Source organism: Ruegeria sp. G12 (assembly GCF_056533565.1).
Genome location: NZ_JBQFOO010000010.1, coordinates 1 through 55,560 on the forward strand (window position 1 = coordinate 1; position 55,560 = coordinate 55,560).

Consider the following 55,560-nt stretch of genomic DNA (forward strand, 5'->3'; position numbering starts at 1 on the left):
CTCTGCCCCCGGACCCCCCGGGATATTTATGGCCAGATGAAGTTTCGGATCAGGGTTGCAGGCCCGTCAGGGCGGCGGCGAAATCTTCGGGGTCGAAGGGGGCGAGGTCGTCGATTTGCTCGCCAACGCCGATGGCATGGATCGGCAGGCCGAACTTGTCGGCCAGCGCCACCAGCACGCCGCCTTTGGCGGTGCCGTCGAGTTTGGTCATCACGAGGCCCGAGACGTCGGCCAGTTTGCGGAAGGTTTCGACCTGGCTGAGGGCGTTCTGGCCGGTGGTAGCGTCCAGCACCAGCAGGGTGTTGTGCGGGGCGGTGTCGTCGACCTTGCGGATGACGCGGACGATCTTTGCCAGCTCCTCCATCAGGTCGGCGCGGTTTTGCAGGCGGCCTGCGGTGTCGATCATCAGCAGGTCTGCGCCGTCGTTCTGCGCCTTGGTCAGGGCATCGAAGGCGAGGCTGGCGGGGTCGGAGCCTTCCGGGGCGGTGAGCACGGGCACGCCTGCGCGGTCGCCCCAGACTTGCAACTGTTCGACGGCGGCGGCGCGGAAGGTGTCTCCGGCGGCGATGACGACCTTTTTGCCTGCGGCTTTGAACTGGCTGGAAAGCTTGCCGATGGTGGTGGTTTTGCCTGATCCGTTGACGCCGACGACCAGCACGACCTGCGGGCGTTTGGGGTAGAGGGGCATGGGCTTGGCCACGGGTTCCATCACGCGGGCCACTTCTTGCGCCAGCAATTGCTTGATTTCGCTGGTCGAGAGTTTGCGGCCAAAGCGGCCCTCGGCCATATTGGCGGTGACGCGCAGGGCGGTGTCTACGCCCATGTCCGAGGCGATCAGCAGCTCTTCGAGTTGCTCAAGCATGTCGTCATCCAGCGTGCGCCGGATTTCTGTACGGGTTTCGCTGCGGTTGAACAGGCGGCCCAGCAGGCCCTTGCTTTCAGGCACTTCCGGCGGCGGTGGTGCCGAAATGGGGTCGGCGGGCAGAGGCGTTGGCGTTTCAACCGGTTGCGGGGCAGGGGCCGGTTCGGGAACCTCGGGAACTGGTTGTGGCTCGGGCTCAGGCGCGGGGATCACCGGATCGGGTGCGGCGGTTTCCTCGCCCCCATCCTCGACAATCGCGTCAAGCCCCTTTTCGAGCCGCGATGAGGATTTGAACAGCTTGTCCTTGAGCTTTGAGAAAAACGCCATTTTCGGTCTCCGCAGGTGGTCCTCTCACCTAATGCGGATTGGCGGCAGTTGCAAAGGGTCAGGTGAAGGCGATCAGGAACCCGGCCTGTGCGCCCCAGTAGAGCGGCCAGATCAGATAGGGGGTCAGCTTCAGGGCAGGGTGGTTGGCGGGCAGCAGGAACTTCTCGGTCGCCAGGATCAGGTCGGACGCGATGAACGCGAATGCGGCTGGCAGTGCCCATCGGAGGGGACCTGCGTCGGGCAAGGCGAGGACGGTGATGCCCATGCCGAGGATGATCGGGATATAGGCCAGCACCGGCCCTTTCAAATCACCCGCGCGCGGGGCGAGCAATGTGGCCATGACGATCCCGAGGATCACCAGAGACCAGACGATGGCAGGCTGGTGCAACATCAGGGACGGGTCGCTGACAGGTTGGGTCAGGAACAGGGCGATATAGGCCAGATGACCCAGTGCGAAGGCGGCAACCCCAGCCATGAAGGTGCTGTCGGTCTCGCGCGACAAAAGCGCATCGCCAGCAGCGCACAGGGCCAATGCGGCGACCAGCAGCCAGGGGGAGGCCTGCATCAGTGCGATGATGGCCAGCAACGCGACAGACGCCGTTTTCAACGCGGTCCGTAGCATACTGGCGGGGCGAGCGGACATTAGCAGGTAAGCCAGAGCGCAAGCGCATGCCGCCCAGAAAATCAGCGTTGTCATATTCGGTTCCGATGTCCTGCCGGTTCTGATGCGGGCAATCTGGCAATGAGGCGTAAACGGATGCAAGCAGTGACGTGGGGGCATCTGTGCGGCACGAGAAAGCTTGAATGGTCACGCGTCGTGGTATCTGCCAGAGTGCGGTCATGTTCAGACGTATTGTGATTCTTCTGGCTCTGGCCGGACAGGCTGCTGTTGCGCAGTCACCATTGTCCGGGACAGAGTTTGATGAATACACGCAAGGCAAGACACTGTTCTACGAATTCGACGGGCAGGTGTACGGCGTGGAACGGTATCTGCCCAACCGCCGCGTCATCTGGTCGTTTCTGGATGGCAATTGCAAAGAAGGCGTCTGGTATCAGCGCGAGGATCAGATCTGCTTTGTCTATGGGGATCGGCTGGATCCGCAGTGTTGGGAGTTTACCCGCTCGGTCGGGGGGCTTGTTGCACGGCCCGACGGTGCTCCGGAAGCGCAGGAACTGTATGAGGTCGAAGACATCGATCAGGAGATGGTCTGTCTGGGCCCCGAGGTTGGGGTTTGAAGGTTCAGGTCACCCGCAGTTCGTCGTAGCTGATCATCACGTGTTTTTGGTAAGCGGGGCGCCGGGTCAGGCCATCATAGTACCTGCGCAGACCGCCAAGGGGTCTGCGGCGGATGTCGATATCGTAGTAGCGATAGAGGACATGGCCCAGTTGGACATCGGCAAGGGTCAGGTCGTCTCCTGCCAGAAACGTGCTGTTGGCAAGCCTGTCATCCGCTATTTCCAGTTTGCTTTCGAGGTTTAGAAGCGCGTCTTGAATTGCGGCTTCGTCCCGCTGTGACGGCCCTGTACGAACAACGCGCCAGAAGATTGGCCCGGTGAAGGCCATGGCGATGTTCAGTTTCGCCCACTCGGCCCATTTATCGACCTCGGCCCGCCGGATCGGGTCGTCGGGCCAGAACGTGCCACTTCCGTATTGCGCGGCGAGGTAGCGCAGGATTGCCCCGGTTTCCCACAAGGGCGGATTGTCACCATCCTGCAGAACCGGGCTCGTTAGGTTTGGGTTCAGGGCCCGGAAGGCCTCGGTATCGAGCCCGCCGAACCTGTGGCCCAGATCATGGCGTTGATAGGTAAGGCCAAGCTCTTCGATACACCACATCAATGCCTGAACATTGGATGAAGTTTTGCGGCCCCAGACGGTCAGCATTGTTCAGAACAAAGAGCCCTGATCGGGCGCATCGGGCTTGGGTTTCCGGGGCGGGGCCTTGGCCGATGCGCCGGTTTTCAGGCGGCCATCGGCGAATTCGATTTCCAAAACCGGGTGCCCGGCGGCTGCGGCTTTTGTCGTGATGACTTCTCCTTCGGCACGCACGACCGCGTAGCCCCGGTCCAGCGTCGCCTTGTAGCTGAGGGTTTCGCGCAGGCGGTCGGTGGCCTCAAGCTGTTGGCGCAGGCGGTCCAGACGGCTGGTTTGGTCGGTGTTCAGGCGGTCAGTGAGTCGTGACAGCGTTTCGCGCCGTGCCTCCAACTCGCGCTGAATCGGGCGTAGGGATAGGCGCGAAGACAGGTTGCGCCAGCGGTCGCGGCGGGTTTCGACCAGTCCGCGCAAGGTCGCCGGACGCAGATGGGCGGACGTGTCCAGCAATTTGACACGTCGGTTTTGTACGCCTCGGATCAGCGCATTCGGCAGGCGTTCAGAGACTTGATCCAGCCGCTGCCGGGGACTTTCCAGCAAGCTATCGGGTCGCGGCAAGGCGCGGGACAGATCGCGCAAGCGCTGGGATCGGCGTTGTACGGAATCTGCGGCGGAACGCGACAGGCGTGCGCCCTGTTCGCCAGTCCAGGCCAGCAGTTCCATTCGCACTGGCACCGCCAGTTCCGCCGCAGCCGTGGGAGTCGGCGCGCGGCGGTCCGAGACGAAGTCGATCAGGGTCGTGTCCGTCTCATGCCCTACGGCTGAGATCAGGGGAATGTCCGAAGCCGCCGCCGCGCGGGCAACAGTTTCTTCGTTGAAGCCCCAGAGGTCTTCGATAGACCCGCCTCCGCGGGCGACGATGATCAGGTCCGGGCGCGGCAGGGCACCACCCGGGGTCAGCGCGTTGAAGCCCTCAATGGCGCGCGTCACCTCTGGCGCGCAGTTCGCGCCCTGAACCGCGACCGGCCAGATCAGCACCTTGCGGGGGAAACGGTCGCGCAGGCGGTGCAGAATGTCCCGGATCACCGCGCCCGAGGGCGAGGTGATTACGCCGATGATCTGCGGAAGATAGGGCAGAGACTTCTTGCGCTCGGGCGCGAACAGGCCCTCGGTCTCTAGCTGTTTCTTGCGTTTCTCCAGCAGCGCCATCAGCGCGCCTTGCCCGGCGACAGCGACCTCATCGACATTCAGGTTGTACTTGGACTGAGCGCCGAAGGCCGTCAGGCGACCGGTGACGACGACCTCCAGCCCTTCTTCGGGGACGACGGACAGGCCTGAAATCTGCCCTTTCCACGTGGTGCAGGCCAGCACGTTTCGATCATCCTTGATGTCATAATACAGATGGCCTGAGCGGGCTTTGAACACGCGCCCGACCTCGCCCCGCACACGGATTCGCCCGAACGAACCTTCGAGGGTACGTTTCACCTCGCCCGAGATTTCAGAAACCGTGTATTCAGGGGTGTTTTGGCCCGGAACCGGGTCGTCAAGCAGGTCGGACATTTCAGCGCCTTGTGTCAAATGCCCGGCCAGCTTAGAACGCCGCGCAGGCGAGGCCAAGCAGATCGGAGACGACCCCATGAACATCCTTATTCTCGGCAGCGGTGGGCGCGAACACAGCCTGGCCTGGGCGGTGATGCAGAACCCCAAATGCGACCGTCTGATCGTGGCGCCGGGAAATGCGGGGATTGCGCAGATTGCGGAATGCGCGTCGCTGGATATCGAAAACGGCGGGGCGGTGGTAAGTTTTGCCGAAGAAAATGCGATTGATTTCGTGATCGTCGGCCCCGAAGCGCCTTTGGCGGCAGGGGTTGCGGACCGGCTGCGTGAGGCGGGTGTGCTGGTCTTTGGCCCCTCGGCTGAGGCGGCGCGGTTGGAAGCGTCGAAAAGCTTTACCAAGGAAATCTGCGATGCCTCGGGCGCGCCGACAGCGGCCTATGCGCGGTTTACCGATGCGGAACCGGCCAAGGCCTATATCCGCGAACAGGGCGCGCCGATTGTCGTCAAGGCTGACGGGCTGGCCGCAGGCAAGGGCGTGATCGTGGCGATGGATGAGCAAACCGCCTTGGATGCGATCGACGACATGTTTGGTGGCGCGTTTGGCGGGGCCGGGGCCGAGGTTGTGATCGAGGAGTTCATGGATGGCGAAGAGGCCTCGCTTTTCGTGCTGTGCGATGGTGAGGACATTCTGTCGGTCGGCACCGCGCAGGACCATAAGCGGGTAGGAGAGGGCGATACCGGCCTGAACACCGGCGGCATGGGGGCCTATTCCCCTGCGCCGGTGCTGAGCGCCGAGATTGAGGCCCGCGCGATGGATGAAATCGTACGCCCGACCATTGCTGAGATGAAACGGCGCGGGATGCCGTTTCAGGGGGTGCTCTATGCCGGTTTGATGATCAAGGACGGCCAACCGAGGCTGGTGGAATACAACGTCCGTTTCGGCGATCCGGAATGTCAGGTGCTGATGATGCGTCTGGGCGCGCAGGCGATGGACCTGATGCACGCCGCTGCCGAAGGCCGGTTGGGTGAGATGCGCGTGAACTGGGCGGATGACCATGCGATGACGGTGGTGATGGCGGCGAAGGGATATCCAGGTTCATACGAGAAAGGTTCTGTTATCAAAGGGCTGGACGGGCTTCCTGAGGACAGCAGCAACATGGTGTTTCATGCCGGAACCAAAGCTGCTGATGGTCAGATTCAGGCGTCGGGCGGACGGGTTTTGAACGTCACGGCGCGGGGCGCGACGTTGCAGGATGCGCGCGACCGGGCTTATGCGATGGTGGATGGTGTCGATTGGCCCGAGGGGTTCTTTCGCCGCGATATCGGCTGGCGGGCGCTTTGATAGGCTGATCGGGTCAGGGGGCGTTGCCCCCTCGGCCTGCGGCCTCACCCCCAGGATATTTATGGACAGATGAAGTTCGGATCAGCAGTTGAGGGCGCTGGTCAGGCTATCCGGGCCGTTGAACGGGCCGAGGTCGGTTTTGGTCCAGCCGTTTTGGTATGAGACGCTGATGATGCGGGTCCAGTTGCCGTTGACTAGGATCATTTCGGGGGTGTCGCCGCAGGTTCGGATGCCGCCGGAGATGAAATCCTCGCCGATCTTGTGGTTGGTCAGGTCGGGGAGAGAGGCGATTTCGGTCAGGTTGCCGTCCTCGAAACGCCAGATGCGCAGGGTTTTGGCCAGATGCGGGCGGTCGATGTAGGCGATCTCGATATGGCCGTCGCCGTCCATGTCGGCAGCGCCGATTGGGGCGAGCCAGCGGTTCCTTGTTCCGATGTATGGGGTTGAGGCAATGAGTTTGAGCTTGTAGTCACCCCGGTCGGCGTAGATCGCGAGTTGCGCTCCCTTGTCGGCGTGGCTGCGGACGGTGATGATTTCCGCGCTTTGATCCCCATCCAGATCGACAAGCCTCGGGGCGATATCTTCGAAGACGTGAAACTCGTCCAACTGTGCAGATTTTGCTCCGCATGTGTCCGCAAGGCTGTCGTTGGAGTCGACAGTGAGTCGGGTGTATTCAATAGCGTCTCCGAGAACGCCGTGGGTGTAACGGTCGGTTTCCTGAGAATACCAAGCCGCTGCAATGGTCGTTTCCGGGCAGGAATAGCTTTTGCAACCAGGCGCAAGGACATATGAGCCATTGGCAATTCCCCAATGGCGGGGCGAGATTCTGCAGGCCTCAGCCGCGGTTAGCCAGCCAAGCCACAAGCCCAACACCAGCCCCGCGCCGCGTGCCCAGTGTTGCCACGTTTGGGCGGGCAGGCGCGGCGCTTTTGCAGGCATCAGATCTGTTTTTCCGGCATTTGCACGACCAGGCCGTCCAACGCGTCTGTGACCTTGATCTGGCAGGTCAGGCGCGAGCGGGTGGGGTCGGGTTCATAGGCAAAGTCCAGCATGTCTTCTTCCATGTCGTCCTTGCCTGGGATTTTCTCGACCCAGTCGGGGTGGATATAGACGTGGCAGGTCGAACACGCGCAGGCACCGCCGCAATCGGCTTCGATGCCGGGGATGTTGTTGTCACGGGCCCCTTCCATGACGGTCAGTCCGTTGGCGACCTCGACAGTGTGTTCGGTACCGCCGTGCTCGACATAGGTGATCTTTGCCATTGCGTGCGTCTTCCTTTTGCGATGTTCGAAATGGTGTTTAGTCAAGGCATTGGGGTCTGACCAGCCTCATTTGCGACTCATCGCGCCGCCTCTGGACTTTCTTGCTTTTTGTTCTATTTTTGTTCTCATGCTTGTTACCCCTATTCGCCCTGCGGTTTCAAACCGGGATTGGCCGCGCCCGCCCGCCTGTCTGCCTGCCAACCGGCTGGATGATCCGCCCGAGGGCGCGCGGGTGACGGTGGCCGGGCTGGTGATCCTGCGGCAAAGGCCGGGGACGGCCAAGGGGGTGATCTTTATCACGCTTGAGGATGAGACCAGCATCGTCAACGTGGTGGTCTGGCGCAAAATCTATGAGCAGTTCCGCCGCGCGGTGATTTCGGGGCGGCTGCTGCGCGTGACGGGGCGAATGCAGAAGGCCGACGCGGTCATCCATGTGATCGCGGAAGAGATCGAGGATATCTCGGGGATGCTGGATGTGTTGGTGCGAGGGGAGGGGTAGGTTCAGCCCGACTGTCAACGCACCTCTTTGCAGCCGTTTTCAATCTTCGTTTCGAAGGCGGTTTATCTGCGCCAGGGCAGCATCGACCTTAAGTTCGATCAGTTTCTCGCCTATCTCGGGCGATGCAAGATCAGGGCGGCCATTGTTCCCTGACGGCCAGCCCGAGGGCACCGGAGGATAACTGCGCTCGGCATCGGGTGGCCGAACAAAATACAGTTCGGACGTGTCGCGAAGCCCGGCATGTGTGCCGATCTGTTCCGTGTTGAATCCCAAGCTTTCCAGATAGGCGACCTGACCATTGTTGCCGTAATAATCGGAAATGTGGCGCACCACGACGCCGGACGGCGCAAACTCGGGCGTCATGGCCGCAGCAACCCGGGCCTGTGCCGCCTGATTGCCGCCGCTGTCGCCAATCAGAAGCACCTCGGTAAAGCCGTGGGTTACAAGGCTTCGGATGGTGGCTTCCAGAACCTGTTCGAAGACCGGCTCGGGCAGAGAAAGGGTTCCGGGCCACTTCATGTGGCCGCTGGGTGAACTGCCCGTGTCTCCTTCGGGGACATAGGCCATGACCGGCGCGATCAGGGTGCCTTTCAGTTCTTGGGCAATGCGTTCGCTGGTATGCGCGACAACGAAATTGTGCTTTCCCAAAACCGCGTGAGGGCCGTTCTGCTCGGTGCCGCCGGTGGGAATGATGACGGTGTCATAGCCCGCCGCCAGTGCGGCATGGACTTCGGGCCATGTCATTTCTTCCAGAAAGAGGTTTTGGGGCTGGCTGGTCGCGGACGCAGCCCGAAATTGGGCAAAACCAGCAAATGCCAATCCGGCAAGGCACAGGGCCCCGACGAAACTCGGGCGGAAGACTCGACGCAAAGCAATACCTCTCATGTCTTTGCCTGCTGGTTTCTTTAGTGCAAGAAATAGGTTGTATTGCTCAACGCTTAAACAAAACTCCCTGCGCCTGCTTGTCCCGGTGATCCCCACGCAACTCTGCATGCAGCGCACGTCCGGCCTGAACGCCTGGGCGCGCGTTGACCGTCTCAAGCCAGCGGGTGAAGTGAGGTTTGTCCTCCAACACCTGCTGTTGCCCTTCCCACAGGCTCGCCCAGCCCCAGATCGACATGTCGGCGATGGAATAGAAATCGCCCGCGACGTATTCGTTCTCGGCCAGTCGACGATCCAGCACACTGTAGAGACGCCCGACCTCAGTTCGGTAGCGGTCTTTGGGGTAGGGCAGGTCCTGTGGCGGATCCAGTTGCGGGGCGTATTTCAGGAAGTGGTGCGCCTGACCCGCCATCGGGCCGACGCCGCCCATTTGCCACATTAGCCATTCCTCGACCGCGATCCTGTCGCGCTCGGTTTTGCCATAGAACCGTCCGGTCTTGCGGGCCAGGTACATTAGGATCGCGCCGCTTTCGAACACCGAGATCGGTGCGCCGTCCGGGCCATCCGGATCGACGATGGCGGGCATGCGGTTGTTGGGGGCGATCTTCAGGAACTCGGGGTCGAACTGGTCGCCCTTGCCGATATTGATCAGGTGAGTGGCGTAGGGCAGTTCCATCTCTTCCAAAGCGATGGATACCTTCCAGCCATTCGGCGTGGGCCAGAAATACAGGTCGATCATAGCGTCTCCTTATGTTGGGACGATCATGAGGGTTTCAGCACATTCGGCAAGGGGCAGCCGACGAGGTGTTACGAAAGCGTGACCGATATCGGCCCGCTCTTGACCAATGGCGGGGTGGGGCGTAAATGCATCTTCACCACGTGGCGATTTGTTACCGGATTGCGGGCCACGCTAAACAACACCGCTAAAAGGTCAGGATGAAAGACCCCTTTCGCTTGGCCGCGTCTGGGGTTTTTTGTTTGCCCTGAGGGGCTGAAAGGAATGACATGAGCGAGAGCTGGAACAAACGCACCCAAGCCGTCCATGGCGGTATCCGCCGCAGCCAGTACAACGAGGTTTCCGAGGCGATTTTTCTGACGCAGGGCTTCGTTTACGACAACGCTGAACAGGCCGAGGCCCGGTTTCTGGACAGTGGCCCGGATGAGTTCATCTATGCCCGCTACGGCAACCCCACCGTGTCGATGTTCGAACAGCGCATCGCGATGCTGGAAGGGGGCGAGGATGCCTTTGCCGCCGCTTCGGGTATGGCTGCGGTCAATGGTGCGCTGGTCTCGATGCTCAAGGCAGGGGATCACGTGGTCTCGGCCAAGGCGTTGTTCGGGTCCTGCCTGTATATCCTTGAGAACATCCTGACCCGCTATGGGGTCGAGGTGACCTTCGTCGATGGCACCGATCTGGATGCATGGAAGGCCGCGATCCGGCCCGACACAAAGGCCGTGTTCTTCGAATCCATGTCGAACCCGACGCTTGAGGTGATCGACATCACCGCAGTGGCAGAACTTGCCCATGCGGTCGGCGCTGTGGTCGTGGTGGATAACGTGTTCTCGACCCCGGTGTTCTCGCGCGCGATCGAGCAGGGGGCGGATGTCGTGGTCTATTCGGCAACCAAGCATATCGACGGTCAGGGGCGTGCCCTTGGCGGTGTGATCATCGGCACCAAAGAGTTCATTCGCGGAACGGTCGAGCCTTACATGAAGCACACAGGCGGCGCGCTAAGCCCGTTCAACGCGTGGATCATGCTCAAGGGTCTGGAAACGATTGCCCTGCGTGTCAACGCGCAGGCCGAGACCGCTCAGACGCTGGCCGAGGCATTGGAGGGGCATCCCGCACTGGAGCGCACCTTGTATCCGGGCCTGAAGACGCATGAGCAGAATGGCCTTGTTCAGACCCAATTGGGCGGTAAGGGCGGCACTGTTCTGTCTTTGGACATCAAGGGTGGGAAAGAGGCGGCGTTTGCGTTCCTGAACGCGATGACGATCCCGGTGATCTCGAACAACCTTGGGGACGCGAAGTCCATTGCGACGCATCCCGCCACGACGACTCACCAACGCCTGAGCGACGCGCAGAAGGACGAGTTGGGCATTACGCCCGGTTTTATCCGTCTGTCCGTCGGGTTGGAGGATGCCGAAGATCTTCTGGCGGATATCCGGCAGGCGCTGGACGCCTCTCAGTCTTAGCAACCAACCCAAGGCGGTGAACCCGTCTTGGGTGCCGCATTCAGGCCCTGCCGTAGAAGCCAATTCGCTCAGATTCGGAAAAGGTGACGCCGGGGTTTTCGTAATACGAGAACACGGCGATCACGCGCGGCTTACCGCCGACAACGGGCGTGACGCGGTGGGCGGTGTTCTTGCCCTTGAACACATTCAACGTTCCGGGGCTGAGCGTGATGACCTTGCTGTCCCGATCCGCACCGTTCAGCAATCGGGCGACGCCGTCGTAGTTCGGGTCCTCATCGCTGCGCAGGTCGGTTCGGTATTCGAAGCCGCCACCCTGATCCGGGGATTGCAGCAACAGCGTTGTCGTAAACTCGGACCGGTCGAAATGCCAGTTCAGGGCCTGCCCTTCCTGATATGACATGACATTCACGCGGGCCAGAGGATCATCCATGACATGAAGCTCGGGCTTGCCCATCGTCGCGGCCAAAAACTGAGCGAATTCCGGCCATTCGTACAATCGAAGCAGGGCAGAACCTTCGATCTGATCAGCACATAGCGTTCGGTTCGAGGTGTGAAATTCTTGCAACGCGGGGTGGTCTTTGGGCAAATCTCCAAGCTTCTTGAAATAGATGTTGTGGCGGCGTTCGTGCAGGAACGACTCGGTTGCAAAACGGGGGGTCATCTCGGAAACGGCGGCAGCGGCGACGTCCCTGCGCATAAGCCCGTCCAGGTTATACATTCCGTCGGCGGCAAGGTCCGCCCGGCACCGTTCGACGAGCGCGTGCCATTCCGGACTGCCGGGGCGGTCAATGGGAAAACGGTCCAGGTCGAGAATAGTCTGCATGCGATTTCCCCCTTTGACAAAATCTTCGGTCCAAGCCTTTGCGCATGCTATCTGCCAGCAGCGTTTGGGCTGTTCTGATTGCGACACCATCGGTGCGACGCCTCGCGCTTGATCCGGCTTTCCGCCACGACAGGGCGTATTCCGTTGTAATATGACGGTTTTGCCCTACTATTTTCAATCCAGAGTGTTAGTGAATGCGTATTGGGTAAGACTGGAAAAACAACTGTAGTCGTATATATTCCGGCGACCAATCGAGGAACCCGATCCTATGAACGTTCACCCGCGCGACATTGACGACACCCCGGACCGTGACGAAGCCGCCGCCGCCCTGCACGTTCTGCAGCGATGGGCCAAAACCGCCCCTGCGTCCGAGATCAGCCAGCTTGATCCGGCAGTGGCTCGGCTGGTTCCGGGTTTGGTGCCGGTGGACTATCCCGCCATGTCGCGCGAATACCCCGAAGGTTTTGAGGTTGATGCCACCTACCGGGCGACGCTGCCCGATCTGCAGAATGGCCCCTCAAGCCTGATCCGGGGCGCTAAGCAGCAGATTCAGCATGTCGGGGTTTCGAATTTTCGCCTGCCGATCCGGTTCCATCGTAAGGAGGGCGCGGATCTGACGCTTGAGACCTCGGTCACCGGAACGGTCAGCCTTGAGGCGGAAAAGAAGGGCATCAACATGTCCCGCATCATGCGGTCGTTTTACAGACACGCCGAGCGCACGTTCAGTTTTGAGGTGATGGAAGCGGCGCTGAGCGACTACATGACCGATCTGGACAGCTTTGATGCCCGCATCCAGATGCGCTTTTCCTACCCCGACCAGATCAAAAGCCTGCGTTCGGGTCTGGAAGGGTATCAGTATTACGATATCGCTCTGGAACTGGTCGAGCAAAACGGCGTGCGTCAGAAGATCATGCATCTGGATTACGTCTACTCCTCGACCTGCCCATGTTCGCTTGAGTTGAGCGAGCACGCACGTTCGCAGCGCGGGCAATTGGCGACCCCGCATTCGCAGCGCTCGGTCGCGCGGATTTCGGTTGTCGTGGATTGCGACGCCGACTGTTTGTGGTTCGAGGATCTGATTGCGCTCTGCCGCCGTGCAGTGCCGACCGAGACGCAAGTCATGGTCAAGCGCGAGGATGAGCAGGCCTTTGCAGAACTGAACGCCGCCAATCCGATCTTTGTCGAGGACGCCGCGCGCCTGTTCTGTGCCGAGTTGCTGGCCGACCACCACGTCGGAGATTTCCGTGTGATCGCGAGCCATCAGGAAAGCCTGCACAGCCATGACGCGGTTTCGATTCTGACCGAAGGCCCGACCTTCGCGGCCCCCAGCCTGGACCCGCGTCTGTTTTCGACCTTGTTCCACGTCGGGTAGCAAACGGGCTAACTGGTCAGAAATTCATCACGTTTCCGTGGCGTAAGCGCCTTTTTGCCGCAATGCAGCGATATCGCTGCACTGTAGCATTCTTTTGCGTTAGGGTGGGCAGGAATGCAGCCGCTGCACACCTGCGCCAAAAGAAGGTGTGCCGCCCTGAAAGGACCCCGAGACGTGCAACGCCTTGGACTGCAACACCACAACCGCCGCTCAAGCGATTTGAGCGGGCAGAGTGCTATTCACTCAATGTCCTTGCTGCGTTGTTATTACAGGAGAGAACGTAGATGAACCCGATTACCCAACCGCTTGAGCTTCAGGCTGCGGTGTGCCGCGTGGCTGGCTATGCGATTGTGAGCCAGATGAAGATCATGCAGATCATGGCCCGTTCGGCATTCGAGCTGCCGATGGCTCCGGTCCAGGCGCTGCATGCTGCGGCTGCGAGCCCGGCACCCGTTGTGGCGAAACCCACCGCACCCAAGCCTGTTGCCAAACCCAAGGCCAAGGCACCGGCTGCGAAGCGCGCGAAGTCGGCGGCAAAAGCTGCCCCTTCGGCCAAGAAACCTGTCGCGAAACCGTCTGTGGCCAAGGCTGAAACCAAACCCGTTGTGATCAAGGCTGAACCAAAGCCCGTTGCCGAGTTCACGGCAAAGCCGCGTACCGCTACTAAAGCCCCGGTGGCCAAGCCTGCTGCCAAACCGGTTGTCGCCAAAGCCGCAGCAAAGCCTGCCGCTAAACCTGCGGCCAAGCCTGCGCCTGCAGCCAAGGTACAGACCGCACCTGCTGCGGCTTCGGCAAAACCGGCTGTGAAAGCTGAAAAGCCTGTTGCGGCCAAAGCTGCGCCGAAACCTGCGACTACAAAAGCGCCCGCTGCGAAACCCGTCGCGGCTAAGGCTCCGGCCTCGAAGCCGGCAGTTGCGGACGCAAAACCCGTTGCGACGCCAAAAACCGCAGCTACAAAGCCCAAGGCCGATCCGGCGCCGGCAAAGGCGAAACCGGTCGAGGTAAAAGCCGCGAATACCACCGAAGCCGCGCCCAAGCCTCAGTCGCGTCGGACGCGTGCGCCGTCCAAACCACCTGCGATGCCAGCGTCCAAGGCTAAGGCCGAAGAATAATCGCAGATCATCTGCTTGACACGGTCCCCATGGCGCGCCAACGCTGCGCGTCATGATGGATCTTCGCCCGGTCGGATATGTGATTGGCTTGCTGGTCGCCATTCTTGGGGCGACCATGCTGCTGCCCATGCTCGCCGACATGATCGAGGGGCGGGGCGAGTGGCATGTTTTTCTGGAAAGCGCCATCATTACGGTGCTGACCGGTACTGTGCTGGCCCTAAGCTGTTCGAATGGCGTGGGCGAAGGTCTGACCATCCGGCAGACCTTTCTGCTGACAACCGGTGTATGGGTCGCCCTGCCGGTATTCGGGGCGATCCCGTTTTTGTTCGGCGAATCCGAACTGCGCTTTGTCGATGCGTATTTCGAGGCGATGTCGGGCCTCACCACCACCGGATCAACGGTAATCTCGGGCCTCGATAACCTGCCGCAGGGCCTGCTGCTGTGGCGCGGCATTCTGCAATGGCTAGGCGGTATCGGGATCATCGTTGTCGCCATGGTGTTCCTGCCCGAACTGCGCGTGGGCGGGATGCAGATCTTCCGCTCGGAAGGGTTCGAGACGATGGGGAAGATCCTACCCCGCGCGCAGGAGATCGCGGGCCAGATTTCCCTGATCTACGTGTTCCTGACCGTCGTCTGTGCCTTGGTCTATGCCGGGTTCGGTATGGGCTTCTTCGACGCCGTCGTGCATTCCATGACAACGATCGCCACAGGCGGCTTTTCCAACTACGACAGCTCGTTCGGCACGTTCTCGGGCCCTGCAGAATATGCCGCATCGGTCTTCATGATCCTCGCCGCTCTGCCCTTCGTGCGCTACGTCCAGCTTGCCAACGGCAACACCAGTTCCTTGTGGCGGGACAGCCAGATCAGAGCCTTTCTGGCGACCATTCTGGTGCTCGTTGTGATGATGTCCATCTTTCTGACATCAGTCTTTCCGCATCATTGGGAGCAGGCCTTTCGGCAATCGCTATTCAACATAACGTCGATCATCTCGGGCACGGGATACGCCAGTGTCGATTACATGACCTGGGGCAGTTTCCCGGTCATGATCTTCTTTCTGATCGGCCTTATTGGGGGGTGCGCGGGCTCAACCGCATGTTCGATCAAGGTGTTCCGCTATCAATTGCTGTTTGCCTCGATCAAAACACAGCTGAGCCGGATCAGATCGCCGCATGGGGTGTTCATGCCGCTCTATGACGGGCGGCCTGTTGGGCGCGACGTTCTGACCTCGGTCATGAGTTTCTTCATGTTTTTCGTGCTGTCGATGGGCATTCTGTCCTGGGCGCTGGCGCTGACTGGATTGGATTTCATCACCTCGGTTTCGGGTGCGGCGACGGCGCTGGCCAATGTAGGCCCGGGCCTTGGCAGCCAGATCGGCCCGGCGGGCAATTTCGCGGGGCTGAGCGATACCGCCAAGTGGCTGCTGTCGCTTGGCATGCTGGTGGGCCGTCTGGAACTGCTGGCGGTTTACGCGATCTTCACCGCTCAATTCTGGAGAGGGTGATGCAAAAGCCCCTTGGCGCGCAAGTCTCGCATATGCTGAAGGATCGCGGGGTCGACGTGATCTTTGGTATCCCCGGCGTGCATAACCAGGAAATGTATCGCGGCATCGAAGAGGCCGGAATCACCCATGTTCTGGCCCGGCACGAGCAGGGGGCCGGGTTCATGGCCGACGGTTATGCGCGCGCGACGGGTAAGCCGGGGGTGGCCTATGTGATCACCGGACCGGGCCTGTGCAACATCATGACCCCGATGGGGCAGGCCTATTCCGACTCGGTTCCGATGCTGGTTCTGTCCTCTTGTCTGGATGACACGCATGCCCAACGTGGTCAGTTGCACCAGATGAAGGATCAGCGCGCAGCGGCGGACACCGTGGCCGACTGGTCTTGTCAGGCCAATAGCGCGCAGGCCGCGTATGGTCTGATTGAGCGCGCGTTTGAAGAGTTCGCGCTATCCCGCCCGCGACCCAAGCATATTCAGGTGCCAATCGCTGTGCTGGAGGCCGATGCCGAACCCGCACCCTCGCCCAAGCCTCCGGCCACGCGGGCGGCTTTGCCTCCGGATGTGTCGATGGTTGTGTCATTGTTGGCGCAGGCACGCAGACCTTTGTTTATTCTGGGCGGTGGGTGCCGGTCTGACCGTTGGCGAGACCCGCTGACAAAGCTGGGCGCGGCCTGTTTCACCACTTATGCGGGGCGGGGTTTCGTTGGCGTGGACTATCCGCTGGATTTTGGGTCAATGCTGCCGCGACCGAGCAGTGTCGACGTGATCGCCTCGGCTGATCTGGTGGTCGCTGTCGGGGCGGAACTCGGCGAAGTTGATCTGTGGCGGCGCGAGCTGGGTCATACCGCCAATCTGGTGCGCGTCGATCTGGACCCCGAGGTTTTGTCGGATCACCACCGCGCCACCGTCAAGTTGCAGGCTGACGCAGAGGGCTTTGCCCGTGCCCTGTCGGAAGCGACCCAAAACTCCGATCCTGCCGCAGGCTGGTCGCCCGAAGAAGTTGCCGAGACCCGTGCCCGCTGGCGCGCCGAGGTTGAGGCCGAGCGTTCGGGCATCGTGCAAGTCGCAGATGCCCTGCGCGCAGCGTTGCCTGCCGAGACGATGATCTACTCCGACATGACCCAATTCGCCTATGTCGCAAAAGAGGTCTGGGATATGGACCATCCCCATCACTGGCACCACCCGACTGGCTTCGGCACGCTGGGATACGCCTTGCCCGCCGGCATCGGCGGGGCGGTTGCACGGCGGGGTCAGCCCACGGCGGTGATCGCCGGGGATTACGGGTTTCAGTACACGATGCAGGAGTTGGGAACGGCAGTCGAACTGGGCCTCTCGCTGCCGATCATCCTGTGGGACAATGGCAAGCTGAAAGAGATCGAGGACAGTATGGTTCGCAGCCAGATCGCGCCCAACGCGGTTGTGGCCCGCAATCCCGATTTCTGCAAACTGGCCGAGGCGTTTGGCGCGCTGTCCGCGGCCCCCACCAGTTTGGACGAGATGCAATCCGCCATCCGTGCAGCCCTTGACGCACCGGTGCCGACACTGATCCGCGTGACACCGGGCATCGCGTAAGAAAAGCGCCGCAGATGAATGCGGCGCTTTTTGAGATTTCGAGGATGTTTCCTTAGTCCCAGCAGTGAACCAGTACGGTCATTCCGGTGGCTCTGCGGCTCAGCTCGTTGGGCGAGATTTGTACGGTTTCTTGACTGGACTGACCCGACACGCCCGCCTTGCCCAGCACATCCGTCAATCGGTCCACGGTTGCCGCAAGGCTGACCGAGGCGGGCAGGGTGCGGCCTTCGGATGGGGCTGGTAGCAGCATGCCGATTACGTGGCCATTTCCGTCGAAGACCGGGCCACCGGCATCGCCGGGCTGTGCGTTTAGCGCCAGGCGCTTGACCCCGGTTTCACCATTCAGGCCCCGGATGTCCGCGACCTGTCCAAAGGTCAAAGTGGGAGCCCCCAAAGCGCCTTGATAAGAGAAGCCGGACACGGCAACCTCGGACTGAATACGTGGCTGATCTGCGCTGAATTCGGCGATGTTGATCGGGGCGAGGGACCGGCTTGGGCGCAGAACCGAGATACCAAGGTCTGCGTCGGTCAAGGCCACCTGAACCTCCTGATCGCCCTCCAGCGTGATCCGGCTGCAACTGTCGGCGGCCTCGGCCACGGTCAGGACGGTGCCTTGGGCATCCGCAAAGAACCCGGATCGGGACAAGCGCGGTTTGCGGACCTGCAGGCCCGAGACCAGATCGATACGCTGCTCAGCATCCGCACCGGCTGCGGCGTCCAACACCGCATCGGTGGTCGAGAAGCTGGCCCTCATCGCCGCCAGAACCCGTGCACGCCGCGCCTCGTCACCTTCGGGCCAGACCAGCGTAAAGCCTTTGATCTTGCCGTCCTTCAGTGTGGCTTGGGTATAGGACACGACCCCGTTGCCGCGCCCTTCCAGCGTGAACCGGTCCCCGCGCAACTCGCGCGCGCCGTCAAGGGGCACGATTTCCAGCGATTGCATCACTTCGTACAGCGCGCGTAGGGTGGATTTGTCACCGTCCTGACTGATCAGCAAAGCCTGTGCCTCAAGGTCAGAGGAGGCTTTGAAATGGGCAAACGGAGCCTCGTAACGGTCAAAGGCGACGACTCCCAAAGGCAGGTCCAGCGAAATCCCGGCCTGATCGTCGCTGTGCCGCGCCATCCCGGCACTGATCAGCGGGGCGTTGTAGTCATCCATCAGCGCCTTGCGCTGTGACGTGGTCAGAACGCCGGTGGCCTCAAATCCGTTAAACCGCTGCCAATCGCCCATGGAACGGCGCGTGCCCTGACCAAATGCGCCATCAATGGTCGAGTTATAAAAACCCGCAGCCTGCAGTGCCGTCTGCAGGTCCTTGCGCTCCTGCGCGGTCAGCAGGCGTTCGCTTTGCAGGGCCTGTGGGCGTGTTTCATCCGCATCTTGCGGCGCGACGGCGGTCTGCGCTGGCTCTGGTTGCGCCTCAGGCTCCACAGGCGGCGCAATGACGCCCCGGTTCAGAAGGTTCGCGCCAACCGGCCAGAATTGTTGCCCCAGCGTGTTGGAAAAGGCGATGAAGCTGTCGGCGGGAATCTCGCCCTCGGCCCGGTAGACGCGCAGCACCTGTTCGGCATCGCTGCGCAGGTAGGGGCCGATCACGATGGCGTACCAGCCGCTGTTCAGGCGAAACCCGTTCACATCCGGCAGCGCATTGGCATAAGCCTGCGCGCGGTCCTGCGCCTGGCTCAGGGTCGGGCGCGCCTCGACCTGAACCCAGACGCCCTGATCCTGCTGAGCATTTGCGGCCTGAAGGCCGAAGGTGAAAAACAATAGAATAACCGTTAATACGCGTGTCATTTTCTGCCCGTTTTATGCGCCAGTGGTGCTTTGGCGCAGATTACGCGATTTCGGACCCCGATTGCCATGCCGTGAATGCGGGGAATTCAGGGTGTGGCCGCGCAGATACAGCATCGGGCCATTGGCCCGTTGACGCCCCTTGGCCCCTTGCATAGGAAGGGCAAAACCGACCGGAACCGGGTGCTGTCGCGCCCAAAGGGAATGTCATGACCGAACACTCCAGCGCACCTCGTTCTTTTCAGGAGATTATCCTGCGGCTTCAGACATATTGGGCGTCCAAAGGCTGCGCGATCCTGCAGCCCTATGACATGGAGGTCGGCGCCGGGACGTTCCACCCGGCGACCACCTTACGCGCGTTGGGGGGCAAGGCGTGGGCGGCGGCCTATGTGCAACCGTCGCGTCGTCCGACCGACGGGCGTTATGGTGAGAACCCGAACCGGCTGCAGCATTACTACCAGTATCAAGTGCTGATCAAACCCAGTCCGCCCGATCTGCAAGAGCTGTATCTGGGCAGTCTCGAGGCTATCGGCATCGACATGGACCTGCACGACATCCGCTTTGTCGAGGATGACTGGGAAAGCCCGACGCTGGGCGCTTGGGGTCTGGGATGGGAGGTCTGGTGTGACGGGATGGAGGTCAGCCAGTTCACCTATTTCCAACAGGTCGGCGGCCATGACTGCGCGCCCGTATCGGGTGAGCTGACATATGGTCTGGAACGTCTGGCGATGTACGTTCTGGGTATCGACCACGTGATGGACATGCCGTTCAACGATCCGCAATCGCCCAGCCCGCTGACCTATGGTGACATCTTCAAGCAAACCGAAGAGGAATACGCCCGCTGGAACTTTGACGTGGCCAACACCGAGGTTCTGCTGCGCCATTTCGAAGAGGCCGAGGCTGAATGCGCCGCCATTCTGGCGCAGGAACATGACGATCCGAAAACCGGCAAGCGCATCATCATGGCGCATCCCGCCTATGATCAATGCATCAAGGCCAGCCACGTCTTCAACCTGCTGGACGCGCGGGGCGTGATCTCGGTGACGGAACGCCAAGCTTACATCGGGCGCGTACGAGCGCTGGCCAAGCAATGCGCGGATGCGTTTGTTCAGACCGAGGCGGCCGGGCATTCGGCCTGATGGGCAGTCAAGCCAAACCCGGCAGCAGTGCTTTCAGGCCGCTTGCGATCATGCTGATGGCGATGGCCGACAGGATCATGCCCATGAAGCGGCTCATGATGACACGGGCGGTCCCGGATAGACGCTCGGCCAGCCAGGCGGCGTTCCAGAAGGTGATCAGCAGCAGCGCGACAACACCAAGAAAGACGCCTGCAAAAACAAGGGCATCGATGGGTTTGGTGATGTGATGAGCATACAGGATCAGCGTTGTGATCGTGCCGGGGCCGACAAGGATCGGAAAGGCCAGCGGGTAGAACGCCACGGTGTCCGGTTCGGGATACGACTGCTTCTCTCCCTCCGTTCCGTGATGCGAGGTGCTCTCGTTCCCGTTCAGCATGTTCAGCCCGATCATCATGACGACCAGACCACCTGCCACTCGCAGATGATCCACGGTGATACCGAACAGCCCCAACGTCTGGCTGCCTACCGCCGCGAAGGCGGCCCCGAGGATCAGACAATAGACCGCTGTTTTCACCGCAATTTTCTTCTGTTCCGCCGCTGGCAGACTGTCCGTTACACTCAGGAAAACCGGCAGGTTGGTTACAGGGTTCATGATTGCAAAAAGTGCGCCGAAAAACCCGACAGCAAGGGTCGATTCCATCCGGTGTTCCTTGATCCGCTCTGTTCTGTTGCGAAACCTGTCCTATTTTTGAGCCACTTAAAAGAGCCCGCGTAAAAGGATAAGCCAAAGTATGACCGGAAAGTTTCTAGCGATCATCCTGATCCTGTCCGCCGCTCTGGCGGGCGCAGGCATGTATTACCTGCAGGTCTACGGCTACTATTACACGGTCGAACCGCGCCCCGGTCAGGATGTGGTTCTGCTGGCGCAGGGGGCGGAGACGCCTGAGCCCATCAGCTACACCGCGTTTCAGGCGATTGATGCCGACAGCTCTCCGATCCGATACCGCGCCTGCTTTGAAACCGACCTGACGCCCGAGGAATTGGGTACCATCTACCGCCCCGCCGAGGACGCGACCCCTCTGACTGCGCCAGGGTGGTTTGACTGTTACGATGCCGTGTCGCTGGCCGACGCTTTGAAATCGGGGCAGGCCGAGGCATTTGTCGGCGTGAAAAACGTGCATTATGGCGTGGACCGGATTGTGGCAGTGACTCAGAATGGTCAGGGCTTCATCTGGCATGCGCTGAACAATTGCGGTGAAAAGGCCTATGACGGGACGGTGGTCGGCGAGGAATGCCCGCCGCGCCCGGAAAGCTGAGGGTCCACCGATGACCGACGCGATTCAGATCCCGGATTTCCTGACCGCCACGCTGGGCTTTGCCGTTTACCTGTTCGGGGCCGAGGTCAATGCGCGGGTTGCCACCCTGCGCCAGTTCAACATCCCCGAGCCTGTGACGGGCGGCTTGCTGGCCTCTCTGGTCGTGTTGCTGTTGTATCTGCTGTTCGGGATGGAACTGTCATTCGGTCTGGCCGCTCGCGATTTCCTGCTGGTGGTGTTCTTCGCCGGAATCGGCCTGAACGCGCGGTTTTCCGATTTGATTTCGGGCGGTAAGCCATTGCTTTTGCTTCTTGTTCTAACGCTGGCGACAATTGTATTTCAAAACGTGATCGGTGCCGTGGGGGCCGTGACCTTCGGCTACCCGGCACAAGCTGGGGTTCTGTTCGGCTCTGCCGCGCTGATCGGCGGTCACGGCACGGCCATCGCGTGGTCGCCCGAGGTCGCCCAGGTGACCGGCCTTGAAGGGGCGACTGAATTGGGCGTTGCCGTTGCCACGCTCGGGCTTGTTCTTGCAGCGCTGGTGGGCGGCCCGATCGCGCGGTTTCTGATTGAGGGGCGCGGGTTGACCCCCGCGCGCCCCGGTGAGGAACACACTATCGGTCTGCCCGAGGACGCCGAAGAAGCGGACGCCAAAATCGACCACCTGTCGGTCATGCGGGTGCTGCTGCATCTGAACCTCGCCATTATCTTCGGCTACATGCTGGGCGAAGTCATCGAGGCCGCCGGTCTGAAATTGCCCCTGTTCGTGCCCTGCCTGATCATGGGAATCGTGATTGCCAACCTGCGTGCAGCGCTGGTCCCCAAAGCACCGCCAGTGGCGCGGACCCCATCGCTGGCGTTGATCTCGGAATTCTCGCTGGGTGCGTTTCTGGCGATGTCGTTGATGAGCCTGCAGCTTTGGACCATCGCGGAACTGGGTTTGGCCATTGTCGTCATCATGTCTGCCCAGACCTTGTTTGCCGTGGCCTTCGTGATCTGGGTGCTGTTCCCGGTCATGGGCCGCAACTACCGCGCCGCTGTTCTGTCCGCCGGGTTCGGTGGGTTCGCTTTGGGCGCAACCCCCACCGCGATTGCCAATATGACGGCAGTGACCAAGCGATATGGCCCATCGCCTATTGCCTTTATCGTGCTCCCCCTTGTATCCGCCTTCTTTGTGGATATCGCCAATGCCATCGTCATCCAGACGATCGTCAATTTCTAAGGACCGAAAATGCCCGACCTGCTGATCGAACTGTTTTCCGAGGAAATCCCCGCGCGCATGCAAACCCGCGCCGGTGAAGACCTGAAAAAGCGGATCACCGATGGTCTGGTCGAGGGCGGTCTGACCTATGCCGGGGCCGCGGCCCTGACCACGCCCCGCCGCCTGACGCTGGCGATTGAGGGCCTGCTGGCGGAAAGCCCCACCATCCGCGAAGAACGCAAAGGCCCCAAGGTCGGCGCGCCGGACAAAGCCATCGAAGGCTTCCTGCGCGGCGCGGGCCTGACCCGCGACCAGCTTGAAGAACGCGACACCCCCAAAGGCGCGGTCTATTTTGCCACCATCGAAAAACCGGGCCGCCCGGCGGCTGAGATCGTCGTCGAAGTGCTGGAGGCCACGATCCGCAACTTCCCATGGCCCAAGTCGATGCGCTGGGGGGCTGGCTCGATGCGCTGGGTGCGGCCTTTGCATTCGATCCTGTGCATCCTTAGCGATGAGGCGGGTGCTCAGGTCGTCCCGCTCGAGGTCGAAGGGATCACATCCGGCGACACGACCGAGGGCCATCGGTTCATGGCCCCGAACCGCTTTTCTGTAACGTCTTTCGACGATTACGCGGCCAAGCTCAAACGCGCCTTCGTTGTTCTGTCGCCTGATGAGCGCGCCGAGCATATCTGGAACGACGCCCAGAACCTCGCCTTTGCTGCCGGTCTTGAGGTGGTCGACGACAAGGGCCTGCTGGCCGAGGTCGCCGGTCTGGTCGAATGGCCCGTTGTGCTGATGGGGCAGATCGACGAGGAGTTTCTGGAACTGCCGCCCGAGGTTCTGCAGACCTCGATGAAAGAGCATCAGAAGTTCTTTTCGGTGAAAAACCCCAAGACGGGGCGGATCGAGCGCTTCATCACCGTCGCCAACCGCGAAACCGCCGACAATGGCGCGACCATTCTGGCGGGGAACCAGAAGGTGCTGTCGGCCCGTCTGGCCGATGCGAAGTTCTTTTGGGAGAATGACCTGCGCGTTGCCAAGTCGGACATCGCCCAATGGACCCGCGCGCTGGAGAACGTGACCTTCCACAACAAGCTGGGCACACAGGCCGCGCGCATCGACCGCATTGCCGCACTGGCACGCGAACTGGCCCCGATGGTTGGGGCGGATGCTGATCAGGCCGAGAAAGCCGCGCGTCTGGCTAAGGCTGACCTGAGTTCCGAGATGGTTTATGAATTCCCGGAACTTCAGGGACTTATGGGGCGCTATTACATCGAAGCGGCAGGCAAAGACGCTGCTGTGGCCGCCGTAGCGCAGGAGCATTACTCGCCGCTGGGGCCGTCGGATGACGTGCCGACCGCACCGCTGTCGGTGACGGTTGCGCTGGCCGACAAACTGGACACGCTGACCGGGTTCTGGGCGATTGATGAGAAGCCGACCGGATCGAAAGACCCGTTTGCTCTGCGCCGAGCGGCGTTGGGGGTTATTCGGTTGGCAACAGCTAATGAAATCCGCCTCGACTTGGGCAAATCGTTGGCACTCCAAGTTGAACGAAACCAAGAAGCTGCGCGGTCGAGAACAATCGACGATGTACAAGACTTCGACAGCATAGAGAACATGGACTCGATAGGCGTGGCTGATGAACGCAGCCCTGAAGAAATCTCTGACGACCTCCTCTCCTTCTTCCACGACCGCCTCAAAGTTTTCCTCCGCGACGAAGGCATCCGCCACGACATCATCGACGCCTGTATCGCGATGGAGGGGAATGACGACCTTAACCTGCTGGTCAAACGCGCCCGGGCGCTGAATGCGGTGATCGCGACCGAGGACGGGGAGAACCTCGTGCAGGGCTTCAAGCGGGCCAACAACATCCTGACTCAGGCCGAGGAGAAGGACGGGGTCGAATACTCCTACGGCGCGGATGTGAAATTTGCCGAGGCGGACAGCGAAAAGGAGCTGTTCAACGCTCTGGATCAGGCTCAGGAAAAGATCGCCCCTGCGCTCAAGGCCGAGGATTTTCCGACGGCCATGGCCGCAATGGCTGCGCTGCGCGAGCCGGTTGACGCGTTTTTTGAGGATGTTCAGGTCAACACCGACAACGACATCCTGCGCCGCAACCGCCTGAATCTGCTCAGCCAGATCCGGCAGGTTTGCTCTAGCGTGGCCGATCTGACCCGGATCGAAGGCTAAAGCCACGAGCGCGGGCCGGACCGCGCCCAGATCACCCTTGCGTGAAGTGCGCAGGTGCCTATGCTGCGGTGAAACCAAAAGGTGCCGCAGTGCAGAATAACCCGCATACCACGCTGATTACCTCGGAAGCGCCCGTGACCACCGAAACCCATGGTGGCCGGGCCAAATGCCTGCAACGGCTGGTCCGTCTGGACATGCCTGTGCCGCGCACCGTGGCGCTGTCCTTCGATGCCGTCCTGAAGATCGCCAAGGGGGACATCCCCGATCTGGTGGCGATTTTGGAGCAGTTTGACTCGTCGGCCCTGCTATGTGTGCGACCCAGTTCCGAAGACCCGGATTGGGGCGGCCCGGGGGCGGTTCTGAACATCGGCATGAACGACGCGCGCTACGTGGAACTGTCCGACGCAATGGGGGCCGAGGCCGCGGCGGCGCTGTATCTGCGCTTTGTCCAGAGTTACGCGATCCATGTGGCGCGGCTGGACGCGGATGTGTTCGACGACATCGAGGCAGACGGGCAGGAAGGACTGCGGCAATCCCTGCGCGCCTATGAAGATGAGGCCGACGAGGTGTTCCCGCAGGACCGGGGCGAACAGCTTGCCGGTGTTCTGCGGTCAATGGCGCGGGCGTGGGACGGCACCTCGGCCCGGTTGCTGCGTCAGGCGAAGGGTGCTCCGGCAGACGCTGGGTTGGGGTTGGTCATACAAGAGATGATCCCTGGCGTCGGGCAGGGGGAATGCGGATCGGGCGTGCTGCAGCTGGTGGATTCCACCACAGGCGAGCCGCAGATCACGGGCCGGTACCTGAGCCAAAGCCAGGGCCGCGATGCCCTTGGTGCAGGGGTGGCTGCGCTGTTTCTGGAAAAGGACCCGCGCGGGCAGTCTCTTGAAGAGGTGGCACCCGACGCGTTTGCCGATCTCAAGGCGCACGCGGCGATGATGCGGCGGAAGCTGCGGGAAGAGATGCAGGTCGAATTCGTCATCGAAAACGGCCGGGTACATATTCTGGACGGAGTTCGGGTCCAGCGCAGTGCCCGAGCGGCGATGAAAATAGCGGTTCGGCTGGCCGAGGATGGGATTATTCCGCCGCAACAGGCAGTGATGCGCGTCGATCCGCATGCTTTGAACGAGCTTTTGCACCGTCAGGTGCACCCCGATGCCGAGCGCGATGTACTGACAACGGCCATTGGCGCAAGCCCGGGGGCCTCGACCGGCAAGATCGTGTTCACCGCCGCCGAGGCTCAGGCCAGCGCGGCACGGGGCGAGGCCTGCGTTCTGGTCCGGCGCGAGACGTCGCCCGAAGACGTGCGTGGGATGCATGCCGCGGTCGCCGTGTTGACCGAAAAGGGCGGGATGACCAGCCATGCCGCCGTGATTGGCAGGGGTTTGGGTCTGCCGTGCATTGTCGGGGCCTCGGAAATGCGGTTTCAGACCAAGAAGAAACTGCTGACCGCGCCGGACGGGCGGGTGTTCAAGACCGGTGACGTGCTGACGATCGATGGCAGTTCCGGTCAGGTTCTGGCGGGTCAGCCAGCAATGCTGGAAGCGGCGCTGGATGATTGCTTTCAGACGCTGATGGCCTGGGCCGATGCCGAGCGTGACATTGAAATCCGCGCCAATGCCGATACGCCCGCCGATGCGCAGACGGCCCGGAACTTTGAGGCGCAGGGTATTGGTTTGTGCCGGACCGAACACATGTTCTTCGATCCGGGGCGGCTGATCGTCATGCGCGAGATGATTTTCGCCCAGACCCCGTCTGGCCGCGCGGCGGTGCTGGAACGTCTGCTGCCCATGCAGCGCGAGGATTTCGTGCAATTGTTCCGCATCATGGAGGGGCAACCGGTCTGTATCCGCCTGTTTGACCCGCCGCTGCACGAATTCCTGCCGACCACCCGAAGCGGTCAGCGCGAACTGGCCGAGGCGTTGGACCTGCCGGTGTCGGATGTGGAACGGCGAGTCGCCGCGATGACTGAATACAACCCGATGCTGGGCTTGCGTGGTGTTCGGTTGGGTGTCACCGTGCCCGAAATCTACGACATGCAGGCCCGTGCAATCTTCGAGGCTACGCTTGAGGCCAGCAAGAATGGGGCACCGGTTGTGCCCGAGGTCATGATCCCGCTGGTTTCGGCCAAGCGCGAGGTGGAACTGGTAAAGTCCCGCATCGATACGGTCGCTGCGGCCGTCGCTGCAGAGCAGGGGCAAGAGTTCGAATACCGTCTTGGCGTGATGGTCGAAACGCCGCGCGCCTGCCTGCGCGCGGAAGAGATTGCGCCCAACACCTCGTTTCTTAGCTTCGGGACAAACGACCTGACACAGATGACTTACGGTCTGTCACGAGATGACGCGGGGCGGTTCATGTCTGCCTATGTGCGTCAGGGTGTCTTTACCGAAGACCCGTTTCACGTGCTTGATGCGGACGGGGTAGGGGAATTGCTGAAGCTTGGCGCTGAACGCGGGCGGACGGCGAAGCCTGATGTTACCCTTTCAGTCTGCGGCGAACATGGCGGAAACCCCGAATCAATCGCCATTTGCCGCGAACTTGGGTTTGACTATGTCTCATGCTCGCCCTTCCGGGTCCCGGTTGCTCGGCTGGCTTCCGCTCAATTGGCGATTTCGTCCAGACTTGGGGGTTGACACCCGGTATTTGCCCAAGGATTAGTGGGTTCCAGGTAACCTTGTGGCGAAAATAAATCTTCCCACGGGCGGTTTTCCACTTGCTTTTTCCGTAGTTCTGGACGTTTGCATCTGTCTGGGTTAAACGCCTCGTCGCGCCCGCCGGGGGAGGGTATGGCGCGTGTTGTGCCTGTGCGAGGTTATCTGATGCTACGATATATAATGGCTGTTGCCGTGTTGGCAGCAACCGTGCTGCCTAGTGCGTCCTTCGCTGAGAAGGAAGCCACCACCAAGCCTGAGCTTGTGGCCCGCAATGAATTGCCGGGGCAAAGCTTTCGGGACTATTTGAAATTGTTCAAGCCGCGTGGGGCGGCTGAACCGGTCGAGGTGTCCTATTCCAAGGATTGGCTCGACCAGCAGCCCGCACCATCGGGCGACGAAAACTGGAAATGTCTGGCCGAGGCTCTGTACTTCGAGGCGCGCGGCGAAAGCGTCCGCGGTCAGTTTGCAGTGGCCGAGGTTATCCTGAACCGGGTCGAAAGCAGCCGCTTTCCGAACTCGCTGTGCGGTGTGATCCGCCAGGGGACCGGCAAGAAATACCAATGTCAGTTCACGTATACCTGCGATGGTCGCAAGGAAGTGATCCACGAAAAGAAAGCCTATGAGCGGGTTTCCAAAGTGGCGCGTGCGGCGATTGACGGAACGGCGAACGAGTTGACCGAAGGCGCAACCCACTATCACACCACGGCGGTTCGTCCGTCCTGGTCGCGCGTTTACAAACAGACCGCGAAGATCGGCGTGCATATTTTCTACCGTCACAACTATCGGACGGCGAGCAACTGATTGACGCACCCGCGCTGGAAGGCTGATGGCGCGGGGTTTCATGCAGGCTATATTGGGGGCCAGGAGGCCCCCAATGTATTTCAACCGCCGACAAATCCTTAAATCCGCAGCCGCGCTTGCGCTTTTGCCGCGCGTGTCCCTGGCGGATTACCCGGCCCTTGAAGCCCAAGAGGCGGCGCAGCGCCTTGCGCCAGAGGGCTTTCCGGAAACGAGAGTTTGGAGTTACGGCGGTTCGGTTCCGGGCGCGCCGCTGCGGTTAAGGCAAGGTGAACGTCTGCAAAGGCGGTTGGTGAACAACCTGCCTCAGGCGACGTCGGTTCACTGGCATGGTATTCGTATCGACAATGCGATGGATGGGGTTCCGGGGCTGACGCAGGACCCTGTGCTGACGGGGGAAACATTTGATTATGACTTTATCACCCCCGATGCCGGGACCTATTGGTATCACGCGCATAACAGGTCGGTCGAACAAGTGGCGCGCGGGCTCTATGGGCCGCTGATTGTCGAAGAGGAGGCACAGATCGACATTGATCAGGATCTGGTGCTGATGCTGGATGATTGGCGGCTGGACCCTGAAACGGCGCAGATCACCGACGATTTCGACAACGGGCACGATCTTAGCCACGCTGGACGCCTTGGTAATATCGTGACGGTCAACGGCACGTTTGATCCTGCGTTTGCCGTGAAGGGCAATGAGCGCCTGAGACTGCGCCTGATCAACGCATCCAATGCCAGGATTTATGATCTGGGTCTGGACGGGCTGCAGGGGTGGATCGTCGCATTGGATGGCATGCCGTTGGACACGCCTCTGCCGATCCCCGAGACATTCCCTCTGGCCCCGGCTCAACGCGCGGACCTGATGGTCGATGTGACTGGTGATCCCGCCAGCCTGCTGAGTATCGAGCGGGATGGTGCCTATGGGCTCGCCCGGTTTGACGTTGCCGGTGAGGCGTCGCGGGCGCGCCGGGGCGAGGTATCGGCGTTGCCGCCCAATCCACTGCCGGAGATCAATGATATCCAGTCCACGCCCTTGCACCGGATGGTTCTGCAGGGCGGTGCGATGCGCTGGTTGGAAAGCGCACGGCTTGGCGAGACCGAACTGTCAGGGCGCGAATTGGCGCAGTTGGGCCGGTTCTGGGCGTTGAATGGATATGCCGAGCGCCCGCAAGACCCGTTTCTGGATGCCGCGCGCGGCAGCCAGCATCGGTTCGAGTTCGTCAACGAAACGGCCTTTCCGCATGCGATGCATCTGCACGGTCATCATTTCCGGCTGATCCTCGAAGATGGCTCTCTGGGGCCTTGGCGCGATACGGTGCTTGTCGAGCGCGGCCAGACGCGGCAAATCGCGCTGGTGGCTGACAACCCGGGCAACTGGTTGTTGCATTGTCATATGCTGGGGCACGCCGCATCAGGTATGATGAGTTGGTTCCGCGTTGCCTGACGCCGCATTCGGCGGCTGGAATGGCGCATGTTTGAATGCTATAGGCCCCGGACACGTCTAGATTAGGCAAACGTCCTGACAAGCCCGAAAAGGCCAGTTCCAATGAGTTCCGAAATCCGCCTTGCCTTTGCGCACCCGTCTGAACGGTCCGAGGCGACTTCGCCGCAGGGTCCGCTGGACCGTATTTCGTTGCGCGATCATATTGTCGATGTCGAAATTGGTGCCTTTCAGGCCGAGCGGGGAACGACGCAGCGGGTTTGCTTTAACATCGTGGTCGAAGTGCGCCCGCTAACAGATGCGATCGAGGACGATGTGGATCGCATCCTGTCCTATGATCGCGTCACCGAGGCAATCGCGTTTGAACTGGCCGCCGAACGCCTGAACCTGCTTGAGACCTTGGCCGAGCGTGTGGCTGAGCGTATCCTGCTTGAACCGCAGGCCGTAAGAGCCTTTGTTCGCATCGAAAAATTGGATCGAGGTCCGGGCGCATTGGGGGTAGAGATCGTCCGCGGGCGCGATGCGCACAACCATGATATTGTCGAGGAAGAACGCCCGCATCCCCGGTTGGTTTATCTTTCGAATGAGGCCATCGCCTCGGACAATCTGACCGGCTGGATCGATCAACTGGAAAACCGGCAGCGCCCTTTGATTCTGTGTGTCGGTGCGTCTGATCTGTCCGTGCCCCAGACCGGCCACGCCATGACCCAGCGGCGGATCGACCTGCTGGCGATTGAGCAAAATGCCTGGGTTCTGGCCGCGCGGGATCATCGCTGCGTTGTGGTCTCGACACGGACCGAACTGGACTGGGCGATGAAGAACGGTCAGATCTGTGTCTGGGCTCCGTCCAAGATCGTGCTGGACGCCGTAGATGGCCCCTCGGCCGCGCCATCGGACGCAGTGGCACTTGCAGCGTGGTTCGCGGCGACCTTTGAGGCCAGCGAAATGCTGGTCATCGGCGGAGAGTTGCCGCAGTCCCCCAAAACACCGCTGCGCGCGGTTTCGGTGGAGCAGGCGCAATTGTGAGCGTGTATTACCGGCCATTGGTTCAACACGGGCCGACCCGCTCGGAGGACTCGGTTTCGCTCGCCGGGCAACAGCTATGGTTTACGCATGCTGAGGCCCTGACTCGAAACGGTGGTCCCGAAATCGTGGCAGTTGCCGACATTCCGGCAGCCAGTTTGGACCGTCTGACTCGGTCGCGCCGTCCCATCGCAGGGCTGGACAATGCGCGGCCCCTGATCATGGGAATCCTTAACGCAACGCCGGACAGTTTCTCGGACGGCGGTGTGCATAACTCAGTCGAAAACGCCCGCGCTGCAGCGTCGGATATGGTCGCGCATGGGGCCAGCATTCTGGATATCGGCGGGGAATCCACCCGGCCCGGCGCTGATTTCGTGCCCGAAGACGAAGAAATCGCCCGCACACGCCCGTTGATTCAGGCGATCCGAGCGGAAACGGATGCGCTGATCTCAATCGACACGCGCAAGGCCAGCGTTGCCCAGGCGGCGGTTGAGGCGGGGGCCGGGTTGGTCAATGACGTCTCGGGCTTCGCCTTCGATCCGGACCTTGCCCCATACTGCGCGCGGATGGGCGTGCCGGTCTGCGTAATGCATATGCAGGGCGACCCGGCCACGATGCAGGAAGACCCGCAATACGATGACGTTCTGCTGGATGTGTACGACTTTCTTGAGACCCAGATTGCGCATCTGGAAAACCTCGGCCTGAACCGGGACCTGATCGTGGTTGATCCGGGCATCGGCTTCGGCAAGACCGAGGCGCATAACCTGACCCTGCTGCGCAATCTCAGCCTGTTTCACGGCCTCGGCTGCCCGATCCTGCTGGGCGTATCGCGCAAGGGCTTCATCGGGTCAATCGGGCAAGAGCCGCGCAAGACGGCTCGCGCGCCGGGATCAATTGCCGTTGCGCTGGCTGGATTGTCTCAGGGCGTGCAGATCATCCGGGTCCATGACGTGGCTGAGACCGCTCAGGCCTTGCGTCTGTGGGCCGCTGTCCGGTAATCCGGTCGCAAGCAATTTTCACGGAGTGACAGATATGCGCAAGCTGTTCGGAACCGACGGAGTGCGGGGCACGGCCAACACGCATCCGATGACCGCCGAGATGGCCCTGCGCATCGGCGCGGCCGTGGGGCGGTATTTCCGCCGCGACGCGACCGGTGTGCACCGTGTGGTGATCGGCAAGGACACGCGCCTTTCCGGTTATATGCTGGAGAACGCTCTGACGGCAGGGCTGACCTCGACCGGGATGAATGTGCTGTTGCTCGGGCCGGTGCCGACCCCGGCCGTGGGGCTGATGACACGGTCGATGCGGGCGGACCTCGGGGTGATGATCTCGGCCAGTCACAACCCGGCCGAAGATAACGGGATCAAGTTCTTTGGACCGGACGGGTTCAAACTGTCGGATCAGGCCGAGGCCGAGATCGAGAAGCTGATCGAAGAGGGGGTCAGGCCCGCTCAGGCGCAAAATATTGGGCGTGCGCGCCGGGTCGATGATGCGCGGTTCCGGTATGGTGAGCGGGTCAAATCCTCGCTCCCGCGAGAGTTGCGGCTGGACGGGCTCAAGGTGGTCATCGATTGCGCCAACGGCGCGGCCCACCGCACCGCGCCCGAGGTTCTGTGGGAGCTTGGGGCCGAGGTCATCCCGGTCGGCGTTGCGCCCAACGGTAAGAATATTAATCAGAATTGCGGGTCCACCAAACCCCAGATGGCTGCGGAAACCGTGGTAGCGCATGGCGCGGACGTTGGCATTTGCCTTGACGGTGACGCAGACCGGGTTGTTGTGATTGATGAGACCGGGCAGGTGGCTGATGGCGACCAGTTGATGGCCTTGCTGGCGACGGCCTGGGCCAGATCGGGTCAGTTGAAAGGCGGAGCCCTTGTTGCGACGGTTATGTCGAACCTCGGGCTGGAGCGGCACCTAGGCGCGCGCGGGTTGCAGTTGGAACGCACCGCCGTCGGAGACCGCTATGTGGTCGAACGGATGCGCGAAGGTGGGTTCAACCTTGGCGGCGAACAGTCCGGTCACATCGTGATGAGCGATTACGCCACCACCGGCGACGGGCTGATGGCCGGGCTGCACTTTCTGGCCGAGATGGTTTTGTCCGGCCGCAAGGCATCCGAACTGTCAAAGCAATTTGAAACCGTGCCGCAATTGCTGAAGAACGTGCGGTTCAGCGCCGGGCAGCTTCCGCTGGAAAGCCAAAGCGTAAAGGCTGCCATTGCTGACGCTGAGGCGCGCCTGAACGGGCAGGGCCGGTTACTGATCCGCAAGTCGGGGACCGAGCCGCTGATCCGCGTTATGGCGGAATGCGAAGACGACGGGCTTTTGGTTCAAGTGGTCGACAGCATTGTGGCCGAGGTCGAAGCCGCCGCAGGTTAACTGCCGAACAGGGCCTTGCGCAGGCTGAACCACTGGCTGATTGCCATGCCGGTCAGGATCAGGGTGAGGGCGATGAAAAAGCGCAGGGGCAGGGCCTCGGACAGGATCCATGCGCCGAAGATCATTGACCAGATCGGAACCTGATAGTTCACCAGCGTCAGGAACACCGACCCGGCGCTGCGGGTGACCGACACGCGCAGCAAGGTGGCAAAGGCCGTCGGCACGAGCCCCAGAAAAATCAGCGCAAATGTGGGGCGGGGGCCTTGCCAGGTCGGCAGACCCTCGGTCACCAGCATGATCGGCAATAGGATCACGGCACCAACCACAAGCGTCAAAGCCGCCAACACCAGAGGGTCCACCGGCGGGCAGCGTCGGGTCATGACCGAAGAACTGGCGTAGCACAGCGCTGCCGTGATGCAGGCCAGTTGTGCCAGCGGCTCAGCCCCCTGACCCAGTTGCGCAAGGCCGGGGCCGATCAGAACCAGCGCGCCCGAGAACCCCAGACACACGCCAAGAAGACGGCGCAGGTTCAGCGGTTCGTCCGAGAAGAAATGCGCCAGCGGGAGCACCATCAGGGGAATTGCCGCCATCGACAATCCGGCAAAGGCAGAGGGTACGAATTGCTGGCCCCAGCTGAGCAGCATGAAGGGCACAGCGGTGGAGAGCACTCCGATCAGGACAACCGATGTGCCCAAAGCGGGCGTCAGCACCGGCATCTTGCGACCGCTCGCCCACATCAAACCCAGCAGGGTCACGGCCCCAAGCGTTGTCCGCGAGGTTGCCACCGTTATCGGGCCATACCCCTCCAGCGCCATCGCAACGACCATGAACGTGGCGCCCCAAATCAGGCCAAGCGTGAAAACACCGCTCCAATCCTGTTTTGTTGGTTGCTGAACCATGGCGCGTCCTGTGGGTTGGTGGGAATGGTCAATACCACCAGCGGTTTATGTGCCGGGAAAAGGCCGGGTGCAAATGAAAAAGGGCGACCGTAGCGGCCGCCCTTTTCCGTGGCTTTCGCCGACCTTAGTTCTTTTCTTTATCGACCATCTTGCCGGCCGAGATCCAGGGCATCATGGCGCGCAGTTTGGCACCGGTTTCCTCGATCATGTGCTCGTCATTGGCGCGGCGCGACGCTTTGATGGTCGGCTGACCAACGGCGTTCTCCAGCATGAAGTCGCGAACGAATTTACCCTGCTGGATATCGTTCAGAACCTCTTTCATGCGCGCTTTGGTCTCGTCGTATTTCAGGATGCGCGGGCCGGTGACGTACTGACCGTACTCGGCGGTGTTCGAGATCGAGTAATCCATGTTGGCAATGCCGCCTTCATAGATCAGGTCAACGATCAGCTTCACTTCGTGCAGACACTCGAAATAGGCCATCTCGGGCGCGTAGCCCGCTTCGACCAGAGTTTCAAAGCCGCAGCGGATCAGTTCGACCAGACCACCGCACAGAACGGCCTGTTCGCCGAACAGGTCGGTTTCGCATTCTTCGCGGAAGTTGGTTTCGATGATGCCCGAACGGCCGCCACCGATGGCCGAGCAATAGGACAGGCCGATTTCCAGCGCCTTGCCGGTTGCGTCCTTGTCGACGGCCACCAGGCAGGGCACGCCGCCGCCTTTGGTGTATTCGCCGCGCACGGTGTGGCCGGGGCCTTTGGGGGCCATCATGATGACGTCGACGCCTTCTTTCGGCTCGATCAGGCCGAAATGCACGTTCAGGCCGTGGGCAAATGCGATGGCAGCACCCGGTTTGATGTTGTCGTGGACGTATTTCTTGTAGGTTTCGGCCTGCAATTCGTCGGGCATGGTGAACATGATCAGGTCGCACCAGGCTGCAGCCTCGGCGATGCCCATGACCTGCAGGCCTTCGGCTTCGGCTTTCTTGGCAGATGCCGAGCCTTCGCGCAGGGCGACGACAAGGTTCTTGGCACCAGAGTCGCGCAGGTTCAGCGCGTGGGCGTGGCCTTGCGAGCCATAGCCCAGAATCGCCACTTTCTTGTCTTTGATCAGGTTGATGTCGCAATCGCGATCGTAGTAGACGCGCATTTTGCCGGTCCTTTCAGTTTCGATTGCGGTGTTTCTATCCTTAGCTTTGGGTATTGGCGAGAGCGTTGTGATTGAGTATTTGAGAAAAAGATGAAGAATAATTCTTCAAACATAATGAATGTGAAAAAATCATGCTTGATGATGTTGATCGGCGTATTCTGCGCCAGTTTCAGGCTGAACCCAGCCTGACCACGGCGGATCTGGCCGAGCGCTGCCGGATCAGCACCGGCGTCTGCTGGCGGCGGATCGAGAAGATGCAGGCCACTGGGGTGATCGAGGGGCAGGAGACTGTCATCGACTGGGCGGCGCTGGGATATGCGGTTGAGGTGTCGTTGCGGGTGACGCTGGACAAGACGCAGGCGCGGGCGTTTGACGAATTCACCGCTGCGGCGCGCGAGGTGGCCGAGGTGATCGAGATCCAGACCTTTCTGGGCCGGGTCGATGTGCGTCTTTCGGTTCTGGCGCGGGACATGAACCATTATCAGAAGGTCTATCGCGACCGTATCCTGACCTTGCCTCATATCGCCGATATCGAGGCGCTGATGCATATCGCCCGGGTCAAGCGGAACGAGGTGCTGCCGGTATGATCGAACTGGATGAGGTCGATCGCAAGATCCTGCGCGCTCTGGTACAGGATGCCACCCAAAGCGCCGGGGCGCTGGGGCGGCGTTTTGGCCTGTCGCAGCCTGCCACGTGGCGGCGGATTCGGCGGTTGGAACAGGCAGGCGTGATCAAAGGGCGTCGCCTGCGCCTGAACGCCGAGGCGCTGGGATTTGGCGTGACCGTGTTTTTGGGCGTCAAACTCGCGCGAAAGGGGCAGGTCAGTCTGGAAGATTTCGAGCGCGCCGTCAGCGCCATTCCCGAGGTTCAAACCGTTGAACATGTGCTGGGGCTTTACGATTACCGCCTTCGGGTCGTCGCGCGAGACTTGTCCGATTTCGAGCGTGTGCTGAGACGGCGGATCATGACGCTGCCGGGGGCCGGGGACGTCGAAGCAAACGTTCTGCTCAGCGAGGAACGCCTGCCGGGGCCGATCGGCTGATTGACTTCAGTATCGGGTCCGAATGCAATAGCCGGGGTGATGTGTCATGCGGGCGAATGTAATCGGCACATCGCCCTTCCACGTGGTGCGTTCAAGCTGAATCATCGACGCCCCGGCTGTGGTCCCCATGAACTCGGCAAGACGGCCATCGGCAGAAATGGCGCAGAACGCGACCTCGGCATCCGAAAAGGGCGCGGCGTTCAACAACCACTCATGCGGCCCGCTTTCGCTGAGGTCGGCCTGTTCCACATCGGGGACGGCTTCGATGTTGATCCAGCGTTCCTCAAGCAGAAACGGGCGATTGTCAGCGTAGTGCATGCAGACCACATGCAGCACCCGCGCATCGGGCGACACGCCAAGCTGCGAGGCCAGCCAACCGGGGCTTGAAACCACCTCACGTTCCACAAGCGCATAGCGGTACGTGGCGTTCTGGCTTTCGACCATCTGGCGGGTCAGCGAGAACTCCAGCTTCGCGTGTTTGCTGGGTTCTTTCTTGACCCGCGTGCCGCTTTTACGTTTGCGTTCCACAAAGCCTTGCTCGGCCAGTTCCCGCAGAGCGCGATTGACCGTTGCGCGAGCGCAGTTGAATTCTTCGGCTAGCTGTGTCTCGGTTGGGAGTAACGAGCCTTGTGGCCAAACTCGGCTTTCAATTCTTCGTTTAACTTCGTCACGAACATACTGGAAACTGATCCGCTTTTGGGCAGTCACGGGTACAAAAGCCCTTTCATGTAAAAAGTGTGCTTATCTGTGCAGAAGCACGTCAAAGTGTAAAGAGGTATGACACTATATGGCGTCATATCTTGTGTTTTCAGCGGTGTGTGGGGCGAAATTATGTCAAATACGTGAGTTGCCGTCAGGTCAACTCAACCAGAAATTTCACACTTTACCAATCCGCGTGAAGAAGCCAAGAATTCGGGTAACTGATCGAAAGGACAGACCATGCCCGCTTTGCTGGATTCCATCGACCCAAACGGCCTTGAAGAATTCTCGGTCGTGTTCACGGATCGCTCGCTGAACCACATGTCAGCCAGCTTTCAGCAGGTGATGCGCGACATTTCTGACATGCTGCGGCAGGTCTACAACGCCGATGGGGTTGCCATCATTCCCGGTGGCGGCACCTATGGGATGGAGGCGGTTGCCCGCCAGTTTGCGCGCGACGCTAGAGTTCTGGTCGTGCGCAACGGGTGGTTTTCCTATCGGTGGAGCCAGATCATCGAAAGCGGCGCGCTGACTGCGTCGGCAACTGTTCTGAAAGCGCGCGAAACCGGCAATTCCAGCCCGTCGCCTTTTGCCCCTGCGCCGATTGAAGAGGTTGTAGCGGCGATTCACGACCAGCGCCCGGATGTGGTCTTCGCCCCGCATGTGGAAACCTCGGCGGGTGTTATTCTGCCGGATGACTTCATAAAGGCCATGGCGTCCGCAGCGCATGACGTCGGGGCGTTGATGGTTTTGGACTGCATCGCATCGGGCTGCGTCTGGGTTGATATGAAGGCCACCGGCGTCGATGTGCTGATCTCGGCCCCGCAAAAAGGCTGGAGCGCATCGCCCTGCGCCGGTCTGGTCATGCTGTCCGAGAATGCCGAGGCGCGGTTGGATCAGACGACATCTGACAGTTTCGCAATCGACCTGAAGAAGTGGCGGCAGATCATGCAGGCCTATGAGAATGGCGGTCATGCCTATCATGCGACGATGCCTACGGACGCGTTGCGGGCGTTCCGCGATACGATGACTGAAACGCAAGAATACGGGTTCGAGAAGCTGCGCGACGCGCAATGGGCGCTCGGCAACGGTGTTCGTGCAATGTTGAAGGACAAGGGCGTCGTCTCAGTCGCGGCAGACGGGTTCGGCGCGCCGGGGGTGGTGGTCAGCTATACCTCGGACCCCGAGGTTCAGAACGGCAAAAAATTCGCCGCCTTGGGTATGCAGATCGCCGCCGGTGTGCCGCTGCAATGTGATGAGCCCGAGGGGTTCAGCACCTTCCGTCTGGGCCTGTTCGGGCTGGACAAGCTGTATGACGTGGACGGCACGATTGCCCGTCTGAAACGCGTTTTGGATCAGGTTTTGTAACCAGCGGGCCTCAGCGCACCCCGAGGCCCATCTGCATCAACGTTTTGCGCACGGGCGGCAGGGAATAGAGCGCATTCAGCCCCATCGCCCGCGCATCGCGCAACGGGCGCGCCTCGATCATCGAGGCGCGGTTCAGCAGGTCGATGCCTTTGACGCGCAGTTCGATCTCGGTGTGCCGGGCCTTGTGATAGGCGTCTAGCATCTGCGCGTCGCCCAGACCCTCGGGGCGGGCCTGCGCTAGGTCCAGCAGGCAACGCAGATCGCCCAAAGACATATTCAGCCCCTGCGCGCCGATGGGCGGCACCACATGCGCGGCCTCGGCCATCAGGGCGACGCGCTCGCCGGACAAGCGGTCTGCCGACTGGCTGATGATCGGCCAGATCGTGCGGCGCGAGGCCAGTTTCAGCGGCCCGAACAAGCCGCAGGACCGTTCGGTCATAGCAGCCTCGAACGCGCTGTCGTCGAGATTCAGCAACTCAACCGCGCGAGGGCCGCGTTCCATCCAGACGGTGGCTGAGGAGGGCTGGCCCTGCCAATCGGGCAGAGGAACAAGCGTGAAGGGGCCGCCGGACCGGTGAATCTCAGTTGAGACGTTCTCATGCGCGATAGGATGCGTGACCGCAAAGGCCAGCGCCTTCTGCCCATAACGCGTCGTGCGCACGTTGATCCCGGCAGCCTCGCGCGTCGGCGAATTGCGCCCGTCGGCCGCGACTACCAAATTGCAGCGAATTCGGCTGCCATCGCTCAACCCCACGCGCGCTTCGGCGGTGCGGGTAAACAGGCTGACGGTGCCGGTGCCGGGGCGGAAGTCGACATTGGGCAGTTCGGCCAGCCGCGCCACCATCTCGCGCCGCAGCAGCCAGTTGGGCAGGTTCCAGCCAAAGGGCTGATCCGAGATGTCCGATGCGTTGAAATCGCGGACTACACGCGGTTCAGGCACATCGCCACCGGCATCCACGATGCGCATGATCTGCAGCGGGGCTGCGTGGGCGTCCAGGCGGTCCCACAGGCCGCATTGTTCCAGCAACCCGTGCGCGGGTTGCAGGAACGCCGTTGTCCGCAGGTCGGACCCATCCACATCGCGTTCGGTGATCGGCGGGGTGGGGTCGACGCAGACAACGTCGAACCCGGCTGCCCCGAACACCGCCGCGGCGGTCAGGCCAGCGATTCCGCCGCCGGAGATCAGGATATCGCAGCTGTTAGTCATGGCGTTTCCCATCGTTTTGGGCGGACCCTAATGCGGTTCCGCCGGACGCGCCAAGTGACATCCTGTCCCGTGCCTTACCCCCGAGAGATCAGGATGAGGATCAGGAACATCACCGGCACCATCATCAGGGCAGGAATGTAGAGACCCGGCAGGCCGAACAACAGGGTGGAACAGCCCCACATGCTGAAAATGGCAAGGGCGGTATAGCCCCAATCCTCGCTCTGGGTGGCATCGTGGGCCATCCATCCAAACAAGGGAATTGCAAATAGCAGGCGTTGCCACATCGGCGGGCGCCGAAGGTTTTCGATCGCGCTCATTGGAGGTCTCCGTTCTGTTCGTCGCAAGAGGCGATATAGGGCTCGTGCTGCGGGTGCAAAATGTGCGGAACGTCGCAGTGTGACAGGCTATCGCAGGCGGGACAGAAAGAACGTCAGGTCGTCGGTGTGATGGTGGATATGATCGGCTTCGTGCGGCTCGGGGGCGACGTGTACGGTGCGCATGCCCATTTCATGCGGGGCGGCCAGATTGCGGGGATCATCCTCGAACATGGCGGCGGTTTTGGCCTGAATGCCGTCTTTCGCAAAGATCGCCTCGAAAGCGGCCTTGGTTGGTTTGGGGCGGTATCCGGCGTGCTCGATGCCGTAGATCGCGTCGAACAGGCCCGACAATCCGCGCGCCTCCAGAACCCGCTCGGCATAGGGCGCGCTGCCGTTGGTGTAGACGATCCGGCGGCCGGGCAGGGATCGGATGTGGCCGGCCAGTTCGGCGTCAGGGTCCATGTGGCTCATGTCCACCTGATGCACGGCGCGCAGATAGGGATCGGGATCCAGATCATGCTCGGCCATCAGACCGGCCAGCGTGGTGCCGTATTCGCGCCAATAGTGCGAGCGCAGCCGGTCCGCCTCGGCCCGGTCAACGCCGATGGCCTGAACCACGTAATCCGTCATCAGCACCTCGATCTGATCGAACAGGCGCATGTGCGGCGGATAAAGCGTGTTGTCCAGATCGAACACCCATTGGGTGACGTGGCTGAAGGCGGGTTTAACCATGATCCGGGTTTAGGACGCGGCGAGCCGGTTTTCAATGCCGCTCTTGATTGCAGACCCTCGGGACGGATAGACATGTCCGAACGAGGAGACATAACACCACATGCGCCAGTCCCGACAGTCCAACAAGGACGCCTACAGCCTGATACTCGAAGCCATCGATGTGGGCGTCTACAAACCCGGCGATCGGCTGGTTGAAAGCGAATTGGCCGAGCGGTTTGGCGTGTCCCGCACTCCAATCCGCGAGGCGTTGCAGAGGTTGGAAACCCAGTCTTTGCTGGAACGGGACGGGCGGTCGTTGATCGTGGCGTCGCTGGACCACAACCAGATGGCTGAACTGTACGTCGTGCGGCGAGAGCTTGAGGGGCTAGCCGCAAGTCTGGCCGCGAAACACGCCACCGAGGAAGAAATCAGGGTGCTGCAGGACATGGTCGCCGCCGATGACGCGCTGGTCAACGATCCAACGGCGCTGTCGCGAGCCAACCGGCGGTTTCATGAGCAAATTCATCTGGCCTCGCACAACCGCTATCTGGTGCAACAGCTTGACCTTGTGCACCGCACGATGGCGCTGATGGCGACGACCTCGCTGGCCGTGCAAGGGCGTGGGGAGATTGCGCAGAACGAGCATAAAGGCATTGTCGAGGCCATCGCCGCCCGCGACGAAGAAGCCGCGGCGCGCGCGTTGAAAGACCATATCTCGATCGCGTTTATGACCCGTCTGAAACAGGATGCGGTTCGGCGGGAGGGCTAGGATTTAGGGGGCTGGTCTTCGCCAGCTTGCCCGTGTTGGGTTTTGTCCCAGAAGAAGGGATCTACGACCAGCTCCCAAAGGCCTTTGTAGGCCGCCAAAACACCCAACGGGTAGTACAGAACCATCGTCGGCACCCAAGGCAGCAGGAACCGGCGTTTCCCCGCGATCACTCCCAGCATCCCGACCAGTAGGTTGGCGGCTTCGGCGATCAGAAACAGGTAGACGCAGCCGGTTAGGAAGCTGGGCGTCATGATAGGCTGAAACGGATGGGGCAGGCCGAGGAAGATCAGCCAGAACACCCACAGGACCGGGGCCAGTAGGAACTGCCCCAACGTGCCAAGAAAGAACGCCTGTAGCCCCAGAAAACGCAACAACCCCAGATCGCGCAGCAATTGGCCCGGCGCGCGCATATGCACCAGATAGGTCACCATGAACCCCTTGAGCCAGCGCGAGCGTTGCTTGACCCAGGGCCAGGCGCGAAAGTTGGCCTCTTCATAGGTGGTGGTGTTGACGATTTCGGTCCGGTATCCGGCGCGGCTGAGGCGCACTCCAAGCTCTGCGTCCTCGGTGACGTTGTGGGCATCCCATCCGCCCAGTTCCAGCAGCTTGTCGCGGCGGAAGAAGAACGTGGTACCACCCAAGGGGACGACCAACCTCAACCGGGCAATTCCCTTTAGGATCACCCGGAACCACCCGCTGTATTCGATGGTGAAACAGCGCGACCGCCAGTTGGTGCGGGGGTTGTAATAGTCCAGCACGCCCTGCAGGCAGACGACATCCTCGGGCGCGGTCGCAAAGTGGCGGGCTACCGTTTCCAATTGATCTGGTACCGGCGCATCCTCGGCGTCCCAGACACCCAGAATGTCGCCGCGACAGAAATCCAGAGCGTAGTTCATGGCGCGGGGCTTAGTGGTCAGATCCCCGTGCTGAGGCACCACGATGGCGCGCATCCAGCTTGGCAGTTCGACCTGTTCAAGCGCCGCTTTTGTCACGTCGTCCTGTTCTTCCAGCACCAGAATGACGTCCAGCAGCGCCTTGGGATAGGTCAGACGGCGTAGCCGGGCGATCAGGATATCCGCGATCTCGCGTTCCTTGTAAAGCGGGACAAGGATCGAGACACAGGGCAGGCGGATCGGGCCATCGGCAGCCGATCGCGCCTTGCGTGGCAGCAGATAGGCGATCAGGCCCGACAGTCTGAGCGCCAGAAACAGCGCCAATGTGAGCAGCGTAGTGCCCAGCAACAGGCTAAGGCCGATGGTCGGAAAAAGTGTAATGAGTGTGGCCAGAAACAGCATCATCCCCAGCACCGAGCCGGTCCGCGCCCGGGCTGACCAGTTGCGGCAGCTTTGCCCGACGTTCACCCTCGTCTCTGCCGCTTGCGCCAGTGGCATCGCATAGTGACGGGCGATGGCGGCGTCGATCTGCTCGGGCCCGGCCAGAACCGGGACGATGGTCTGACCGCTGTCTTTCAGGGCTTCGGCAATGGCGGGGAATGCGTCCGGGCGCGCGGTCGCAACCAGCAGGATTGGACCCACGCGCATCCACGGCAACACGTTATGGGTCAGCCAGAACTCCACCGGTTTCAATGCGCAGAGGTCCGCAGGTGGCGGCATCTGGTCCAGATCGGCGATCTGCAGGCCGGTTTGCTCGGACAGGGCTGCAAGAACCTGCGCCCGGCTGGCCCAGCCTTCGCCCACCAGTATCTCACCCAGCGGCGCGTTCTGGCGCATCTGCATCCGCAAAGCCTGCGCCAGTTGGTCCGAGGTGATGATGCCTTGGTCCAGCAGGCAGGTGCCCAACGGTTTGCGCGACCGCGGCCCGGGTACCGGCTGCGCCTGCGTTTGACGCTGAAGCTTCAGTTCGACCATAAGAAAACCCTGCCGCAAATCACGCTGGGCAGGATTGCTTAAACAGGGTTAACGTGTGGTTAACGCTGATGATTTCGGCGTTAAGCCTGTGTTTTTTGATCCGCCATGGCTGCTGCGAACCGTTCAAACAGATAGAAACTGTCCTGCGGGCCGGGTGAGGCTTCGGGGTGGTATTGCACCGAATAGACCGGACGATCGGTCATGCGGATGCCGCAGTTCGATCCGTCAAACAACGAGCGGTGGGTTTCCACCACGCCCTCGGGCAGGGTTTGTGCATCAACGGCGAAGCCGTGGTTCATCGAGGTGATCTCGACCTTGCCGGTGTCCAGATCCTTGACCGGATGGTTCGCACCGTGATGGCCGTGGTTCATCTTGACTGTCTGACCACCAAGGGCCAAGGCCAGCATCTGGTGGCCGAGGCAGATGCCAAAGACCGGCAGGCTGGTGGTGTCCAGCACCTCTTTGATCATTGGCACCGCATATTCGCCGGTGGCGGCTGGGTCGCCGGGGCCGTTCGACAGGAAGACACCATCCGGCTCATGCGCCAGTACCTCGGCAGCGGTGGCGGTGGCGGGCAGGACGGTCACGTCGCAACCGGCCGAAGCGAGGCAGCGCAGGATGTTCCGTTTGGCCCCAAAATCCAGTGCCACGACCTTGTGCACGGGTGCTTCCTGCCGCTTGTAACCATCTGGCCAGGCCCAACGCATCTCGTCCCACCGATAGCTTTGGGCGCAGGTGACGTCCTTGGCCAGATCCATGCCTTCCAGTCCGGCAAAACCGCGCGCGGCGGCGATCAGGGCGGCGATATCGAAGTTTCCTTCCGGATCATGTGCCAGCGCGACATGGGGCGCACCTTGCTGGCGGATCGCGCGGGTCAGACGGCGGGTATCGACGCCGCCGATGGCGATGCGGCCACGGCGCGCCAGCCAGCTTTTCAGTTCTTCGGCCGAGCGCCAGTTCGACGGCTCGGTTGGGTCCCACTTGACCACCATGCCAGCCGCAACCGGATCGCCGGTTTCGTCATCGTCGGGGTTCACGCCCACATTCCCGATATGGGGGAATGTGAAGGTCACGATCTGGCCCGCATAAGAGGGGTCGGTCATGATCTCCTGATAGCCGGTCATGGCGGTGTTGAAACACAGCTCGGCCACGGTCTGACCGGTTGCGCCGAAGCCAATTCCGTAGAAAAGCGTTCCATCGGCCAATGCCAGACATGCGGTGGGCTTGGACGGGGCGTTCTGGGCCATGGCGCGACTCTCCTGCAAGGTAAACCGGCGCATACCTAAGGGGGATGAGGCGTTGGGTCAAGCCTGATCAAAATTTAGGCTATTGTTGTTTTTCAATGGGTTAAGCGCTTTCACCCCCTGTTGTGCCTGCCTTTTTGTTTCGATATGGTCGGGGTTCCTTTGCCATGGGGATGGACAGACCATATGGATATGCGATCACGGGTGAATGCCGCCCTGAAGCAAGCAATGAAAGACAAAGAGGCCGAGCGCCTGTCGACGCTGCGGTTGATCAATGCGGCGATCAAGGATCGGGACATCGCTGCACGGGCCTCGGACAATGAAGAGGTCAAGGGATGCGGCGACGCCGAGGTTCTTGAAATCCTTGGGAAAATGACCAAGCAGCGCAAGGAAAGTGCGCGCGCCTATGAAGAGGGCGGGCGGCTGGATCTGGCCGAGCGTGAGTTGCGCGAGGTCGATGTGATCGAGGAATTCCTGCCCAAGCAGTTGGACGACGACGAAGTCACCAAGGCGATTCAGACTGCCATCACGGCGACCGGCGCGGGTTCGATCCGCGATATGGGCAAGGTCATGGGTGAGTTGAAAACGCGCTATACCGGCCAGATGGATTTCGGCAAGGTCGGACCGATGGTCAAGGACCACCTCTGCGCCGCTTCAAACGGCTAGAGCGACTGCTCGGCGGGGTCGCGCAGTTTCTGAACCAAATCGTCATACAGGGTGATACGCTCATCCTCGGACAGAAACGCACCGATTTCGACCTCGCGCCCGTCGCCGATCAGGGTGACGTAATGTGGGACGGGTCCGCCTTTTTTGTGCATCTCGGGCCGAGCCCAATAACGGTTGCAGGACCATTCCTGTTGCTGTCGTCCGGGCGTGTGATGGACCAGATGCGCTTGGGTGCCGCTTAGCGTCAGCACTTCGAATTCACTGCGGGCGCGGTAGTTGGTCTGGATGGCATGCCACAGGCCCAGAACTGTCAGCAGCAGGAAGGGCAGCAACCCCCACAGGATCACCGATCCCAGCACCGCAAGCAGGGGTATCAGGCCAAACAGAAAGACCGACAGGATCACAATCATCGCCCCACGTTTGGGCAGCGAGTTATGTGGCCACAGGCGCAGCTGCTGTTCGGAGTCCGAGGTCTGATTCCATGCATACGGCATGTGAGAAAAATAGCGCAGCGCCGCGCCATGTCGAAGCGCAAATGATCAGATGACGTGGCCGACGCGCGCCCAGGACAGGGCATCGTCCAGACGGTCATCGCCCCAGAAGACCTCTCCGCGCACGACAAGGCTGGGCGCGCCGAATACGCCCAGTTTTGTGGCCTGCTCGGTCTCGGCCTCTAGCGCGGCGACGGCTTCGGGGCCGCGGGCGCGGGCTAGGGTCAGGCGCGGGTCCTGCTGGCAGCGCAGCAGAGCTTCGGACAGGGCGCTTTCGCTGCCGGCCTCGGTGCCTTCTTCAAACCAGATGCGATAGAGGTTCTGGGTGAACGCCTTGCCCCAACCAGCCTGCATGCCCATCAGGGCGACCTGATTGGCCAGCGCCAGATCGGTGATCGGGTAGGGGGCGGGCAGTTTGGCATGAATGTGGTACTTGGCCGCGCGACGCTCGATATCGCGCCACATATAGGCGGATTTGACCGGTTTGCCTGCAAAGGGCACGTTTTGCTGTTCAGACATCACGGTGCGCACGTTGAAGGGGCGCCACTTTACCGTTGCATCATTTTCCGCGCACCACTCATCCAGCCGCATGATTGTCAGGAAGCTGTAGGTGCTGCCGATGGAATACCAAAAGTCGATTTCGGGCATCTGAACACTCCGGTTTGCCGGATGGTTTGCCCGAACCAGAATAGCCTATTTTTGCCGTTCTGGCGACTTGGCCACGTTTTCAGCGCGTGAACCGGTTCTTATGCCAAAGAAAAACCCCGCCGGTTTTGGCGGGGTTTTGTTGGGTTTACCGTGGGATCAGTGCGCGTGGCCTTTGTCCCAGTCTTCCTGCTTTGGCAGCTGCTCGAACGTATGCTCGGGCGGCGGCGAGGGCAGGGTCCATTCCAGCGTGTCCGCGTATTCGTTCCACGGGTTCGGACGGGTCTCTTTCGCGCCACGCAGCAGGGCGTAGATCACGATGCCGAAGAACAGCAGGAACGAGGCGAAGGACACAAACGCACCAATCGACGACACGAAGTTCCACTGGGCGAACGCCTCGGGGTAGTCGATATAGCGGCGCGGCATGCCCTGACGGCCCAGGAAGTGCTGCGGGAAGAAGGTCAGGTTTGCACCGATGAAGAACATCCAGAAGTGAACCTTGCCCCAGAACTCGGAATACTGACGACCGGTCATTTTCGAGAAGTAGAAGTACACACCTGCGAAGATCGCGAAGACAGCACCCAAGCTCATCACATAGTGGAAGTGAGCCACCACGTAGTAGGTGTCGTGATAAGCGCGGTCGATACCGGCCTGCGACAGCACCACACCGGTTACACCGCCTACGGTGAACAGGAAGAGGAAGCCGAAGGCGAACAGCATCGGTGTCTTGAACTCGATGGAACCGCCCCACATGGTCGCGATCCACGAGAACACCTTAACACCTGTCGGAACCGCGATAACCATCGTGGCCAGCATGAAATACGCCTGCTGACGCAGCGACATGCCAACGGTGTACATGTGGTGCGCCCAGACGACAAAGCCCAGAACACCGATCGCGATGATCGCCCAGACCATCGGCAGATAGCCAAAGATCGGCTTGCGCGAGAAGGTGGCGATCACGTGGCTGATGATGCCGAACCCGGGCAGGATCACGATGTACACTTCCGGGTGGCCGAAGAACCACAGGATATGCTGATACAGGATCGGATCACCGCCACCGGCCGGATCAAAGAAGGTGAAGCCAAAGTTGCGGTCCATCAGCAGCATGGTGATCGCGCCCGCCAGAACTGGCAGCGACAGCAGAATCAGCCAAGAGGTGACGAAGATCGACCAGCTAAACAGCGGCACCTTGAACAGGGTCATGCCCGGGGCACGCATGTTCAGGAAGGTGGTGATCATGTTGATCGCGCCGAGGATCGAGGAGGCGCCCGATACGTGCACGGCGAAGATCGCAAGGTCCATGGACATGCCGCCTTCGGTCGTGGACAGCGGCGGGTAAAGCACCCAGCCTACGCCCGAACCCAATTGGTCGTTACCACCCGGAGACAGCAACGAGGCCACACCCAGCGAGGTACCGGCAACATACAGCCAGAAGGACAGGTTGTTCATCCGCGGGAACGCCATATCCGGCGCGCCGATCTGCAACGGCATGAAATAGTTGCCAAATCCGCCGAACAGGGCAGGGATGACCACGAAGAACATCATCAGAACACCGTGGTAGGTGATCATCACGTTCCACAGGTGTCCGTTGGGGGTACACGGGTCGGCCATGAACCCTTCGAGGCACATGTACTGCACACCGGGGTGCATCAGTTCGAGCCGCATATAGACGGTCATCGCCACCGAGATGAACCCGGCCAGCGCCGAGAAGATCAGGTAGAGAATCCCGATGTCCTTGTGGTTGGTCGACATGAACCAGCGCGTGAAAAAGCTGCGCTGGTCTTCATGATCGTGACCATGAATGGCTGCGTCTGCCATTTAGGTGCCTCCTGTTGCAACTACACCGCGCTGTCAGACCTCTCTGACGCGCGGGATTCCTGCTGGTTTTAGAATGCGTAGGGGCGACCTTCAATGGTCGAGTTTGATCTGGATCAAGATTAATTGTCGCGGGCAAGTGTCTGCCGCGCGATTTCCGGGTCCTGAACGGGTCCTATCTGGCTATTCCGGCCCTGAATTCAAGAGGGACAGTGTCGACATCTACCTTGACCCCTGCAAGGCCGCGCCGCAGAACTGTCGCAAACGCCCGAAAACCGGAGATCAGATATGGCCGCCTATGACCCCGAGAACATCTTCGCCAAGATCCTGCGCGGAGAAATCCCATCGACCCGCGTCTACGAGGACGACGACACGCTGGCCTTCATGGACATCATGCCGCGCACCGATGGTCATCTTCTGGTGATCCCCAAAACGCCCTGCCGCAACGTGCTGGATGCCTCGCCCGAACAGCTATCCGCGGTAATGGCGACAGTCCAGAAACTGGCGAGGGCTACGAAAGAGGCATTCGGAGCCGACGGCATCACCATCCAACAGTTCAACGAAGCCGCTGGCGGGCAAGAGGTGTTCCACCTGCACTTCCACGTTCTGCCACGGCACGAGGGCGTCTCGATGCGCCCGCCGGGCAATATGGGGGATTTCGACCTGATCGCGGAGCATGCGGAAAAGATCAAAGCCGCGTTGGCGTGATCCCGGAATGAGAATTGCCGTTCCGATTTTGGGTCGGAACGGCAGACTCGTACCAAACACTATACGGATTTCTCGGGGGCAGGCCCCGGTCGACCGGTTAACATACCACTCACTCAAGATTGGCAATTTCAGATTACGTGATTTCCGCCGCGCTGTATTCAACCAAAGCGCGTTTTGGTTAAAATTGGTCGAAAACCCGCGGTACTGCCGGTCAATTGTTGTGCTGACGGGAAACAGACGATCTTAGCGCGCAGAATTGTTGTTTGCCTGAATGTCTCAAAGTGATTCGAGGGATCAGGCCTCGGCGTGCTCAAAGACTTCGGCAAAGGTTTTCTGCAGGGCGGCGTCCAGGTCTGCTATGGTCACGGGCAACCCCAGATCGACCAGAGAGGTGACGCCGTATTCGGAGATCCCGCAGGGCACGATCCCAGTGAAATGGTCCAGATCCGGCTCAACATTGACCGAGATGCCGTGAAAGCTGACCCATTTTCGCAGGCGCAGACCGATGGCGGCGATCTTGTCTTCGGCCGGTTTGCCAGTGATCGTCTTGGGCTTGTCGTCCCGCCGCACCCAGACGCCCACGCGCCCGTCGCGGATTTCCCCGTTCACGTTGAATTCCGCCAGTGCCGCGATGACCCAGTTCTCCAACTGCTTCACGAACCGGCGCACATCGCGCCCGCGCGTGTTCAGGTTCAGCATGACATAAGCAACACGCTGGCCGGGCCCGTGATAGGTGTATTCGCCCCCACGTTGGCTTTCATACACCGGAAACCGGTCGGGGTCGGTCAGGTCCTCGATCTTGGCTGAGGTTCCGGCGGTATAAAGCGGCGGATGTTCCAGCAGCCAGACGCATTCATCGGCCTCACCCGCTGCGATGGCGGCGACGCGCGCCTCCATAAAGGCGACAGCGTCTTCATAGCTGGTCAGACCGTCGGTGATTTTCCATTCCATGCGGGCCTCATACCGTGCGGGGCAGGTGGGGGAAAGGGGTCAGGCGGCCTCGCTTTGGCAGCGCTGCAGGACCTGGCTGTAGGTCTCGGTCCCCTGCGCCCCGGTCAGCAGGTATTTCCCGGCAAAGACCATCGACGGCACGCCCGAGATCCCCTGGCTGGTCCAGAACTGCTGTTTCTCACGCACCGGGGCCGCATGCTGCCCCGAGTTCAGCGCCGCCCGCGCCGCGTCCGGGTCCAGTCCGGCCGCTTCGACGGCGGTCAGCAGGACCTCGGGGTCCGAGACATCCTGTTGCTTGGTGAAATAGGCCTCGAACAGCGCCAGCTTCAACGGGTGTTGCCGGCCTTGCGTTTCCGCCCAATCCAACAGCTGATGCGCTGCAAAGGTCTTCACGATCCGGCTGTCATCGCTGAAATTGAAGGTAAACCCCAGTTCCGCGCCCAACGCGGTCAGCTGCGCACGGGCTTGCTGGTTTTGCTCAGCGGTCGAGCCGTACTTCTCGGCAATATGCTCACGCAGGTTCTGCCCTTCGGGGGGCATGTTCGGGTTCAACTCAAACGGATGCCACCTGAGCCGCGCCAGCATGCCCTGTTGCTGCAGCGCCAGATCAAGCTGCCGGAACCCGACGATACACCAGGGGCAGACCACGTCGGACACGATGTCGATCTGGATGACGGGTCGGGTTTCAGGCTGGGACATTCGCGGTTCCTGTCAGATAAGGATGTCAAGGTTAAGTCCCAAAATATGAACGCGTCCCGAGATTTTAAACCACTGTGTTTTTGCCTCTTCACATCACCTGCGCCAACGTCTATACGCGCCTCTACCAAGCCAATGGCAGTGCGGTCGTGGCGGAATTGGTAGACGCGCAGCGTTGAGGTCGCTGTGGGGTAACACCCGTGGAAGTTCGAGTCTTCTCGACCGCACCATTTCATAGCAGTATTGCAACAAAATTGGCCGGCCATGTCCTGTTAAGAGCGCCGGTGTATTCGTTGGGAAATGCCCTGCCGAAAACAGTCTTGCTCGATCTTCCCGGCAAACTGCAGCCGACCAGATTTGAAACGCCGCGCGCGCGAATTCCGCGCGGTTCGGTTGCTTGCAAAGCGCTGCCGGGACACATAACAAAGCTGGGCGTCCAAAGAACCTGCAAGAAACAGGCAATGAGCGCAGCAAAACGGCTACAGGTGCTATCGGATGAGACTTGTCATTTCCACGATGAAGGACGAAGGGCCGTTTATTCTCGAATGGATCGCCTATTACCTGTCCATCGGGTTCACGCATTTCATTGTGAGTTCAAATGACTGCTCGGACGGCACCGATAAGATCCTTAAGCGCTGTGAAGAATTGGGATTCCTGAAGCATATTGACAACCCCGGGCCTTGGAAGTTTGGGCCTCAGGCCTCTGCCTATGCCAAGGCCATGGAATTGCCGTGGTACGACGAGGCTGAGTGGATTTTAGTGTGTGATGTTGATGAGTTTCTGGATATCCGCGTGGGCGGCGGTACCTTGGATGACCTGTTCCACACATTGCCGCATGCGGATGGGTTTGCGGCGCTGTGGCAGCTTTTTGGACATAACGGCATGGTGGAATTCGAAGATCGCCTCGTGGTGGAGCAATTTACCAGGGCCGGTCAGCTTGGGGCTGTCATGCCGCAAAATCTGCGCGCGTTCAAATCCCTGATCCGAAACAATGGCTCTTACCGCTCGATCAACACCCACAGACCCCGTGGCCCGGTTCGGGGAAAGGCGGATCGGTTCGCTTGGGTGGACGGGGACGGCGACCCTTTGCCACCTGCGATGCGGCGGCGGGGGTGGGCTTTTTCGACCACGGGTGCCGGGTTCGGGCGAAGCCTGTTCCGCATGAACCACTATGCCGTCAGGTCCATTGAGAGTTACCTGATGAAACGGCTGCGCGGGGACGTGAACACCACGGCCTTTCACCCGAAGATGGAGGCGACGGGACAGGCCTATTGGCACCTGCATTGCTACAATGATGTCGAAGAGACATCTATTCTGTCTAAAGTCCTGCGTCTTCGCGAGGTTTACGATCGCCTGCGAGCTGACAGCGTCTTGGGGGATTTGCACGAAAACGCAGTGGATTTCCATAAATCGAGAATTGCGATGATCCGCGAGACGGATGCGGCGAAAGAGTTTGTCCGAAAATATAAGAATTTTCGAAGCGGGCAGAACTTGAAAGCGCTGGATTTGGGGGTGATTGAGGAGGCAAACGCCTCCTTCGATGTTGAAACCTACAAAGATCCCGAGGTCAGCTTTGCTCAGGTCGCAAAGTGGAACCGTTTGGGACAGATGGCAAAAGTTCAAAGCCCTAAACCGAATAGTTTTCCATGGTTCGCCCGGCTCGACGCGCTTGAAACTCCGCTGGACTACGAAGTCGCCGCAGCACAGCATGCCAAGATCACGGATGCCAAGCAGGTTTCCCTTCCGTTCGACCCCAAAGACCCCACTCTGCTGCCCTCGGCATCGCCAGAGATGGAGCGAACAAAGGAACAGCGGCAGAGCTTTCTCAAATCGATCAGCGGGAAGAAAAACTGGGTTCTGATCGGCCATGTGGAGCCCGAACTGGTTGACGAAATACTGGCGCTAGATGCGGTGTCTCAGTTAACGGTGATCGGCCCCTGGGGTTTGTCATGGGACAGTTTCGCCTGCGCGGATACAACCCAGGACCCGGACCTTCAGGCGCTCGACCGGTCGTTCTACGCTTTTTTGGAATATTTCCGGCAACCCATCGTTGACGGGCGGCTGCGGGTCTACCGGGCGCTGCCCCCGTTGATGCTGAAACTGTTCGAGGACGAATCCGTCGGCGTGGTCATTATTCGCGGTGTCCGGGCCGAGCGTGTCATGACCCAGCTGCTCAGGCGGATCGACCGCGTTCTGGCGCCCGGCGGAAGCATCGCGTTTACCTCTTACCGCAGGGGGAAGGGGTCATATTCGGGTATGTCTGCAGCGATAAACAGTTTTCTGGGGGGCAATGCGGCCCGGTACCGTATCACCAGCCTGCAGCCACCGTGGCTTGGCATCGACAAGTTACCTCCACTTAACACTGAGGACATATAGTTTCTGGCTCTTGGGTCTTGGGCATGGTAGCCCTTCATCAAGTAACAAAGCGGGCTGGAATAAATGCCCGTCACCACAGTGAGGTCGAGATGTCAGACGAATCCAAGGTCATCGGTGCGATGCCCGGAAGCCAGAAAAAGCCCAAGGCGGCGAAGGCGACCAAGCGGAAGAACACGAAAGACGCCATTCGTCGGACCTTTCTCTCGCGCCTGCCCAAAGGCGGCGTCGCGGTTGAGATCGGGGTGTGGCAGGGAGAGTTCTCGCCGACCATTCTCAAGCTGCTGGAGCCCAGCCAGCTTTTCCTGATCGACCCGTGGAAGCACATCGGTGAGGAATCGCACACAACCGCTTTCGTCGGCCGGACCGAAGACGAAAAGATGGAGGCCATCTTCCAGAAGGTCGTCAAGACTTTCGAGAAAGAGATTGATGAGGGCAAAGTCGGCATCATCCGCGATTTCTCGGTCCCGGCGCTGCAGTTGTTCGAGGATGAGAGTATCTCGTTCGCCTACGTCGATGGCGATCATTCCTACGAAGGCGTGTCTGCCGATCTGGCGGCCCTGTTTCCCAAGATCAAGCCGGGCGGGATCATGGCCTTTGACGATTACCACCGCCGCGGTTGGTGGGGCGACGGTGTGATCCGCGCCGTAAACGAGTTTCTGGGGCTTCACCCCCGCGAGCTGCGTATCCGGGCAATCGCGGGCGCACAGATCGCGATTGAAAAGATCGTTCCGCAGGACGACAGCAAGCAATAAGACCACAAGGTATCGGGTAGCGGCGATGGGCAAACCTGAAAAAGTCCTGATTACGTCCATGAAGAATGAGGGGCCGTATATCCTGGAATGGGTGGCCCATCACACGGTGCTTGGTTTCGACAGGATCATCGTTTTCACCAATGATTGCTCGGACGGGACGAACCAAATCCTCAGACGTCTGCAGACTATGGGGCATGTGGAGTTTCACAGGAATCGGGTTGGCGTCGGGGGAATTCACCGGTCCGCCCTGCGTCAGGCGCGCCGTCTTCCGGCAGTGAAAGAGGCGCAGTGGATTTACGTCGGGGATGCAGACGAGTTTCTGAACATCCATGTTGGGGGCAACAGGGTCGACGACCTGATCGAAGCCACGCCGGATGTGGATGTCATCTCTATCCCTTGGAAGTTGTTTTCGAACAATGGCCGCCACGTGCTGCGCGATGCTCCGATCACCCAGCAATTCACCGATTGCGAAATGGATTTTGAGGACGGCGGGGCCGGGCGGCGTTTCGTCAAGTCGATGTTCCAGCAGGGGGAATTCTACACCCGCTATGGGCTGCATAACCCGCATCCCAAGCCGGACCTGCAGGCCGGCATATTTCGGTCCGTGCCGGGCGGTCATGCGAAAGAGCCCGCGCCGTTTGGAAACCACGTGGCACCCCCTTTCGGGTTCGAGGTGGCGCAGATCAACCACTACGCCGTCCGGTCAACGCAAGCCTATCTGGCCAAGCGCAGCCGGGGGCGGGCCAACCATTCTTCGCAAACATTGGGGACCGAATATTGGGATCGCTGGAACCGGGGCGGTACGCAAGACGACTCGGTTCTAAGGTACAAAGACGAGGTGAGCGCACTGGTTGAGGAGTTCAAGGCTGATCCAAAGCTAAGGCGGCTGCACAAAAAAGCCTTCCGGTGGCACAAGGATCTGATCGACCAGCTTCTGGAACTGCCGGAATACCGGGGCCTCTACGGTAAGCTCATCGACAAGCCTGCCGTTCAGTTCGTCGCCCGTGACCGCGGCACCCATGAACGACTAACAAAGGTCGCGGTGTCTGCTGTGACACCTGAGCCGCCCGAATCCTGATGGCATACCCTTCGGAGTAACGTGTTAATGGTTGTCGAAAACAATCTTCCGACGATTGGAATGCTCTGGCTGGAGGGGCCGCTAAGCTTCCTTGAGCAGATGTGCATGTTGTCTTTCGTTGCGAACGGGCACCGGGTGGTGCTGTTCCATTATGGTGAGGTTGAAAACGTGCCCGAGGGCATTGAACTGGTATCAGCGAACGAGATTCATGAGCCGAAACAGTTCATCATGAACAATCAGTTCAAAACACCTGTACCTCAGTCCGACATTTTCAGGCTGCAGCTTATGAAGAAAACGGATTTCCTGTGGTGTGATACCGATGTGTTCTCGATCGCGGCCATTCCCAAAGCAGACCATACTTTCGGCTACTTCAACAAGACCACGATCTGCAATGCAATCATGCGGCTGCCGGCTGACAGCCCTGCATTGACAGCGTTCACGGAATACAGCCTGGACCCATTCCCGATCCGCCCATGGGTGGAAGGCGCGAAAAGGGAAGAGCTTGAACGCCAGAAAAAGGCAGGGGAACTGCCGCACGCGTCCGAGCAGGCACACAGCGTTTATGGGCCCGAGGTCATGACGTGGTATCTGAAGCATTTCGATGAGATCAGGCATGCCAGTCCGATCCCGGTGTTCTATCCTCTGCCGTTCCGCCAGACCGGGCAGGCAAATGACATTCCTGCACGCGAGTTTCGCGGGAAATACCTGTCGGAAGAAACGCTTGCTGTGCACCTTTGGGGGCGCCGCATGCGGTGGTGGATTGCCAAAGGTGTCAAACGACATTCGTTCCTGGACCGCAGGCTGCGCAGTTTGGGCATTCGACCCGGCGACGCCCCGCTGCCCAGAAAGGGCAAGGCTGCACCCAAAAAGATAGAGTTTCCCGACGTTCTCCCCGCGTTGCGGTTGAGTCAGGAAGACATCAGCGCAGCGACAAACGGAATCCAATCTGTCGCACAGATATCCAAATCAGAACAGTATCTTAAGGTGGCGCAATCTGAGTTGGACAAAATACAGAGCAGCGATCTTTACCGGGTGAGCGGCACGCCCCGTCAAGGTTTCCAAAGGGGTTGGGACCACTACAGTAATGATGCCGCCCGGTTGAACGCGCTTTCGATGTCACTTTCGCGCTTT

52 protein-coding genes, 1 tRNA gene and 1 riboswitch (1 of these 54 only partly in view) are annotated in these 55,560 nt (G+C 60.6%); of the genes, 29 read left to right on the top strand and 24 right to left on the bottom strand.

Translation table 11 applies throughout. From position 1 onward, the window contains the following. Window positions 1-49: 49 nt before the first annotated feature. Both ftsY and ACR0JN_RS19125 read right to left on the bottom strand, forming a co-directional pair. Window positions 50-1,189, bottom strand: coding sequence for a signal recognition particle-docking protein FtsY (gene ftsY, locus ACR0JN_RS19120; RefSeq protein ID WP_480888072.1), 1,140 nt, complete (start codon window positions 1,187-1,189; stop codon window positions 50-52). Window positions 1,190-1,247: 58 nt separating this feature from the next. Next, window positions 1,248-1,886 (bottom strand): lysoplasmalogenase, encoded by a 639-nt coding sequence (locus ACR0JN_RS19125; protein WP_480888074.1) that lies wholly within the window; start codon window positions 1,884-1,886, stop codon window positions 1,248-1,250. Between the two features lie 143 nt (window positions 1,887-2,029). Between ACR0JN_RS19125 and ACR0JN_RS19130 the strand changes: the two genes are divergently transcribed. Further along, window positions 2,030-2,425 (top strand): hypothetical protein, encoded by a 396-nt coding sequence (locus ACR0JN_RS19130; RefSeq protein ID WP_480888077.1) that lies wholly within the window; start codon window positions 2,030-2,032, stop codon window positions 2,423-2,425. Window positions 2,426-2,429: 4 nt separating this feature from the next. On the opposite strand, the gene ACR0JN_RS19135 is transcribed toward ACR0JN_RS19130, so the two are convergent. Further along, a complete protein-coding gene (locus tag ACR0JN_RS19135) occupies window positions 2,430-3,071 on the bottom strand; it encodes a glutathione S-transferase family protein (RefSeq protein ID WP_480888079.1) in 642 nt (213 codons plus the stop codon). Window positions 3,072-3,074: 3 nt separating this feature from the next. Then, on the bottom strand, window positions 3,075-4,559 hold the full coding sequence (gene xseA, locus ACR0JN_RS19140; protein ID WP_480888081.1) for an exodeoxyribonuclease VII large subunit: 1,485 nt from the start codon (window positions 4,557-4,559) through the stop codon (window positions 3,075-3,077). 76 nt (window positions 4,560-4,635) lie between these two features. Between xseA and purD the strand changes: the two genes are divergently transcribed. Then, window positions 4,636-5,898, top strand: coding sequence for a phosphoribosylamine--glycine ligase (gene purD / locus ACR0JN_RS19145; protein ID WP_480888086.1), 1,263 nt, complete (start codon window positions 4,636-4,638; stop codon window positions 5,896-5,898). 81 nt (window positions 5,899-5,979) lie between these two features. On the opposite strand, the gene ACR0JN_RS19150 is transcribed toward purD, so the two are convergent. Beyond that, complete coding sequence (locus ACR0JN_RS19150) at window positions 5,980-6,837, bottom strand: FG-GAP repeat domain-containing protein (RefSeq protein WP_480888088.1); 858 nt, start codon at window positions 6,835-6,837, stop codon at window positions 5,980-5,982. Next, window positions 6,837-7,160, bottom strand: coding sequence for a 2Fe-2S iron-sulfur cluster-binding protein (locus tag ACR0JN_RS19155; protein WP_480817854.1), 324 nt, complete (start codon window positions 7,158-7,160; stop codon window positions 6,837-6,839). The genes ACR0JN_RS19150 and ACR0JN_RS19155 overlap by 1 nt, the downstream gene beginning before the upstream one ends. Window positions 7,161-7,287: 127 nt before the next feature. Between ACR0JN_RS19155 and ACR0JN_RS19160 the strand changes: the two genes are divergently transcribed. Continuing rightward, a complete protein-coding gene (locus tag ACR0JN_RS19160; RefSeq protein ID WP_480888090.1) occupies window positions 7,288-7,659 on the top strand; it encodes an OB-fold nucleic acid binding domain-containing protein in 372 nt (123 codons plus the stop codon). A 39-nt stretch (window positions 7,660-7,698) separates the two neighbouring features. Here the strand turns inward: ACR0JN_RS19160 and ACR0JN_RS19165 are convergent, their stop codons facing one another. Then, a complete protein-coding gene (locus ACR0JN_RS19165) occupies window positions 7,699-8,544 on the bottom strand; it encodes a creatininase family protein (RefSeq protein WP_480888093.1) in 846 nt (281 codons plus the stop codon). Between the two features lie 46 nt (window positions 8,545-8,590). Further along, window positions 8,591-9,280, bottom strand: a complete 690-nt coding sequence (locus ACR0JN_RS19170) for a glutathione S-transferase N-terminal domain-containing protein (protein WP_480888096.1) — start codon at window positions 9,278-9,280, stop codon at window positions 8,591-8,593. Window positions 9,281-9,410: 130 nt separating this feature from the next. Further along, window positions 9,411-9,488, top strand: a riboswitch (SAM riboswitch). A 58-nt stretch (window positions 9,489-9,546) separates the two neighbouring features. Between ACR0JN_RS19170 and metZ the strand changes: the two genes are divergently transcribed. Further along, entirely contained in the window at window positions 9,547-10,737 is a 1,191-nt protein-coding gene (metZ, locus tag ACR0JN_RS19175) for an O-succinylhomoserine sulfhydrylase (RefSeq protein WP_480888100.1), read from the top strand. Between the two features lie 40 nt (window positions 10,738-10,777). Here metZ and ACR0JN_RS19180 read toward each other — a convergent pair whose 3' ends face one another. Next, window positions 10,778-11,560, bottom strand: a complete 783-nt coding sequence (locus ACR0JN_RS19180; protein ID WP_480888102.1) for a HalD/BesD family halogenase — start codon at window positions 11,558-11,560, stop codon at window positions 10,778-10,780. Between the two features lie 268 nt (window positions 11,561-11,828). Here ACR0JN_RS19180 and folE2 point away from each other — a divergent pair, with 268 nt between their 5' ends. The 4 genes from folE2 to ACR0JN_RS19200 all read left to right on the top strand — a co-directional run bounded on the left by folE2 (window position 11,829) and on the right by ACR0JN_RS19200 (window position 17,116). Next, entirely contained in the window at window positions 11,829-12,932 is a 1,104-nt protein-coding gene (folE2, locus tag ACR0JN_RS19185) for a GTP cyclohydrolase FolE2 (RefSeq protein WP_480888104.1), read from the top strand. 284 nt (window positions 12,933-13,216) lie between these two features. Further along, complete coding sequence (locus tag ACR0JN_RS19190) at window positions 13,217-14,044, top strand: hypothetical protein (RefSeq protein WP_480888106.1); 828 nt, start codon at window positions 13,217-13,219, stop codon at window positions 14,042-14,044. Window positions 14,045-14,096: 52 nt separating this feature from the next. Then, complete coding sequence (locus tag ACR0JN_RS19195; protein ID WP_480888109.1) at window positions 14,097-15,545, top strand: TrkH family potassium uptake protein; 1,449 nt, start codon at window positions 14,097-14,099, stop codon at window positions 15,543-15,545. Beyond that, window positions 15,545-17,116 (top strand): 5-guanidino-2-oxopentanoate decarboxylase, encoded by a 1,572-nt coding sequence (locus ACR0JN_RS19200; protein WP_480888113.1) that lies wholly within the window; start codon window positions 15,545-15,547, stop codon window positions 17,114-17,116. Before ACR0JN_RS19195 ends, ACR0JN_RS19200 begins: the two co-directional genes overlap by 1 nt. A 52-nt stretch (window positions 17,117-17,168) precedes the next feature. Here the strand turns inward: ACR0JN_RS19200 and ACR0JN_RS19205 are convergent, their stop codons facing one another. Beyond that, window positions 17,169-18,908: a serine protease gene (locus ACR0JN_RS19205; RefSeq protein WP_480888116.1), complete on the bottom strand. Its 1,740-nt coding sequence runs from the start codon at window positions 18,906-18,908 to the stop codon at window positions 17,169-17,171. 206 nt (window positions 18,909-19,114) lie between these two features. On the opposite strand from ACR0JN_RS19205, the gene ACR0JN_RS19210 reads away from it, so the two are divergent. Continuing rightward, entirely contained in the window at window positions 19,115-20,044 is a 930-nt protein-coding gene (locus tag ACR0JN_RS19210) for a glycine--tRNA ligase subunit alpha (protein ID WP_480610124.1), read from the top strand. A 7-nt stretch (window positions 20,045-20,051) separates the two neighbouring features. On the opposite strand, the gene ACR0JN_RS19215 is transcribed toward ACR0JN_RS19210, so the two are convergent. Then, the gene (locus ACR0JN_RS19215; protein WP_480888117.1) at window positions 20,052-20,684 is read right to left on the bottom strand and encodes a MarC family protein; all 633 of its coding nucleotides are present in this window, start codon (window positions 20,682-20,684) and stop codon (window positions 20,052-20,054) included. A 91-nt stretch (window positions 20,685-20,775) separates the two neighbouring features. Here ACR0JN_RS19215 and ACR0JN_RS19220 point away from each other — a divergent pair, with 91 nt between their 5' ends. The 9 genes from ACR0JN_RS19220 to glmM all read left to right on the top strand — a co-directional run bounded on the left by ACR0JN_RS19220 (window position 20,776) and on the right by glmM (window position 32,980). After that, window positions 20,776-21,300: a DUF6446 family protein gene (locus ACR0JN_RS19220; protein WP_480888118.1), complete on the top strand. Its 525-nt coding sequence runs from the start codon at window positions 20,776-20,778 to the stop codon at window positions 21,298-21,300. Between the two features lie 10 nt (window positions 21,301-21,310). Further along, the gene (gene gltS / locus ACR0JN_RS19225; protein WP_480888119.1) at window positions 21,311-22,522 is read left to right on the top strand and encodes a sodium/glutamate symporter; all 1,212 of its coding nucleotides are present in this window, start codon (window positions 21,311-21,313) and stop codon (window positions 22,520-22,522) included. A gap of 9 nt (window positions 22,523-22,531) precedes the next feature. Continuing rightward, the gene (glyS, locus tag ACR0JN_RS19230) at window positions 22,532-24,691 is read left to right on the top strand and encodes a glycine--tRNA ligase subunit beta (protein ID WP_480888120.1); all 2,160 of its coding nucleotides are present in this window, start codon (window positions 22,532-22,534) and stop codon (window positions 24,689-24,691) included. A 68-nt stretch (window positions 24,692-24,759) separates the two neighbouring features. Beyond that, a complete protein-coding gene (locus ACR0JN_RS19235; RefSeq protein WP_480888121.1) occupies window positions 24,760-27,321 on the top strand; it encodes a putative PEP-binding protein in 2,562 nt (853 codons plus the stop codon). Between the two features lie 186 nt (window positions 27,322-27,507). Then, window positions 27,508-28,143 (top strand): cell wall hydrolase, encoded by a 636-nt coding sequence (locus tag ACR0JN_RS19240; RefSeq protein ID WP_480817870.1) that lies wholly within the window; start codon window positions 27,508-27,510, stop codon window positions 28,141-28,143. A gap of 73 nt (window positions 28,144-28,216) precedes the next feature. Continuing rightward, window positions 28,217-29,584 (top strand): multicopper oxidase family protein, encoded by a 1,368-nt coding sequence (locus ACR0JN_RS19245; protein ID WP_480888122.1) that lies wholly within the window; start codon window positions 28,217-28,219, stop codon window positions 29,582-29,584. 102 nt (window positions 29,585-29,686) lie between these two features. Next, window positions 29,687-30,607: a dihydroneopterin aldolase gene (locus ACR0JN_RS19250; RefSeq protein WP_480888123.1), complete on the top strand. Its 921-nt coding sequence runs from the start codon at window positions 29,687-29,689 to the stop codon at window positions 30,605-30,607. Further along, entirely contained in the window at window positions 30,604-31,602 is a 999-nt protein-coding gene (folP, locus tag ACR0JN_RS19255; RefSeq protein ID WP_480888124.1) for a dihydropteroate synthase, read from the top strand. The genes ACR0JN_RS19250 and folP overlap by 4 nt, the downstream gene beginning before the upstream one ends. A gap of 34 nt (window positions 31,603-31,636) precedes the next feature. Then, on the top strand, window positions 31,637-32,980 hold the full coding sequence (gene glmM, locus ACR0JN_RS19260; protein ID WP_480888125.1) for a phosphoglucosamine mutase: 1,344 nt from the start codon (window positions 31,637-31,639) through the stop codon (window positions 32,978-32,980). On the opposite strand, the gene ACR0JN_RS19265 is transcribed toward glmM, so the two are convergent. Together ACR0JN_RS19265 and ilvC are read right to left on the bottom strand one after the other, a co-directional pair. Continuing rightward, complete coding sequence (locus ACR0JN_RS19265; RefSeq protein WP_480888126.1) at window positions 32,977-33,879, bottom strand: DMT family transporter; 903 nt, start codon at window positions 33,877-33,879, stop codon at window positions 32,977-32,979. The genes glmM and ACR0JN_RS19265 overlap by 4 nt on opposite strands. A gap of 124 nt (window positions 33,880-34,003) precedes the next feature. Further along, the gene (ilvC, locus tag ACR0JN_RS19270; protein ID WP_480888127.1) at window positions 34,004-35,026 is read right to left on the bottom strand and encodes a ketol-acid reductoisomerase; all 1,023 of its coding nucleotides are present in this window, start codon (window positions 35,024-35,026) and stop codon (window positions 34,004-34,006) included. A 131-nt stretch (window positions 35,027-35,157) separates the two neighbouring features. Between ilvC and ACR0JN_RS19275 the strand changes: the two genes are divergently transcribed. Both ACR0JN_RS19275 and ACR0JN_RS19280 read left to right on the top strand, forming a co-directional pair. Further along, complete coding sequence (locus tag ACR0JN_RS19275) at window positions 35,158-35,613, top strand: Lrp/AsnC family transcriptional regulator (protein WP_480888128.1); 456 nt, start codon at window positions 35,158-35,160, stop codon at window positions 35,611-35,613. After that, complete coding sequence (locus ACR0JN_RS19280) at window positions 35,610-36,068, top strand: Lrp/AsnC family transcriptional regulator (RefSeq protein WP_480888129.1); 459 nt, start codon at window positions 35,610-35,612, stop codon at window positions 36,066-36,068. The genes ACR0JN_RS19275 and ACR0JN_RS19280 overlap by 4 nt, the downstream gene beginning before the upstream one ends. Window positions 36,069-36,074: 6 nt before the next feature. Here ACR0JN_RS19280 and ACR0JN_RS19285 read toward each other — a convergent pair whose 3' ends face one another. Beyond that, the gene (locus ACR0JN_RS19285; protein ID WP_480817878.1) at window positions 36,075-36,776 is read right to left on the bottom strand and encodes a GntR family transcriptional regulator; all 702 of its coding nucleotides are present in this window, start codon (window positions 36,774-36,776) and stop codon (window positions 36,075-36,077) included. A gap of 231 nt (window positions 36,777-37,007) precedes the next feature. On the opposite strand from ACR0JN_RS19285, the gene ACR0JN_RS19290 reads away from it, so the two are divergent. Continuing rightward, on the top strand, window positions 37,008-38,135 hold the full coding sequence (locus ACR0JN_RS19290; protein ID WP_480888131.1) for an aminotransferase class V-fold PLP-dependent enzyme: 1,128 nt from the start codon (window positions 37,008-37,010) through the stop codon (window positions 38,133-38,135). A gap of 10 nt (window positions 38,136-38,145) precedes the next feature. Here ACR0JN_RS19290 and ACR0JN_RS19295 read toward each other — a convergent pair whose 3' ends face one another. The 3 genes from ACR0JN_RS19295 to ACR0JN_RS19305 all read right to left on the bottom strand — a co-directional run bounded on the left by ACR0JN_RS19295 (window position 38,146) and on the right by ACR0JN_RS19305 (window position 40,391). Further along, window positions 38,146-39,342, bottom strand: coding sequence for a UbiH/UbiF family hydroxylase (locus ACR0JN_RS19295; RefSeq protein ID WP_480888132.1), 1,197 nt, complete (start codon window positions 39,340-39,342; stop codon window positions 38,146-38,148). Window positions 39,343-39,416: 74 nt separating this feature from the next. Beyond that, window positions 39,417-39,659 carry a hypothetical protein gene (locus tag ACR0JN_RS19300; RefSeq protein ID WP_480888133.1) on the bottom strand — a complete coding sequence of 81 codons (243 nt, stop codon included), beginning with the start codon at window positions 39,657-39,659 and terminating at the stop codon, window positions 39,417-39,419. 87 nt (window positions 39,660-39,746) lie between these two features. Next, window positions 39,747-40,391: a pyrimidine 5'-nucleotidase gene (locus tag ACR0JN_RS19305; protein WP_480888134.1), complete on the bottom strand. Its 645-nt coding sequence runs from the start codon at window positions 40,389-40,391 to the stop codon at window positions 39,747-39,749. A gap of 100 nt (window positions 40,392-40,491) precedes the next feature. Here ACR0JN_RS19305 and ACR0JN_RS19310 point away from each other — a divergent pair, with 100 nt between their 5' ends. Further along, complete coding sequence (locus ACR0JN_RS19310) at window positions 40,492-41,139, top strand: GntR family transcriptional regulator (protein ID WP_480817883.1); 648 nt, start codon at window positions 40,492-40,494, stop codon at window positions 41,137-41,139. On the opposite strand, the gene ACR0JN_RS19315 is transcribed toward ACR0JN_RS19310, so the two are convergent. Both ACR0JN_RS19315 and carA read right to left on the bottom strand, forming a co-directional pair. Then, entirely contained in the window at window positions 41,136-43,007 is a 1,872-nt protein-coding gene (locus ACR0JN_RS19315; protein ID WP_480888136.1) for a glycosyltransferase family 2 protein, read from the bottom strand. The genes ACR0JN_RS19310 and ACR0JN_RS19315 overlap by 4 nt on opposite strands. Window positions 43,008-43,087: 80 nt before the next feature. After that, the gene (gene carA, locus ACR0JN_RS19320) at window positions 43,088-44,254 is read right to left on the bottom strand and encodes a glutamine-hydrolyzing carbamoyl-phosphate synthase small subunit (RefSeq protein ID WP_480888138.1); all 1,167 of its coding nucleotides are present in this window, start codon (window positions 44,252-44,254) and stop codon (window positions 43,088-43,090) included. Window positions 44,255-44,437: 183 nt separating this feature from the next. Here carA and ACR0JN_RS19325 point away from each other — a divergent pair, with 183 nt between their 5' ends. Continuing rightward, on the top strand, window positions 44,438-44,917 hold the full coding sequence (locus ACR0JN_RS19325; RefSeq protein ID WP_480888140.1) for a GatB/YqeY domain-containing protein: 480 nt from the start codon (window positions 44,438-44,440) through the stop codon (window positions 44,915-44,917). Here the strand turns inward: ACR0JN_RS19325 and ACR0JN_RS19330 are convergent. The 3 genes from ACR0JN_RS19330 to ctaD form a co-directional block, all read right to left on the bottom strand. Further along, window positions 44,914-45,411: a DUF2244 domain-containing protein gene (locus ACR0JN_RS19330; RefSeq protein WP_480888141.1), complete on the bottom strand. Its 498-nt coding sequence runs from the start codon at window positions 45,409-45,411 to the stop codon at window positions 44,914-44,916. The genes ACR0JN_RS19325 and ACR0JN_RS19330 overlap by 4 nt on opposite strands. Window positions 45,412-45,456: 45 nt before the next feature. Further along, a complete protein-coding gene (locus ACR0JN_RS19335) occupies window positions 45,457-46,056 on the bottom strand; it encodes a DsbA family protein (protein WP_480888142.1) in 600 nt (199 codons plus the stop codon). A gap of 156 nt (window positions 46,057-46,212) precedes the next feature. Further along, the gene (gene ctaD, locus ACR0JN_RS19340; protein ID WP_480888143.1) at window positions 46,213-47,871 is read right to left on the bottom strand and encodes a cytochrome c oxidase subunit I; all 1,659 of its coding nucleotides are present in this window, start codon (window positions 47,869-47,871) and stop codon (window positions 46,213-46,215) included. A 285-nt stretch (window positions 47,872-48,156) separates the two neighbouring features. Between ctaD and ACR0JN_RS19345 the strand changes: the two genes are divergently transcribed. After that, complete coding sequence (locus tag ACR0JN_RS19345) at window positions 48,157-48,576, top strand: HIT family protein (RefSeq protein ID WP_480888144.1); 420 nt, start codon at window positions 48,157-48,159, stop codon at window positions 48,574-48,576. Between the two features lie 294 nt (window positions 48,577-48,870). Here ACR0JN_RS19345 and lipB read toward each other — a convergent pair whose 3' ends face one another. Together lipB and ACR0JN_RS19355 are read right to left on the bottom strand one after the other, a co-directional pair. Beyond that, entirely contained in the window at window positions 48,871-49,527 is a 657-nt protein-coding gene (gene lipB, locus ACR0JN_RS19350; protein WP_480888145.1) for a lipoyl(octanoyl) transferase LipB, read from the bottom strand. A gap of 39 nt (window positions 49,528-49,566) precedes the next feature. Then, entirely contained in the window at window positions 49,567-50,226 is a 660-nt protein-coding gene (locus ACR0JN_RS19355) for a DsbA family oxidoreductase (RefSeq protein WP_480888146.1), read from the bottom strand. Window positions 50,227-50,366: 140 nt separating this feature from the next. Between ACR0JN_RS19355 and ACR0JN_RS19360 the strand changes: the two genes are divergently transcribed. The 5 genes from ACR0JN_RS19360 to ACR0JN_RS19380 form a co-directional block, all read left to right on the top strand. Beyond that, window positions 50,367-50,453, top strand: a tRNA-Leu gene (locus ACR0JN_RS19360). Window positions 50,454-50,718: 265 nt separating this feature from the next. Next, window positions 50,719-52,599 (top strand): glycosyltransferase family 2 protein, encoded by a 1,881-nt coding sequence (locus ACR0JN_RS19365; protein ID WP_480888147.1) that lies wholly within the window; start codon window positions 50,719-50,721, stop codon window positions 52,597-52,599. Window positions 52,600-52,688: 89 nt separating this feature from the next. Beyond that, on the top strand, window positions 52,689-53,351 hold the full coding sequence (locus tag ACR0JN_RS19370; protein WP_480888148.1) for a class I SAM-dependent methyltransferase: 663 nt from the start codon (window positions 52,689-52,691) through the stop codon (window positions 53,349-53,351). Window positions 53,352-53,376: 25 nt separating this feature from the next. Continuing rightward, window positions 53,377-54,429 carry a glycosyltransferase family 2 protein gene (locus ACR0JN_RS19375; protein ID WP_480888149.1) on the top strand — a complete coding sequence of 351 codons (1,053 nt, stop codon included), beginning with the start codon at window positions 53,377-53,379 and terminating at the stop codon, window positions 54,427-54,429. Between the two features lie 27 nt (window positions 54,430-54,456). Then, window positions 54,457-55,560, top strand: the 5' portion of a protein-coding gene (locus ACR0JN_RS19380) for an ATP-grasp fold amidoligase family protein (RefSeq protein WP_480888150.1). Its footprint extends 804 nt past the window's final position; only the first 1,104 of its 1,908 coding nucleotides appear in the window; it begins with the start codon at window positions 54,457-54,459; the stop codon falls past the right edge of the window.

Bases quoted from the DNA above. Each gene is read 5' to 3' on its own strand.
- ftsY (WP_480888072.1), bottom strand. From the start codon at position 1,189: ATGGCGTTTTTCTCAAAGCTCAAGGACAAGCTGTTCAAATCCTCATCG.
- ACR0JN_RS19125 (WP_480888074.1), bottom strand. From the start codon at position 1,886: ATGACAACGCTGATTTTCTGGGCGGCATGCGCTTGCGCTCTGGCTTAC.
- ACR0JN_RS19130 (WP_480888077.1), top strand. From the start codon at position 2,030: ATGTTCAGACGTATTGTGATTCTTCTGGCTCTGGCCGGACAGGCTGCT.
- ACR0JN_RS19135 (WP_480888079.1), bottom strand. From the start codon at position 3,071: ATGCTGACCGTCTGGGGCCGCAAAACTTCATCCAATGTTCAGGCATTG.
- xseA (WP_480888081.1), bottom strand. From the start codon at position 4,559: ATGTCCGACCTGCTTGACGACCCGGTTCCGGGCCAAAACACCCCTGAA.
- purD (WP_480888086.1), top strand. From the start codon at position 4,636: ATGAACATCCTTATTCTCGGCAGCGGTGGGCGCGAACACAGCCTGGCC.
- ACR0JN_RS19150 (WP_480888088.1), bottom strand. From the start codon at position 6,837: ATGCCTGCAAAAGCGCCGCGCCTGCCCGCCCAAACGTGGCAACACTGG.
- ACR0JN_RS19155 (WP_480817854.1), bottom strand. From the start codon at position 7,160: ATGGCAAAGATCACCTATGTCGAGCACGGCGGTACCGAACACACTGTC.
- ACR0JN_RS19160 (WP_480888090.1), top strand. From the start codon at position 7,288: ATGCTTGTTACCCCTATTCGCCCTGCGGTTTCAAACCGGGATTGGCCG.
- ACR0JN_RS19165 (WP_480888093.1), bottom strand. From the start codon at position 8,544: ATGAGAGGTATTGCTTTGCGTCGAGTCTTCCGCCCGAGTTTCGTCGGG.
- ACR0JN_RS19170 (WP_480888096.1), bottom strand. From the start codon at position 9,280: ATGATCGACCTGTATTTCTGGCCCACGCCGAATGGCTGGAAGGTATCC.
- metZ (WP_480888100.1), top strand. From the start codon at position 9,547: ATGAGCGAGAGCTGGAACAAACGCACCCAAGCCGTCCATGGCGGTATC.
- ACR0JN_RS19180 (WP_480888102.1), bottom strand. From the start codon at position 11,560: ATGCAGACTATTCTCGACCTGGACCGTTTTCCCATTGACCGCCCCGGC.
- folE2 (WP_480888104.1), top strand. From the start codon at position 11,829: ATGAACGTTCACCCGCGCGACATTGACGACACCCCGGACCGTGACGAA.
- ACR0JN_RS19190 (WP_480888106.1), top strand. From the start codon at position 13,217: ATGAACCCGATTACCCAACCGCTTGAGCTTCAGGCTGCGGTGTGCCGC.
- ACR0JN_RS19195 (WP_480888109.1), top strand. From the start codon at position 14,097: ATGATGGATCTTCGCCCGGTCGGATATGTGATTGGCTTGCTGGTCGCC.
- ACR0JN_RS19200 (WP_480888113.1), top strand. From the start codon at position 15,545: ATGCAAAAGCCCCTTGGCGCGCAAGTCTCGCATATGCTGAAGGATCGC.
- ACR0JN_RS19205 (WP_480888116.1), bottom strand. From the start codon at position 18,908: ATGACACGCGTATTAACGGTTATTCTATTGTTTTTCACCTTCGGCCTT.
- ACR0JN_RS19210 (WP_480610124.1), top strand. From the start codon at position 19,115: ATGACCGAACACTCCAGCGCACCTCGTTCTTTTCAGGAGATTATCCTG.
- ACR0JN_RS19215 (WP_480888117.1), bottom strand. From the start codon at position 20,684: ATGGAATCGACCCTTGCTGTCGGGTTTTTCGGCGCACTTTTTGCAATC.
- ACR0JN_RS19220 (WP_480888118.1), top strand. From the start codon at position 20,776: ATGACCGGAAAGTTTCTAGCGATCATCCTGATCCTGTCCGCCGCTCTG.
- gltS (WP_480888119.1), top strand. From the start codon at position 21,311: ATGACCGACGCGATTCAGATCCCGGATTTCCTGACCGCCACGCTGGGC.
- glyS (WP_480888120.1), top strand. From the start codon at position 22,532: ATGCCCGACCTGCTGATCGAACTGTTTTCCGAGGAAATCCCCGCGCGC.
- ACR0JN_RS19240 (WP_480817870.1), top strand. From the start codon at position 27,508: ATGCTACGATATATAATGGCTGTTGCCGTGTTGGCAGCAACCGTGCTG.
- ACR0JN_RS19245 (WP_480888122.1), top strand. From the start codon at position 28,217: ATGTATTTCAACCGCCGACAAATCCTTAAATCCGCAGCCGCGCTTGCG.
- ACR0JN_RS19250 (WP_480888123.1), top strand. From the start codon at position 29,687: ATGAGTTCCGAAATCCGCCTTGCCTTTGCGCACCCGTCTGAACGGTCC.
- glmM (WP_480888125.1), top strand. From the start codon at position 31,637: ATGCGCAAGCTGTTCGGAACCGACGGAGTGCGGGGCACGGCCAACACG.
- ACR0JN_RS19265 (WP_480888126.1), bottom strand. From the start codon at position 33,879: ATGGTTCAGCAACCAACAAAACAGGATTGGAGCGGTGTTTTCACGCTT.
- ilvC (WP_480888127.1), bottom strand. From the start codon at position 35,026: ATGCGCGTCTACTACGATCGCGATTGCGACATCAACCTGATCAAAGAC.
- ACR0JN_RS19275 (WP_480888128.1), top strand. From the start codon at position 35,158: ATGCTTGATGATGTTGATCGGCGTATTCTGCGCCAGTTTCAGGCTGAA.
- ACR0JN_RS19280 (WP_480888129.1), top strand. From the start codon at position 35,610: ATGATCGAACTGGATGAGGTCGATCGCAAGATCCTGCGCGCTCTGGTA.
- ACR0JN_RS19290 (WP_480888131.1), top strand. From the start codon at position 37,008: ATGCCCGCTTTGCTGGATTCCATCGACCCAAACGGCCTTGAAGAATTC.
- ACR0JN_RS19295 (WP_480888132.1), bottom strand. From the start codon at position 39,342: ATGACTAACAGCTGCGATATCCTGATCTCCGGCGGCGGAATCGCTGGC.
- ACR0JN_RS19300 (WP_480888133.1), bottom strand. From the start codon at position 39,659: ATGAGCGCGATCGAAAACCTTCGGCGCCCGCCGATGTGGCAACGCCTG.
- ACR0JN_RS19305 (WP_480888134.1), bottom strand. From the start codon at position 40,391: ATGGTTAAACCCGCCTTCAGCCACGTCACCCAATGGGTGTTCGATCTG.
- ACR0JN_RS19310 (WP_480817883.1), top strand. From the start codon at position 40,492: ATGCGCCAGTCCCGACAGTCCAACAAGGACGCCTACAGCCTGATACTC.
- ACR0JN_RS19315 (WP_480888136.1), bottom strand. From the start codon at position 43,007: ATGGTCGAACTGAAGCTTCAGCGTCAAACGCAGGCGCAGCCGGTACCC.
- carA (WP_480888138.1), bottom strand. From the start codon at position 44,254: ATGGCCCAGAACGCCCCGTCCAAGCCCACCGCATGTCTGGCATTGGCC.
- ACR0JN_RS19325 (WP_480888140.1), top strand. From the start codon at position 44,438: ATGGATATGCGATCACGGGTGAATGCCGCCCTGAAGCAAGCAATGAAA.
- ACR0JN_RS19330 (WP_480888141.1), bottom strand. From the start codon at position 45,411: ATGCCGTATGCATGGAATCAGACCTCGGACTCCGAACAGCAGCTGCGC.
- ACR0JN_RS19335 (WP_480888142.1), bottom strand. From the start codon at position 46,056: ATGCCCGAAATCGACTTTTGGTATTCCATCGGCAGCACCTACAGCTTC.
- ctaD (WP_480888143.1), bottom strand. From the start codon at position 47,871: ATGGCAGACGCAGCCATTCATGGTCACGATCATGAAGACCAGCGCAGC.
- ACR0JN_RS19345 (WP_480888144.1), top strand. From the start codon at position 48,157: ATGGCCGCCTATGACCCCGAGAACATCTTCGCCAAGATCCTGCGCGGA.
- lipB (WP_480888145.1), bottom strand. From the start codon at position 49,527: ATGGAATGGAAAATCACCGACGGTCTGACCAGCTATGAAGACGCTGTC.
- ACR0JN_RS19355 (WP_480888146.1), bottom strand. From the start codon at position 50,226: ATGTCCCAGCCTGAAACCCGACCCGTCATCCAGATCGACATCGTGTCC.
- ACR0JN_RS19365 (WP_480888147.1), top strand. From the start codon at position 50,719: ATGAGACTTGTCATTTCCACGATGAAGGACGAAGGGCCGTTTATTCTC.
- ACR0JN_RS19370 (WP_480888148.1), top strand. From the start codon at position 52,689: ATGTCAGACGAATCCAAGGTCATCGGTGCGATGCCCGGAAGCCAGAAA.
- ACR0JN_RS19375 (WP_480888149.1), top strand. From the start codon at position 53,377: ATGGGCAAACCTGAAAAAGTCCTGATTACGTCCATGAAGAATGAGGGG.